Consider the following 56123-nt stretch of genomic DNA (forward strand, 5'->3'; position numbering starts at 1 on the left):
ATATCATGGTTTTCTAATATCTCACACCATTCGGGATTGTCATAAACTCTTGCCAAAGATTCAGCTTCTAAAGATGCTGGACGATCTCTAATTGGCTGTTTAGATTGTACCCCAATCACTAACCCATGACAAACAATTGCTGATCCCGATGTTCCCTGCCAAGGTGACTGATCTTCTGCTAGTCTTTCTAATTGTTCATCGGTGGGTTGTATGTCTTGACTATCTTTAATATTTAATAACAAACGGTTATGAGGCGCACGATTAGACACATCGATAGTTCCCTCAATATGTAACCCTGTGGCGTATTTTATATTATCTTCAACATACCGTAAAAATAGAGGAAAGCCCAAAAAGTCAAATTTAACTTTTTGGGTGCTACTCGCATCAGGTAACACCCCAAAACCTACAGGATTACAAGTTTCGATAGTTTCTGGTAATTCTACTAAGGCTATATCGATATTATCGGGAGCTTTCCAAATTACCTTAGCGTCTATATCTTGCTTATCAGAATAGTTTGATGCTGATCTAAATCGTACTTTACAGTCGTTACTATTATCAAATAGATGCCGACAAGTCAAGAGTAAACGTCCCCCAATTCGATAGGCAGTGCCGTATTTAGGGGCAACAATTTCTAAAGCGCGATCGGGTTGGAATTGGGGCATAACTTATCGGATTGATGTAACCTATTCTTCTGGGATGGCGATGGGTTACGCTTCGCTAACCCATCCTACAAATTAACTGCTTTGGGGGCAAGCATTGCGTCCCTAGGGGTATAAAATTCTAATCGGGAATATCATCACTTGCTGTCTTGATAGGTCCTCCATCTTTCCCAATGGGTTTAAGGGGAATTTTAATTCTATGGGTTATCGTATCTTTATTGGTGACACCCCCACCCATTTCTACTACCCAAAATTTCAGCCCACCTTTGCCTTCTTTCGACTGCTCAACCACAAATTGAACCTCTAATTCAATTTCACCCACTTCAAAGCGAATCTGCTCACCCTCAGAGGCTAAAATAGATTTACTCAGTTCAACCCGCAATGCTTCTAAGGTTTCTCGAAGTCCAACTTTATTGATGTCCATAATTCTCTAGTTATTTTTGAAGGATGCAGACAAAAACCCTTTCAATTCTATCGTTCTTCTGAGACTTTAGGGCAGAGAGATTGCCTTTATCCAATTGATATAATAGCCCAACCCGATCGCTAAGGAAAGCGCGGGTTGGGAAAAGACATCGACCTAATATTATCTCAAGACTAAAATGACAAATTGAATTAGCATTGAGCTATTTTGCTAATACAAGGTGTCAAGATCAAACTAAGGGGCTAAACGTTGCCTTTGCCAATTGCCATCTTCTTGACGATAATAACAGAGACGATCGTGGAGACGACTGGGGCGACCTTGCCAGAACTCGATTAAACTAGGAATTAGGCGAAATCCGCCCCAATGAGGAGGACGGGGAACTTCACGACCCGCATATTCTTCTTTTAGTTCTGCTAGGCGTTTTTCGAGTATATCTCGCCCAGAAATCACTTCACTTTGATTGGAGGCCCAGGCCCCTAAACGAGATTCCCAGGGACGGACAAAAAAGTAATTATCCGATTCCTCCTCGCTGATTTTTTCTACAGTTCCCTCGATCCTAATTTGCCGTTGCAATTCTCCCCACCAAAACACTAGGGCCGCATTGGGATTGGCGATTAATTCCTGTCCTTTGGCGCTGTGGTAGTTGGTAAAGAGAACAAAACCGCGAGGATCGAAGTCTTTTAACAGTACCATGCGGGCCCGGGGTTTACCCTCCGGGGAAATAGTGGCTAAAGTCATAGCGTTGGGTTCCAATCTTCCCGAAGATACCGCCCGTTCTAGCCATTGTTTAAATACAATGAAAGGATCGGCAGATGTTTCTGACTCTAGCAATTCTTCGAGATTGTAGTCCAAGCGCAGGTCAGCGATCGATATGTCCATGGTTTTGCTTGCTAAATTTTATCCTTTGAGATCCTACAAGATTCTACAATCATGACTATCACCTCGGCCAGTGATGCGATCGCCTCTCTTTTAGAAATGGCGGAACAGGGAGAAATTGACCCCTGGGATGTGCAGGTTATTGATGTGATCGATCGCTTTTTGGCAGAATTGGGGTTATTAAATGATCTAGATTTAGCCATGGCCCAGGCTAATTTACCCCAATCGGGACAGGCTTTTTTATGGGCTTCCATGTTAGTTTTATTTAAGGCTGATACCCTAGAAAGATTGTCTTTGGACCAGCAAGAAGAAAGTCTGATTGATGAGGAAATTAGCGAGTTAGAACGGGAATTAAGAACTTTACCCCGTTATCTAGAAAATCATATTCGCCGTCGTACTGCTGCCCCACCACCGCGAAAAAGACGGGTAACTTTGCAGGAGTTAATCACTCAATTACAACAGATTGCCCTAGAGATTGAAGCTTTACCGAAACTGCCTGTAGTTGTCCCGAAACCCCGGCCCCAATCCCGACGGGAAGCGGTACAAATTATCACGGAATTAGCCCACCAAGAAAACCTGACGGAATTGGCAGCGGAACTGGACTTTTTTTTGCAGAGAAAGTTTTTTCAATTGGAGAAAAAGGAGATAGAGTTTGAGTATTTATTAGATTTATGGCAAGCGGAAAAACCCTCTAGTCACTCGGCAACACAGGAAAAGGTGGCGATTTTTTGGGCTTTACTTTTACTGGCTTCTCAATCAAAAGTGGAGTTAAAACAAGAGGATTTTTATCAAGATTTAACTATTTCTTTAATTAGGGTTTGCTGAAAAAGTTTTTTCTAGAGGCAGGGTGTGCGGTGTCGGGTGTGGGGTTTTAAGCTAAGAGGCATTACAGCTTATTGACTCCTATCTCCCTGACTTCTTTAAACATTTCTTTTTTTCTCAAACCATGTTTGTAATAATTCCCCGGATTCCTTGGCTAAAATTCCCGCGATTACCGGCAAACGATGGTTAGAAAAAGGACTATCAATAAAATTAGCCACAGTGCGGATAACTCCTGTTTTGGGATCGTCAGCACCGTACACTAATAATCCTAGCCTAGCCTGAATGATTGCCCCGGCACACATGGGACAGGGTTCGAGGGTGACGTAGAGGGTACAATCATTTAAGTGCCAATTGCCTAACACTTGACTAGCGGCACTAATCGCCAGAATTTCAGCGTGAGCAGTGGGATCATGGTGTTTTTCCTTGCAATTAGCCCCTTGAGCGATTAAATGTCCCTCTTTATCCACGATAACCGCTCCCACAGGTACATCACCCCGATCCCCCGCAGTTGCCGCTAAATTTAAAGCTAACTGCATCCATTGCCGATGTTTCTCATAGGCTTTTTCATCAATAGACTTTAGATAGTCCCACATTTAGCCAGTAAATTATCTAATTTTTTTTGACCATCCAAAGCATACAAATCATCGCAACCACCGATATGTTCATTATTAATAAAAATCTGTGGTACACTGCGTTTACCGTTGGCCCGTTCCGCCATGGACTGACGAGCGCTTTCATCCCCATCAATCTTGTATTCGGTGTATTTTACCCCTTTCCAACCCAGCAACCATTTAGCACGAATACAGTAGGGACAAGTTGCCCACGTGTAAATTTCCACATTGGCCTTGATATTCTCGTTATAACGCCCAAAAAGCGAGTTAAATAGATTTAGCATCTTGTGACTACAGAAATATTTATCTCTATTCTATGGATTCTGCTACCAAAAAAGCCCAATTACGCAAACAACTAATTGCCCAAAGACGATCACTTCCTAAGCATATTTGGCAAGAAAATAGTCAGCAACTTTGCAAAAATTTACAATCTTTACCCCTCTTTCAGCACGCTAAAACCATTCTCGCTTACTTCAGTTATCGTCAGGAGCCGGATTTAAGTTCCTTATTTTGCCAACACCATCGCTGGGGTTTTCCCCGTTGTGACGGAGATAGCCTGACTTGGCACTGTTGGACTGCCGATGATCCCCTAGAATTAAATCGTTATGGCATCTATGAACCAACAGCGATCGCTCCTCTCATTTTACCCGCCGAAGTGGACTTACTGTTAATTCCCGCCGTCGCTTGCGATCGCCAAGGTTATCGCCTAGGTTACGGGGGAGGTTATTTTGATCGTCTCCTACATTCCCTCGAATGGCAAGCTATCCCCTCGATCGGGATTGTCTTTGACTTTGCCTATCTCGATACCCTTCCCCTCGATACTTGGGACCAAAAATTACAGGCAATCTGTACCGAATCGAGAACCGAAATTTTTTAACAATTATTTCCCTATTCCCTCACACCCAATCCCCAGATATATTAAGTTTTATTGAATCCGATCGACCCTTAAGATAGCTTTGCTAGGATGAAGTTCGCATCAAGAGATGTTTATAGTAATCACCAGAAAAAGTCAACAGGGAAGCAATGAAACACTTTCACGAACAATGGATTCAAGAATGGTGTCAAGAAAACGGCTGGACAGAGCTATTTCTCGAACGCTACAGTAATTATTGGGCATTCCCTCCCAATGCCGTGATGCCAGAACCAATTCCCACCAAAGTGTTACAAAAAATTAAGCGCCAAAAAGGTCTATCTCCTGCCGAAAAACTTTGGTTAGGAATGGCGATCGGATTGACTGTGACAGCTTTAATTCTCTGTGTCATCCTCGCTTGTCCTATGCCTATAGTTCTCGCTTTCGCTTTTGATGCTGTCACCGCAGCGCGATTGGAAGTGGAATATTAACCCAGCAAAAATTGAGCAGCAAAAACCCAAAAAGGGGGAGATTTTTCCGAAAGTCTTCCCCTTTGCCGCTTTTTTCTGGACAGGTACGATCGATCTGTTCAACGAAACAGGGTAAAATCGGGCGATAATTTAAGAAAGTAGATTCATCGGCTTTTTAGCCGTCAGGAGTCAGTATTTAGGAGTCAGGAGATTATTTTTATTTATTCTCCCCACTTCCCTCTCCCCCTACTCCCCAATTGAGCATCTCATTTATGCAAGCGAGTAATTTACTTATCCCTAAAACTGTTTTCTAGCAAGGCTTTCAAAATAGCTTGACATAAAAACCTGATTTAGGGGTTACAAAGGTGAGATGCTCCCCTCCCCAATTCATAATTCATAATTCATAATTCATAATTCATAATTCCCATGTCCGAATCTCGTCGCTTACAGTTTACCCCCGATCTGGAAATTTGCCGTATTTTGAACGGAATGTGGCAGGTTTCAGGCGCCCATGGTTCGATCGCACCCCAAAAAGCGATCTCTAGTATGCTTTCCTATCTAGATGCCGGTTTCACCACTTGGGATCTGGCCGATCATTACGGTCCAGCCGAAGATTTTATCGGTGAATTTCGTCGTCAATTAGTCGCCCAAAGGGGCATTGATGCCCTAAATAATCTGCAAGCTTTCACTAAATGGGTTCCCCGTCCGGGTAAAATGACTAAGGAAATAGTCGCAAAAAATATCGCTATTTCCCTACGTCGCATGGATGTGGATAGTCTCGATTTATTGCAGTTTCACTGGTGGGATTATCGCGATAAAAATTATCTAGATGCCTTATATTTTTTAGGAGAATTACAACAGGAAGGCAAAATTAAACACCTGGCTTTGACTAATTTCGACACAGAACATTTAAAAATTATTCTCAGCGCCGGGATTAAAATAGTCTCCAATCAAGTCCAGTTTTCTCTAATTGATCGCCGTCCCCTCGTCAAAATGGCGCAGTTTTGCCAAGAACATAACATCTATCTACTCGCCTATGGTACTCTAGCAGGAGGCTTATTAGGAGCAAAATATCTCGGTCATCCCGAACCCAATGCCATGAGTCTCAATACCGCTAGTTTACGGAAATATAAAAACATGATCAATGCTTGGGGAAACTGGCAATTATTCCAAGAATTATTAACTGTTCTTAAAGCGATCGCTGATTCCTATCATGTCACCATTACTAATGTAGCAGTGCGTTACGTTCTCGAACAAAAGGCCGTAGCCGGGGCAATTATCGGGGTGCGTTTGGGTGTTGCTGAACATATCCAAGAAAATGCCCGTATTTTCGATTTTCAATTATCCCCCCAAGACTATCAAAAAATTGATCATGTCTTGCAAAAATCCCGGGATTTATTGCACTTAATCGGTGATTGCGGTGATGAGTACCGTCGTTAAGTAGGTAGGTGTTAAAAATTGTCAGCTTTCCCCCCTTATTAAGGGGGGACTAAGGGGGGATCGGCACACCCCTTATTAAGGGGGGACTAAGGGGGGATCGGCACACCCCTTATCAAGGACTGATAACTGATGACTGATAACTGATAACTGATGACTGATAACTGATAACTGATAACTGATAACTGAAAAGAGGCTAATGATGAGATTTGAACAACCAATCCCCGATGATCCCGCTAATCAATGGCGCTATCAATTAGATCAATTCGTGCAAGAAAATCAACAGGAATTAGCCGGTTTAATGTGGGGTTTACTCTCGGAATGGGGAGAAGATGCTCAAGAAACCCTGGGCATTGATCTTAAACCTCAGCCTCATTTTGTCTGTTGTTCTAGGGAGTCCCTAGAGAAATTAAATCGCAAGGTTAATTGTAAAATTCAAGAGATGCTTGGGATTATCTATCGCTATAATCCCAGCGAAGAAGTGGCTATAGTCGCTATCGGTGATGGTCAGGTAAAATTGATTTATTTTCAACCCGATCTTTCCCCTCCTGAATGTTTTGATCGCCTCGAAGTGGATCTTGATACCCTCATCCAACAGTTAGAGTCCAAAATGCTGGCGGAAATCCAATCTTTCCCAATTTGATGCTGATTGCCAGCGCAAAAAGTTGGCAGGTTGTCCCACCGATAAACCCGCTAATTTGATCGCTTTTCTGGGGGATTCTGTGCCTAGAAGAATCGCCGTTTCTAAATCACATATTCCCCAGTTGACTAAATTGGCTACTCCTTTTAATAAGGGTAAGGTTGTTCCCGCTAAAGTACCGTCAAAAAGTCTTGCTGTTCCCTGTTTGACTTCAATTTCTCTCTCGTCCCAAGGATAGACACCATCCCCTAAACCAATCGGAGCTAAAGCATCACTAACTAAGAAAATTCCTCGATGATAATTACTGGCTTTTAGTAATAATTCTATCATGGTTGGATGGATGTGTTGACCATCGGCAATTAACCCACAATACACCTCGCGATTGATAATTGCTTCCCCTAATAAACCCGGTTGACGATGATGTAAAGGAGGCATGGCATTGAAGGCATGAGTAACCATTTTTGCCCCTTGGAAAAAGGCTTTTTTGGCTATTTCTTGACTCGCTTGCGAATGTCCTAAACTGACGGTAATCCCTCGATCGCTTAGGTATTTAATTACCGTACCGCTACTATCTAATTCGGGGGCTAGAGTGATAATTTTTACGATCGATAAGTAGTCCCCAAAGATTTTATCTATTGTTTCTATACTTGGGTTTAAAAGATATTGTCCCGGATGCGCTCCCCTTTTTTCATAGTTTAAAAATGGTCCCTCTAAATGTACTCCTAAAACCTGGGCACTTGATCGATTTTCCTGTTGCTGTTTTTCGATATATTTGGCAATTACTGAGAGGGATTTTTGAAATTTCTCCACGGACGTGGTGACTAGGGTGGGAAGATAACCATCAATTCCTTGATTCCCCAGATAATCGCTAATCTTATCTAATTTTTCTAGATCTGTTATTTCTAAGTCGGGAAATGCTAATCCTAATCCCCCGTTGATCTGTAAATCTACTCCTCCTAAGGATAGCCAATCCCCTTCCATATCGATAATCTTTTCCCCTTTTTTCTTTCCCCCCATCTCCGTGATTCTCTCGATCTTTCCCGCAGCATTTATCTCTATTTGTTGTCGATCCTGATAGGTGGGAATTCTAGCGTTAATTAGGGTTATCATAGAAGCAAAAATCTAATTTTTTTTTATTATAATCTCAAAAAAAAACTTTTTTTTTGATGATGCTTGACAAGAGAGCATTTTTGTGAGATACTTTTTTATATAATGGGAATCTTTGCTTATATTTACGAGTCCTTAAATCCAATTATATAAAAACTGACTATAAAAATATCATACCATAACCTGTCCGCTCCCTGCCCAGAGATTGCCAAAATACTTTACAAAACAATTACAGCCTTGCTGCCGCAGTTCTTAGAAGGGAGTGACTGTCAATAGAAGCAGAAATCTAATTTTTTTTATTATAATCTCAAAAAAAAACTTTTTTTTTGATGATGCTTGACAAGAGAGCATTTTTGTGAGATACTTTTTTATATAATGGGAATCTTTGCTTATATTTACGAGTCCTTAAATCCAATTATATAAAAACTGACTATAAAAATATCATACCATAACCTGTCCGCTCCCTGCCCAGAGATTGCCAAAATACTTTACAAAACAATTACAGCCTTGCTGCCGCAGTTCTTAGAAGGGAGTGACTGTCAGAGGGAAAGCTTTGTCCTATAATAAAATTAAGACCTTATAAAAACTACCTTTTTAGCGATAAAAGAGTAGCAATGTCAGTATTGTCAGTGATGAGGGAGGGGTGTGTGTTTTTTAGAAAAATAAGGAAACAGACTCAAGAACCGCGTCGTATTATTATCGGAGATGTGCATGGCAGTTTTCAGACACTTTTGCGACTATTAAACCGAGTTGCCCCCGATAGCAAAGATGAGGTTTATTTTCTGGGAGATTTAATCGATCGAGGAGAGCAGAGCTTAGAAGTGGTGGATTTCGTCATCAAAAATAACTACCAATGTCTCCTAGGAAATCATGAATATATGCTCTTAAAAGCTCTGGCAGGAAAAAAAGTTTCTGAAAAATGGTTAACGGGCTGGATCGAGAGTGGCGGGGCGGCGACACTACTAAGTTATAATAACAATATACCCGCCGAGCATATCAATTGGTTCCAATCCCTACCCGCTTATTTAGACCTAGGAGATATTTGGTTAGTTCATGCGGGAGTACACCCAGAATATCCCCTTGAACAGCAAACGAACGATCAGTTTTGTTGGATTAGAAATGAATTTCATACCATGACCCAACCCTATTTCAAGGATAAACTAATTATCACAGGTCATACTTTAACCTTTACCTTTCCCGATGTCAAACCAGGGCAACTAGCTCGCGGCAGCGGTTGGCTAGACATTGAAACTGGGGTTTATCATCCTCAAAGTGGTTGGTTAACTGCTTTAGATTGGACAAATCAATTAGTTTATCAAGTGCAGGCTCAAAATAAAAATTGTCGCACGATCCCTTTAGAAAAAGCGGTAGTTAATCTAGATATTGACAAGATTTCTCGCTACTCCTCCGGGGAAAGCTCATCTAAAGCGCTGAATCTTTAATGGTGATCAGAAAAGAGAAGCGATAAAACCAGAAGGATCGGTTAAAATAGTTGATAATCTGATTTATACCCTTTTCTAATGACCCTTGAACTCTTATACCAAGCTTTCATCGAAACAATTCAACATCCTGACCCTGAGATAAATCTAGCTCGGGCAGCCCTGCAAATAGCCAATTTTGAATATCCTTACCTCAATATTGATCACTATTTAAATAGAATAAATTTAATGGCTGACGAGGTAAAAAAACGCTTACCCGATAGATTATATCCTTTAAAAATAGTCAATATTATCAATCAATATTTGTTTGAAGATTTACAATTTACCGGTAATACCCAAGAATACTATGACCCCCGCAATAGCTACTTAAATGACGTAATTGATCGCCGCACAGGTATCCCGCTCACTCTCTCGATTATCTATTTAGAGATTGCCAAAAAGATCGATTTTCCCATGGTAGGAATTGGTATGCCCGGGCATTTTATTATCCGTCCCGATTTCGAGGAAGTGGAAATTTTTGTCGATCCCTTTCACGGTGGTGAAATCCTATTTAAACAGGACTGTCAAGAAAGATTAAGTCAAATTTATCAACAGCCAGTTAAATTAGAAGAACATTTTCTCAATATTGCTACCAATCAGCAAATTTTATTACGTCTGTTGACTAATTTAAAATATATTTACCTGAATCGTCAACAATGGTCTCAGACAATTCGGACAATAGATCTACTACTTTTGCTCATTCCTAATCATCCCCTAGAGCTGCGCGATCGAGGGTTAGTTTACTATCAAATTGGACAACTCAGCCAAGCACAAAGGGATTTAGGCTTCTATCTTGCCCTCCTACCCAACGCCCAAGATGCCGAATCCATTCGGCAATTATTGCAAAAAATTAACTCTTAAGTCGCCAATCGTCAGGAGATTATTTTTATTTGTTCTCCCCACACCCCACACCCCACACCCCACACCCCACCAACAAACTTTTTCAGCAAACCCTAACTAAAATGACTATTAGCCCTTCTGTAACCACAAAAAAACTCAAAATCGGTCAACTGCGAAAAGTCCATCATATCGCTTTCAACGTCAAAGATATGGATGCCTCTCGTCATTTTTATGGGGAAATATTAGGATTAGAGGAATTAGTGGGCGAAAAAATTCCCAGTAGCTTAAAAGAATTAGTTACCCAGGGAAAAGTGGCCAATTTTATCACCCCCGATGGTACAGTAATTGACCTATTTTGGGAACCAGATTTAAACCCTCCCGACGACAATCCCGAAATCGCTTTTACCCGTGCCAACCATTTAGCCTTCGATATTGCCCCGGAAGGCTTTGATTTTGCCCTAGAAGTGCTACAAAGTCAGGGAATTACCATTGCTAGTGGACCCGTGACCCGGCCGACTGGGAGAGGGGTTTACTTCTACGATCCCGATGGCTTTATCGTCGAAATTCGCTGTGATCCCGCATCTTAACGGCTCAGAGGGCGAAAATTGCCACGAAAAACTAGAAAAGTTAGGGTAATCGCTAATATAATCGCTGTTATCGCAATTAGAGGCAGAGAAATCTGTTTCACAGCGATCGCCAAAAAAGCCCAGATAAACACCCCGATAAAAGCCCGATCTTTTCTTTTTAAACCGACTAAAATCGCGATTATCGCCCCGATAACTAGGATTATTACCGTCCAGATCTGGTCAGTTAAACCCCATCGCTGCCAGTCGATCCAATCTAACACCGAAGCGACATTGACAATCGTGGCTACGCTAATCCAAGCGAAATAAATACTAATAGGAGCATTAACTAATAAACCCTGTTTACGATTGACAATCAAGCGATTAATTTCTAAGCGGAGATAAAGCCGGATGAGAGGAATTAAAATGCCTAGCATTGCCAGTAAAGACAGGGTAAAAAAACGCAATTGAAAGAGAATTACCCAGAGAATCTGACAAGCACTAGCGATGGCTAATTCGTAGCCTAACCGACGCAAACGCGGTTCAGTTTTATTGAAAGCCAAAGCTTGGTAAATTCCCAGACTAATTAAACCCAGATAAATTAATCCCCAGATGGCAAAAGCATAATTAGCGGGAACAATTAAGACATCTTGAAAAACTGTATTCGAGATAGCTCCGATATTTTCGCCCTTGAGAGGGAAAATATTAGCGAAAATATTGGTAATAAAAGCCCCTAAAATAGCAAATAAATTTAGTTCTTGTCGGAGACGATCTCGATCAAAATTCATAGGTCAATCAAAGATGGAAAACATCATTTCGCCCTGGGCGGCCAATTGCCCATCGACTCTTGCTTCCCCTTGCATTTTAGCAATTTTATTCATCTTGAAGGATAATAATTCCACCGTCATAATTAATTGATCCCCCGGCACCACAGGACGACGAAAACGGGTTTTATCAATGCCAGCGAAGGCAAAAAATTTCCCTTTCATCCTGGGTAATTGGGTCAAAATCACTCCCCCCACTTGGGCCATGGATTCCACAATTAACACCCCCGGCATCAAGGGACGACTGGGAATATGACCGGGAAAAAAAGGCTCGTTGATCGTGACATTTTTTAGGCCAACAGCCTTTTTACCTGGTACATAGTCAATAATGCGATCAACTAGGGCAAAGGGATAACGATGGGGCAGTAGTTGGCGAATTTCCTCGACGGTAAAGGTAGTTTTTATGACTGGTTCCAACTCGGTTAAGGCTTCGGTAACGATGGTCATGCAAGTCAAAAATTACAAGTGAGATTAGACATTATCTCACAATCAGTTATCAGTGATCAGTTATCAGTTTACTGGAAATGGCTGACAGCCTTTTTAGTTGGGCATTTCAGTTAAACGAGCATTTTGATAATAATGGCTGAGAATGCGGTCATAAGTCACTCCTTGGTCGGCGAGGGAAAAAGCGCCCCATTGACTTAAACCGATCCCATGACCGAAACCGCGACCATTGATGGCAAAAGTACCGTTATTAGCTGAAATCGTGAATAGGGTACTACGCAGCTCCAGTATTCGCCGTAATTGGGTATCAGAGATTAATTTAGAGCCTTGATCGCCCACTACACGCATTTTAATCACCCGTCCGTGGGGAGTGATTCTTTCGGGAGATAGCGATCGCACGCGACCGACACCACCGATTAAACGGCCTAATTCCCCGGCGCTAAAGTTTTTTGACCATTGGAATACCGGGGCCACTTGGTCGTAATCGACGACACCGCGCAGGTAGGGTAAGGGGGAATTCCAAACATCTTCGACATTTTCCGTATGACCCCCGGAGGAGGAGTGAAACACCGCTAAAATCGGTTTGCCGTTGAAGCTCATAATTTGTCCGGCGGTGGCATTAACTGCCTCGTGGGTGCTAGTAAACTCGCTTTCTAGACCCTTATAAACTTGGGTGCGGGTGGTAGTATCTAGATCGTAGATGCGATTACCAGAAGTATTCATTTGGTAGAGAGCATAGGTGCGCGCCGCCACAGATTGGGCTTTTAAGGCCTCTTGCGGCCAGGAGGGAATCGCCTCCGCACCGACGACACTATAGAGATATTCCTCTAAATCGACTAAATTTAGGGCTGTCACCCCAGAACCTTGCCGAATGATCCTTGTGCGTCCTCGATACCAGCGATCATTAATCCAGACGTAACCATCATTCTCCGGTTCGATGATCAATTGACTGGCCTGCCAATCGGCCAAACCCACCGCCTTCCCTCTGGGATTAGCATTGAGGGCATTCATGGCGGTTAATCCTCCTAGGACTCTCCCGGCCCCATCTTTCACCACAGCATCGGTGGAACTACCCACGGAGACGGCGCTAACACCTTTACTGATGGCAATGCGTAACTCGACAGCAGCCTGGACTGGAGCGATAATCAAAGCCCAAAAAACTAGGACGAGCCAACTATGGGCAGGCAGGCGCTGCAGGTAACTGCCCAGCAGCCTTGCTGTGTGTTTATTGGTCATGGGGATCGGACTCCTCACACAATCGATCGATAATCAATTTTACCCGGACTGGGATTTTTTGGCTACTCTGGTTCGGAAAAATTTTTCCCCTGTCACTTTTTCCCGATTGTCTGACAATTTTTCTCTCCTCTGGCCCCTGAATGGGCAAATTGCCCTATTTTGTCCGATTAATCGGGATTTATTCGGTTTAGTCGATTATTTTAAGTAGGTAGGCGTTAAAAATTATCAGATTTCCCCCCTTATCAAGGGGGGATTAAGGGGGGATCGGCACTCCCCTTATTAAGGGGGGATTAAGGGGGGATCGGCACCCCCCTTATCAAGGGAGAATTAAGGGTAGGGTTGATTCATGAATCAACCCTACTATGAATCAACCCTAGAATTAAGGGGGGCAGGGGGGATCAAGGACAAAATCTATCTTCAATTTAATTAGAACCACTTACTTACAAGCAGCTAAAATTTGTCTTATCGTGGCAAGGAGGAAAAATATTCTCCCCGGTGAAAAGAAGTCGAATTAATTTTCTACCAATCTTTAGACACACATTCCGCAATCTCAAATCGAAAATCTCAAATCTAAAATAGGCTTATGTGGAATTCTATAATAAAATTCTATCAAACTAATAAAGACTGGATTGACAATCTCCTCTCCGGTGCATTAGTGACTGTTGTTCTGGCAATAATCGGTTTCATTTGGTGGTATCGAGAGCAAAAACGAAAAGTCCGAATCATTGAACCGTCCTTACCCTTTACGAAAATTGCCCCCAATAGCAATGTAATCCCGATTATCTACAAAAGGGATGAAAAGGATAAATCTCCTTTAGCGGATCATAATATTATTTACCAACACCGAATGGCTGACCGAAACTTTACTAACGAACTTCTGCAAAATCTGGAGGAAAATCGCTGGTTAATTATTCTCGGACCCACAGGAATCGGCAAAACTAGAGAAGCTGCTGAAGTAGCGCAACGCTTGAATTATGAAGGCTGGACGGTATTAGTATTAAAATTAGGAGAATGGTTAGAGCGACCTGAAAATAACCAATTAGAGGCGATCAGAACAGATAGAAAATTACTATTTTTCCTCGACGATCTTAACTCATATATGCGCCGTAGTTTGCAAATTGACCAAAATCCCCAAGCAAAAGATAGTCCTCTTGCGGCGATTAATATTCCCTTACAAGAACGACTATTAAAAACCCTAGAAGCTTATGAAAACCATTGTACTCGTCCCGAAGAAGTGCGAGTAATTGCCACTGCGAGAGATGAAAAAGAACCCGAATTACCGGGACAACCGAGTGAATGGGATAAGTTACAGTGGAATAAATACCCAAAACTGTGGAACCGTTTTCACTTGGTAGAATTGCCATCACCGGAAGACGGTGCAATTGTCGAATTATTGCAGGATACTATCCCGCAAACCAACATTAAAGCTGAAACTGACTACAGCAGCATTGCTGCCTATAATGATTCTACCTTTCGCAATGTGGTAGAAAATTTAGTGCGCCTCGACAACCGACAATTACCCCTCAATCCTGCCAACTATGAAGCTACTCTGCGAGGCAACTGGCAAAAACGTTATCAGGATGCAATTAAAAGGGATACTCTGGCGAAATATATCTATGCTGCGGTGGATTTGTTGCGCCAGTGTAATGTTTCCTTAGAACCGTTTATTGTTGAACCCACTGCCAGATTTATCGCCAAGGGAAATATGTGGCAAAAACTCTGGTATCGCTGGAAAATCAAGCAAAGTTTAGCTGATTTAATTGCCAGAGAAAACATTTTAGAACCTCGCGACGGACAAATTGAAGCCAAGGGAAAGCAGGTAGAATTAAATGACTATTTACGTCCTCTAAAACAGTTAATTTGGCAGTTATTTAAACAAAAACCAGAGGAAATGTTGCTTCCTCTAGCAGGATTTACTCTTAAACTCTATTAATTAAAGCGCTATCAAGATGCCTTAAAAGGGTTCAACCGTCTAGTTAGTTTGCTACCTCAATGGGAAGACGGTTGGTTTTATCAAGGTACTACTTTTTATTATCTTGAACAATACCAAGAAGCGATCGCATCCTTCGATCGAGCTTTAGAAATTAAACCCGATTACCATGAAGCTTGGGATAATCGAGGATATGTTTTAACTTGTATGGGACGATATAAAGATGCATTAGAATCTTGTGATCGTGCTATTAAAATTAATTCAAATTATGCTAATGCTTACTACAATAAAGCTTGCTGTTATGGCTTACAAAACAATGTGGAATTAGCTATCGAAAACTTACAACGCGCCATCAATCTTGATGTCGAATATCAGGATATGGCGAAAACAGATAAGGATTTTGAGCAGATTCGGGGAGATGAGCGGTTTCAATCATTGCTAAGTTAAGTAAATAACAAAAGAGATAACTATCTATGTCTAAAGCAATCCTATCATCAGAGTTAGGGTATAATAACTCTTAAGTCACAACTTTCGATCCTAATCAGGAGAACAATTGCTATGACACTGGCAAACACCCACCAACAAACCATTTTAGAAAAACTGCAAACCCTCAACCCACAACAACAACAACAAGTAATAGAGTTTATTGAATTTTTGCAACTTAAAGCAGATAAGACAGCAATTCATGAGGGAGAAAGAGAAATTTCTGCTTTAGAATCAGCCGGAGACTTAGTGGGGTGTTTAGACAGTGGTAAAGGAGATTTATCCCTAAAAAAGAGGGAATTTAAAAAGAAGCATCTAGTCTAATATGCTTAAAAGAGTAATTCTAGATACGGGGGTCTTAGTCGCCGTTCTCGACCGGAGTGATAATTATCACAATTGGGTAATTCAGCAATGGGAAAAAGTTGCCAACCCTTTATTAACTTGTGAGGCAGTTATCACTGAATCCTGTTTTATTTTGTGAAGTAAATAAAGAGAGAAAATTATTCATGTCAAACAAAACTATTGATCTCAATCAAGTACAGTTAACTTTACAAGAACTACTTGCCTTAATAAAGGTAGATACTGAAATTATTATAACCGAAGGAAACAAGCCTGTAGCTCGTCTAATTCCTTGGGGAGATACTGAAAAAACAACGTCTGAAACTCCTTCTCCTAAGTTACGACAACCAGGACTACACGCTGGAAAAATTGGGACTAGCGAAGATTTTGATGAGCCACTTCCTGAAGAATTTTGGACAGGTGAATCATGAAATTTCTTTTAGATACCCATACATTTATTTGGTGGGATAGCGAACCAGAAAAACTCTCTCAAAGAGCTTTAGAACTGTGTAGAGATCCTAGTAATACGCTATTACTTAGTATTACAAGTATTTGGGAAATGCAAATCAAACTACAACTAGGTAAACTATCACTCAAGATACCTTTAGCAGAAATGATTAATACTCAGCAGGAAACTAACCAAATTGGCCTTTTATCAATTACAGTCAGCCATGTTTTAGCTTTAAATACTTTACCTAACATCCATAAAGATCCATTTGACCGCTTGTTAGTTGCTCAAGCTAATCTTGAAAATGCTAGACTGATTAGCCATGATTCAATATTAGCAAAATATCCTGTTCAGATAGATTGGTAGATAGGGCTTGCTGAATAAATGTGAAATATAGACGAGGTAAGAGTTTTAGGGTTCTGTTTTGCTCTCACAGGTGCAAGATTTTGAGAGAATCGTCGTTCAAAACCTTGCGTCTTCATCGGCCCGCGTCCTGTAGGGGCGAAGCATTCGGACAATAACCTATCGGTGAAACCGTAGATTTTCTATCCGAATGCTTCGCCCATACTTTTTCAGCAAGTCCTAGCCATTCTTGGTGGTTTAACCCCCAATTAAATAAAAGATCTGCGATTCCAAGACATACAGAAATTAGGGATATTCTCGCTAATAAAATCTGCAAAGATATCGGAATACCACTAATCAAATAAATCGTTCATCAGTCTTGATGTCAAATATCAGTATCTGGCAAAAACAGATAAAGATTTCGAGCAGATTCGGGGAGATGAGCGGTTTCAATCATTGCTAAGTTAAGTAAATAAAAAAAGAGATAACTATCTATGTCGAAAGCAATCCCATCATCACAGTTAGGCGATAATAACTCTTAAGTTCCAACTTTCTATCCTAATCAGGAGACCGATTGCTATGACACTGGCAAATACCCACCTAAAAATCGAAAATCTCGCTCATTATATCATAAAAATCACAAAAAATACTTAATTTAATAAGACAACTAAATAATTGTTTAATCAGTAATTCTTGAGGAAATCTAAAATCAGAACCCAACTGGCAAAAAAAGTGAGAGAATAAAAACATAGTTCAGAGAGTAGAGGCTGTCAAGACAAGCTTTCCAGTCGTAAAATCCATAATTCCTGCCGGGTGAGGGCTGATAACTAACTTTCAAAAAAGCAGAATTCAATTTAGTAGAACAAATCGCAACAATCTGTCAATCTACTGAAAAAAGAGAGAAACATTATGTTTTGTGAACAATGCGAACAAACCGCTAGTGGAAATGGTTGTCATCAGTGGGGTGCCTGTGGAAAAAGTCCCGAAGTCAACGCCGTTCAAGACTTATTAGTTTATTGTCTGCGGGGATTAGCATCGGTGGTTTTAAAAGCCAAAGAAGCGGCAATATCTACTCGCGAAGCCGATATTTTTACCTGCGAGTCGCTTTTCGCCACCATGACCAATGTGAACTTCGATCAAAGACGTTTTACCGATTATATTCAGCGTTGTTTAGAGATTCGGGAAAATTTAAAAGCACAATTGGGATCGCTGGACTGGTCTGCACTTGCTAACTATCAGCCTAATTTTAATGAGAGCCTAGTCAGCCAAGGTCAAGAAGTATCCTTAGAACTAATTCAAAAAGTACAAGACCTCGATATTTTTTCCCTAAAGTTAACCGCTATCTACGGAGTTAAAGGTCTGGCTTCCTATACTTTCCACGCTCAGGAATTAGGTCAAGAGGATGACTCAGTTTATCAGGTTATCCAAGAGACTTTAGCGGCGATTGACCGGGGAGATTTAAACCTGAATGATTGGGTGGCAATCTGTCTAAAAGTCGGGGCAGCAAACCTGCGGGCCATGGAATTATTAGATCAAGGTCATACCGAAACCTACGGTCATCCCATACCGACAAATGTTCCCTTAAATCCGCGTCTAGGTAAAGCCATTTTAGTCTCCGGCCATGATATTAAACAATTAGCAGCGTTACTGGCACAAACTGCCAATACTGGGATAACAGTCTACACCCACGGAGAATTATTACCCGCCCACGGTTATCCAAAACTAAAAGAAAAATATCCCCATCTCTACGGTCATTATGGCACCGCCTGGCAAAATCAAACTAAAGAATTTGCTAAGTTTCCGGGGGCAATAGTTTTAACTACTAATTGTCTCATGCCCCCCCACGAAAACTATGAAAGTAAACTCTTTACCCTCGGACCTGTGGGTTATGCCCATATTAACCGCTTAGAAACAGTGGACGGTGCGTTCGATTTTAGTCCCGTGATTGCTAAAGCGCAATCATTGCCCGGATTTACTGAAATAAGCGAACCTCGGCAGGTAATGGTGGGATTTGCCCACAATACGGTTCTCGGTGTCGCTGATACGGTGGTTGATGCCCTTAAACAGGGTAAAATCCGTCACTTCTTCCTAGTTGGCGGCTGCGATGGCGCAAAACCCGATCGCAATTACTACACCGAATTTGTGGAACAAGTTCCCGAAGATTGCATCGTTTTAACCCTTGCCTGTGGAAAATTCCGCTTTTTCGACAAACAATTAGGTAGTATCGAAGGATTACCCCGGCTGATGGATTTAGGACAATGTAACGATGCCTATAGTGCCATCAAAATCGCCCTAGGATTAGCCAACGCTTTTAACGTCAGCGTCAATGAGATTCCCCTCTCCCTAATTATCTCTTGGTACGAACAAAAAGCAATCGCTGTACTGCTCACCCTGCTACATCTAGGTATTCAAAATATCCGTCTGGGACCAACTTTACCGGCATTTATCTCCCCTAACGTCCTGAAATTCCTCTCCGATACCTATCACCTGCAGCCGATTACTACCCCAGCAAAAGACTTAGCCGATTGTCTAAGTTAAAACTTTCTGTAAAAATCCCACAATAGGCCACAAATTGTGGCCTATGGGAAGGAGAGGGATATTATCCTCAAGGAGAATAATTTTTATGTCCGTAATCACTTTAAGTATTGATGGCAAAGATGTAGCGATCGAAGCGGGTTCGAGAGTTCTGGCGGCAGCTAGTCAGGTAGGAATAAAAATTCCCGCTCTCTGTCATCTCGATGGGGTTTCCGAAGTGGCCGCCTGTCGCTTATGTTTAGTAGAAATTGAAGGTATTAATAAATTATTACCCGCCTGTGTAACGGAGGTGGCGGAAGGAATGGTGATCCATACCGATACCCCAAAACTGAAAGAATATCGCCGCATGACAGTGGAATTATTATTCGCTGAAGGTAATCACGTTTGTGCAGTTTGTGTGGCTAATGGTAACTGTGAATTACAAGATTTAGCCATCGAAGTGGGTATGGATCATAGTCGTTTTCCCTACCGTTTTCCCAAGCGAGAAGTAGATATTTCCCATCATCTTTTTGGTATCGATCATAATCGTTGTGTTCTCTGTACCCGTTGTGTGCGAGTCTGTGATGAAATTGAAGGGGCGCACGTTTGGGATCTGGCTTATCGCGGCGAAAAAGATAAAATTATCGCGGGAATGGATCAGCCTTGGGGCAGCGTTTCTGCCTGTACTTCCTGCGGCAAATGTGTTGCCGCTTGTCCAACGGGAGCCATATTCCGCAAGGGTTCCGCCGTTTCCGAAAAAGAGGAAGATCGATCGAAGTTGGAATTTTTAGTTAACGCCAGGACTGAACACCAATGGACGCGTTAAAGTAATCGATGGAGGGTGATAGTGATCGATCGAAAATTTGGGTCTGAAACCCCGCCGTTTTACGACGGCTTTACTGTTAAATATGAGCATCGTTTACGAAATATATGCTAAAATATGAGACATGGAAAAAGCCTATTCTTACCGATTTTACCCCACACCCGAACAAGAGTCGCTATTGCGGCGCACTTTGGGCTGTGTAAGATTAGTTTACAATAAAGCTCTCCATCTCAGAACACAAGCTTGGTATGAAAGACAAGAAAGAGTAGGCTACGCTCAAACTTCTTCAATGTTGACCGATTGGAAAAAACAAGAAGAATTAGACTTTTTAAACGAAGTTAGCTGTGTACCTTTACAACAAGGGTTAAGACACCTACAAACAGCTTTTACTAATTTCTTTGCTGGTCGTACTAAGTATCCTAACTTTAAGAAAAAACATCAGGGAGGAAGTGCCGAATTTACCAAGTCTGCTTTTAAATTTAAAGACAGACAAATCTATTTAGCCAAATGCACGGAACCCTTACCTATTCGATGGTCAAGACAAATCCCAGAAAGCTGTGAACCAAGCACAGTAACAGTCAGATTACATCCTTCTGGACGCTGGCATATTTCAATTAGATTTGATGACCCAACAATTAAGCCTTTCCCAGTAACAGATAAAGCCATTGGAATTGACTTAGGAATTAGTAGCCTTGTGATTACCAGCGATGGCGATAAAGTGTCTAATCCCAAGCATTTTAAAAAGCATTATCGGAGACTGCGAAAGGCCCAAAAAAGCCTTTCTAGAAAACAGAAAGGGTCAAAAAATCGGGAAAAAGCAAGAATCAAAGTAGCCAGAATTCACGCTCAAATCACCGATAGTAGAAAAGACCATCTACATAAGCTAACCACTCAATTAGTTCGTGAAAACCAAACGATTGTGGTTGAGAATTTAGCCGTCAAGAATATGGTCAAAAACCCGAAATTATCTCAGGCAATATCTGACGTTAGTTGGGGAGAAATCACTCGTCAATTAGCCTATAAATGCCTTTGGTATGGGAGAAATTACATCGAAATAGATAGATGGTTTCCTAGCTCTAAAAGGTGTAGTAATTGCGGGTATATTGCTGAGAAAATGCCGTTAAATGTTCGAGAATGGGACTGTCCAGACTGTGGGATTCACCATGACCGAGATATTAACGCAAGTAAAAACATTTTGGCCGCAGGGCTTGCGGTGTCAGTCTGTAGAGCGACCATAAGACCAGAACAGAGTAAATCTGTTAAGGCAGGTGCGAAAAATCCTTCGGGAAAGAAGCAGAAACCCAAATCGTGAGGTTTGGGAATCGCCGTCCGTTTTACGGCGGCGAGGATGTCAAGAAATCTACGAATCTGACTTAGTGATTAATCGAGGTTTTTCGCAGCAACAAGCGCATTTACTGGCACAAAAACAATATCCTTGGTCCGATTCAATTCAGCAAACAAGATAATTATGACCACATCACCCGAATCGCAATTTCTGCAAGCCCTAGAAATGTGTCAGTCTCTCTCCAATTTGACGGCGCAATTTTCTAGTATTCCTTGTCGGGTAATTGAAATTTTGTCTGATGTCAGTCAAGAGCCTAGGGTTTTGTATTCGCTCTTAATTAAATATTCTAGAGAGGTGGATTCCGCTTTAGTTGCCCTAGATATTTATGCCAAAAGTGCTGATAATTGGCGAGTAAAAGATCGAGATCAAACCTGTTCTCTTGGTTTTGGAGTAAAAGACCATTGCACGATTTTAAGCTGTTTGCTCAATTTCGGCAAACGTCCTTTTTCTTTTATTTCCTATACGGGAAATTTTGCATCGGAGGCGATTATTTTTGAGCTACTTAAAGACTGGAAAAATCTAGATTTAGCCCCTTTCTTTGAGGAAAAAATGCAAGAATTTATCCAGGAGGCAAAAATAGCTTAAAAGAGTATTTCTTTTCGTTTGATCCTTTTCACCAAATTGCAACTCAGCCAAAAAATATCAATCAAGTAATTAAAATTATGTCTAAAATTCGCTTCGCTACTGTCTGGTTAGCCGGTTGTTCGGGATGCCATATGTCCTTCCTCGATTTGGACGAATGGCTGTTAGAATTAGCCGAAAAAGTTGACGTGGTGTATAGTCCTGTCGGCTGCGATCTGAAAACCTATCCGGAAAATGTCGATGTCTGTTTAGTGGAAGGAGCGATCGCTAATCAGGATAATTTAGAACTAATTCATCTAGTCCGCCAAAATACCAAAACCGTCGTTTCTTTTGGTGATTGCGCCGTAACTGCTAACGTTCCCGCTATGCGGAATATGTTAGGAACTGCCGATCCCGTGCTAAAAAGGGCTTATTTAGAGTTAGGAGATAACACACCTCAACTACCAGAAGAACCCGGTATCGTTCCCGAATTATTAGATCAAGTGCTGCCCGTCCATCAAGTCATTCCCATCGATATTTTTATGCCGGGTTGTCCCCCCGATGCGGACAGAATTCGCGAGACATTGATTCCAATTTTAAAAGGGGAATTACCCGTGATGGCAGGACGAGAAATGATTAAATTTGGTTAATTGAATCAGTTATCAGTTATCAGTTATTTTAGCTATCAGCCGTCAGTCGTCAGTCGTCAGGAGACAGGAGACAGTAGACAGGAGACAGCTTTTATGTATTCTCTCCATTTGCTTCTCCCTTCTCCCCTCACTCCCCAATTCATAATTCACAATTCACAATTCATAATTCATAATTCATAATTCATAATTCCCAAAATCAAGTTAAAATATCCGCTCCTAACATCCGTTGATATTTGGCTTCTAAAGCTTGTTTCAAATTGGGCAAAGTGATTAAATGGGGATCATCTAACATAATTTTTTCGGCGGCATCTCTTGCCAAAACTAACACCTCTTGATCCTCGACTAAACTAGCGAGGGCAAAATCTGGTAAACCCGATTGTCGTTGTCCTAAAACTTCCCCTGGACCGCGAAATCGCATATCCATTTCCGAGATAAAAAAGCCGTCTTGGGATTGTTCCAAAACCGTCAATCTTTGACGGGAATTAGCACTATTACTGCCACTTAAAAGTAAACAATAGGATTGATGGGAACCTCTGCCCACACGCCCCCGTAATTGATGCAATTGTGAAAGGCCAAAACGTTCGGCATTTTCAATTAACATCACCGTAGCATTGGGAACATCTACCCCCACTTCAATAACCGTAGTTGAGACAATAATTTGTAGAATATTATCGCGAAAAGCTGTTAAGATTTCCTCTTTTTCGGCGGAACTCATGCGACCATGGAGTAAACCGATATTAAAATTGGGAAAAATCTTTTCTGATAAATTTTGATATTCTTCCACCGCAGCCCTCACATCTAATTTTTCCGATTCTTCAATCAAGGGAAAAATCACATAAGCTTGTCTGCCTTGGGCAATTTCACGGCGAATTAAATCATAGGCAGCCCTTCTTTGATTCCCATTTAAAGCGGTGGTTTGAATCGGTTGTCTGCCGGGGGGTAATTCGTCAATTTGACTCACATCTAAATCCCCATGTAGGGTTAAAGCTAAAGTACGGGGAATCGGTGTTGCTGTCATGGTTAAAACGTGGGGAGACTCTCCTTTGCTTAATAATCTTGCCCTTTGTTGTACCCCAAAGCGATGCTGTTCATCAATAACAACTAACCCCAATTTGCGGAAATTAACTGCATCTTGAATTAGGGCATGAGTTCCCACTAAAAGTGGTAATTCTCCTGTCTCCAATTGGGCGTGAATTTCTCGCCGTTTAGCGGTTTTTGTGGAACCAGTTAATAATTCTACTGGTAAATGTAAGAGATTAAACCAGCTAACTAACTTACGATAATGTTGTTCTGCTAAAACTTCCGTGGGAGCCATTAATGCCGCTTGATAACCAGATTGTAGGGCTGCTAAAATAGCATAAACTCCGACAATTGTTTTGCCAGAACCCACATCCCCCTGCACGAGACGATTCATCGGGGTGCTAGAATCTAAATCCTCTAAAATTTCCTCAATAACTCGTTTTTGAGCATTAGTTAATTGAAAGGGAATTATCTGATTAAATTGATCAATTAGTTGACCCTTAGCACTAAAAATAGCACTTTTCTGTGTCTGACGATACTGTTGCCGCCGCCGCAGAAACCCCAATTGTAAAAAGAAGAATTCATCAAAGACTAATCGCCGTCGCGCTTGACTGAGGCTCTCGGAATTATTGGGAAAATGAATGTTAGTAATTGCTGTTTTTAAATCGATTAATCCGTATTGTTTTCTTAGACCGAAAGGTAGGGGGTCTTTTATCGCCTCTACTGCCCCAAAAGCGGCGACTACAGCCTTCCTAATTAGGTCGGCGGGTACTCCATCGCTGAGGGGATAAACCGGCAGAATACGCCCGATTTTTAAGGACTCAATACTTGCTCCAGAACTGTCTAATAATTCAAATTCAGGATTTTCTAAAGTTACCCCATATTTCCCCGCTTTGACTAAACCACTAACCGCCACCACTGAACCGACGGTATAGAGTTTTTTTTGTCCTTCCTGCCAAGCACGATTAGTATAGCGAGTTCCCGCATAAAAACGGTTTAATTTTATCTGTCCAGTGCGATCCTGTAAGAGCAATTCAAAGATAGCTAACTTGGTATTTTTGGGGCTAGTAAAACAATTACAGCGCTTGACATTCCCCACTAAAGTTACCGTTTCCCCCTCGGTTAAATTAGCGATATTGACTTGACGACTGTAATCAATATGATCCCGGGGATAATAATATAATAAATCTTCAACTTTGTGGAGGTTTAATCTTTCTAAAAGACCAGCTTTTCTCTCTCCCACTTCCGCTAGATATTTCAAGGGTTGTTCGAGGGTAACTTGCCGTGGAGAATTAGCCTTTGCCGTGATGGGAGTGGTATTAATAATTTTCGCCGCAGCTGGTTCTTTTGGGGTGGGGGTTGCTTCTAAAGTTTGCCGTAATTGTTGCAAAAAATTGCGAGTTTCGGCGACTAATTGTTGTCTTTGTTGAGGATTAAATTGGGGATATTGGGCAAATTTTTGGGCTAATTCTCGCCAGCGATTTCTCTCACTGGTGGCAATTCCCACGGGAGGATTATCCCCGAAACTAAGACAGAAAAACTCGCTAAAACGGTATTGATTTCCCTGAAGATCTGGATAACCTTTTTCCGCTTCTACAGATAAGGCTTTTTGTAATCTCACCCAGTCGGGTATTTCCCCTTTCATAATTGCCTCTTGACTCCAAATTTCCTAGTATTATGTTTCCCTAATACCTCTGTTTAATTATAACTGATTAATCATACCAACTACTGCGCCACGCCGCTTCCGCTTGAGCGATAGTATATTCTTTGCGAATACGATGATATTGTTCTCCTAGACGATTTAATTGTTCCCAAAGGGAGCGAATTTGATTTCTTTCGACACTTAAGCGCGTATCAGCAAATTCCAGTTCAGCCATTCGTAGATGAATCGCCGTTACTTTAGTGACTTTGCCACTTGAAAAATCCTTATCATCCCCATCATCTTGATCTTTTTCTTCCTCTAGTTCAGGGTTTTTAGCCTCCACTAGAATGTTTAACATATTATTTCCTCCACCTAGAGACTGTCCTTCTTCTCCCGCTTCAATTGCCATATCGATAATTTGACTGGGTAGATGAGGGGGAAGAATATAAGCTTTTTGTAGTTGCTGATTAATTTGTTTAGAGAGATGATTGAGAATCTCGATACAGTTTTTTTCCAGCACTCGACAACAATGGAGTAAAATATCGGGGTTATTAATCTCTCCAGTTGCGGCTAGATTTTCCGGTTTGTTTAGAAAAAGTTTCAAGAAATCTGGGGTGTTAACTGTCTCTGCTGGACTTTTTGGCAATCCTACCCCTGAAAATGCCCCTCGATCGAAGCTCTGCTCGCCCAATTGCTGTAAACTAGCCTTAGCCTCTTGTCCTAGAGTTTTGATCTCCTCTTGCAGTTTCTGACGATTGCTGTGGGAGAGAGCCAGAAATTCCCCCCCATAGTAACGGGTACAGATATAATACACTGCCCCGATCGCCTGTTTATAGAGAGATTCACCGAGTAAATCAAGATAAATTCGGTATTTTTCTCGCATTCTTTCGGCTAAATTTGCCACTTCCGTTTCTATGTTCTTTAAATCTTGTTGTAGCTTGTTCAGTCTTCCAGTCATAGAAATTTTACCGAGGGAGAAGTTAGCGATCGGCGAATTCTATTATAGCGACTCACTGTCAGCTATAGCGCCCTGACATGGGGGAGATGCTCAGACGAAAAGAAGGTAAACTGGAATCTATGCCGCGTTGATCGTCTTTAAATTTCACTGTAGAACAAATTGCTCAAGCCTTGGACTTAACTGTAGAAAAAGTGCGAGAAATACCAGAAACCCATTAAGCTAATCTAGCAGTAAGCTATGACAGCGTTTCTGATTAAGATAAAGTTTAACCTAATTTGCTATCGACCACCGACTCCTCAAAACGATAACTTCCTACCTCACCTATGACTAGCACTCCTTCAGCTTCTTTAAAATTAAAAAAAACAAAAATTACTGACACAAATATCACTCTTTCCCATGGCAGTGGTGGCAAAGCAATGCGGGATTTAATTAACGAGATATTCGTTAATAACTTTGATAATAACCTACTGGCACCCCTTGAAGATCAAGCACGATTTGAGATTAAAGATTTAGCTAAAATGGGTGATCGCTTGGCATTTACCACCGATTCCTATGTGGTTTCTCCCCTCTTCTTTCCGGGGGGTGATATTGGCAGTTTAGCAGTCAATGGAACCGTTAATGATTTGGCTGTCGGTGGCGCAATTCCTCTCTATCTCAGTTGTAGTTTTATCCTCGAAGAAGGTTTATCTATCGACACCCTAAAAACCATCGTTACCAGCATGAAAATAGCCGCCGAAAAAGCAGCGGTAAAAATCGTCACTGGGGATACAAAAGTCGTTCCCAGGGGACAAGGGGATCAAATATTTATTAATACCTCTGGAGTCGGAGTAATTCCAGCCGGAATCAATTCCGGGGCGAATAATTTACAAGTTGGCGATCGCATTTTGATTAACGGTTTTCTGGGGGATCACGGTGCCGCCATTCTGATTGCTAGGGGCGAATTAGACCTACAATGCACAATCGAAAGCGATTGTCAAGCCCTGAATTCTTTAATTTCTGCAATTCTGGCCGTTTGCCCGGAAGTTAAAGCGATGCGGGATGCCACTAGGGGCGGATTAGCCACAGTTTTAAACGAATTCGCCCAAAGTTCAGGGGTGGGAATACAGGTACAGGAAACGGCGATCCCCATCCGGGAAGAAGTGCGCGGAATGTGCGAATTATTGGGCTTAGAACCGCTTTATCTGGCAAATGAGGGCAAATTAGTCCTTGTCGTGCCACCAGAGGCGGAAAATCGCGTTTTAGCAGTGATGCGCTCCCATCCTGACGGTAAAAATGCCGCTTCTATCGGGGAAGTCGTCGCTTCTTCCCCCAATTTAGTTTACTTAAAAACCCCTTTCGGCACGAAAAGGATTCTCGATATGTTAGTCGGTGAACAATTACCGAGAATATGTTAATTAGGGTTTGCTGAAAAAGTTTGTTGTTAGGGTTAGAAGTCAGGAGTCAGTAGTCAGTAGTCAGTAGTCAGTAGTCAGGAGAATTAAAAATGAATAATAATCAATTAAATGGTCTATTTACAGATTTTAGGCAATTTAATCCTTATTTTTGCTGTTTTGAACCCTCAAATAGTTGGGGTTTTGGGGTTTTAGTTGAAATTTCCTTGATAACTGATAACTGATAACTGATAACTGAAAATGCACGAACTAGGAATCACCCAAAATATTATCGAACTTGCCTTAGAACATTCCCGAGGAATGAAAGTTAAGCGCGTGGTGTTAGAGATTGGTAAACTAACGGCAATTATGCCAGAATCGATCGCTTTTTGTTTTGATACCTGTTGTCAAGGTACTAATATAGAGGGGGCAATGTTAGAGATCCTGGAAATTTCTGGTTTAGGACAGTGCCAAGATTGCGGAAATGAGCTAGAACTAGAATATCCCTACGGAATCTGCGATCGATGTGGTAGTCGTAATATAATCATTTTACAGGGTCAAGAATTAAATCTCAAATCCTTGGAGACAGAATCCTTATGTGTGTAACCTGTGGTTGTTCTGATAACTCGGAAGTGACGGTAACTAATCCGCAAACGGGAACCCATGAACATATTTTAGCCGATGGTACTGTTATTAGTCATAGCCATCACGATCACGATCATGATCATCCCCATCATCCCGCAGAAATTCACGCTCAAATTCATCATACCACTCTCCAAGTTGAGCAAAATCTGCTGGCAAAAAATAATCTGTTAGCGGCACAAAATCGCGGTTGGTTGAAGGGTAGAAAAACTGTTGCCCTTAATCTGGTTTCTTCCCCCGGTTCGGGAAAAACTACCCTGTTAACTCGCACAATTGCCGATTTAAAAACCACTATTCCTATCAGTGTGATTGAGGGAGATCAAGCAACTGCCAATGATGCCCAAAAAATTAGTGAAACCGGTTGTCAGGTTATCCAAATTAATACTGGAACCGGTTGTCATTTAGAAGCATCAATGGTAGAGAGAGGATTAATCGAACTCGATCCACCGATGAATTCTTTAGTGATGATCGAAAATGTCGGTAATCTAGTTTGTCCTGCTTTATTTGATTTGGGAGAAAATGCCAAAGTTGTCATTCTTTCCGTCACCGAAGGAGAAGATAAACCGATTAAATATCCCTATATGTTCCACGCTTCTCAAGTCATGATCTTGACAAAAATAGACCTACTACCCTACGTTAATTTTAACCTCGATCGCTGTTTAGATTACGCCTATCAAGTTAATCCCAATCTGAAAGTTTTTCAAGTTTCCGCTACCACTGGAGAAGGTTTAGATGCTTGGTACAGTTGGTTAAAATCGCTGGTTTAAGTTAAGCAGTAACAGCGCGTCATCTTCTCCTTAATCTAATTAGTAAACAGGAGCGACTACCAGAAGAAACCGCGATGGTTAAATTAATGGCGACAATTATTAAGGATTTTGATGCCAAACAACCTCAACCCGAACCAGCTTCACCGAGGGAAGTATTATTACACTTAATGTCAGCTAACAACATGAAACAAGCTGATTTAGTAGGTAAAATTGGTTCTAAGGGTGTGGTTTCAGAAATTGTTAAAGGCAAGCGATCGATTAGTGAAGCTCAAGGGAAAATTTTAGGAGAGACTTTCAATGTTTCCCCCAGTGTATTCATTTAATTCTTTATTAGTTGTTAATGAAAACAACCGTCATTGTTCCCCCGATTAAATGTCAAGGTATCAAAACTAAACTGGTATCATCGATTAAAAGTTTAGCGGATCAGCAAAACTTTGATCGCTGGATAGAAACCTTTTGTGGCCTGGAGTTGGTAGCTTTTAATTTATACGAAATCCAGTTATTAAAAACTGATTATTTATTGCCTCTCCTGATATGTAGCCTATACTCAACGGATTTAGTATTATTTGCATAAGACTACTAGGGGTGTGTAGGGACATGATGCGAAGCTACCAGCAGCCTTGTGCATTCATGACCCTACACCTATTGGGACCTTCGTCAGGCACTAACAATAAGGCTGACTTTTAGGCAAAAACGCGAGCATCCCGAGGACGAACATAAACTTGTTCCCCGACTTTGAGGTGCAGTTGATCCAGTTGTTCTCGATTCAGATGGGCAATCAGGAGAGAGCGATCGGGTAGAATTAATTCCACATCGATGGCCCAACCCAGATGGATAATACGCTCGACTTTTGCCGCAATGCTAGACCCATTGGGAGAAGAGAGAATTTCTAGGTCGTGGGGACGAATAAAAATCTTGACTCCGTTAGTACCCCCCCCAAGCTGCTCGAACAGTGCAGCCGAGGTCGGTGGTACAACATTCACCCGGCCGATAAAACTCATCACAAAAGGGGAGGCAGGATGATCGTACACCTGATCGGGAGTTCCCACCTGTTCGATTTTACCCTCATTGAAAATTACGATCTCGTCGGCCACTTCCATGGCTTCCTCTTGGTCGTGGGTGACAAAAACACTGGTGACATGGACCTCCTCGTGTAACTGTCGCAACCAAACCCGCAGCTCTTTTCTAACTTTGGCATCCAAGGCCCCAAAAGGCTCATCTAATAATAATACTTCTGGTTCCACCGCTAAGGCCCGGGCCAGGGCAACCCGTTGACGTTGACCCCCGGATAGTTGGGCCGGATAGCGATCGCCTAATCCCTGCAATTGAATTAAACTCAAGAGACTGTCCACTCGTTTTTGAATGTAGTCGGGGGTAGCTTTGCGGATATTTAAACCGAAAGCGATATTCTGACGCACCGTCAGGTGTTTAAAAAGCGCATAATGCTGAAAAACAAAGCCAATATTCCTTTTTCTGACATTTAAATGGGTTGTGTCTTTGCCGTTGATGATAATTTTGCCTGTGTCGGGGGGTTCTAATCCTGCGATCGCTCTCAGGAGGGTGGTTTTTCCCGAACCGGACGGCCCCAGCAGTGCCACCAGACGATTCGATTTGATCTCTAGGTTGATGTGGTCTAAAGCGGTAAAGGTTCCAAATTTTTTCGATACTTGCTCGATGATGATACTCACGGTAGCTAATCCTCTGGCAAAAAAATGTATAGGGTTTGACCGTATTTTAACTATGATTTAATCTCAATCGTATTAAAATACAATTACATTTTACAAGATAGCAAAAAAATTAAGTTTCGATTCGGGAGATTACTGGTTATAAACAGAGACTAAAAAGATTAAACAGCGATAAAAGCTTACTATTACTGTTTTTTACTCTTTTAGTCGGTTCTAAAGGCTTAATTAACTAATTTTGTCTCTTAACCACCAGAAACACACCGGAGAAAAGAGACGACTGAGGCAAAAATGGACTATTCTTTATTGACAATATTTAGCTTTTTTATCGGAATTATCGTGGGATTAACGGGAATTGGCGGTTCATCCCTGATTACACCCCTATTGATCTTTGTATTTCAGGTTCCCGCTACCACCGCAGTGGGTTCCGATGTGGTGGCGGCCGGGTTGATGAAAGTGGTCGGCACTGTTCGTCACTGGCAACAGCAAACGATCGACTTAGAGGTAGTAAAATGGCTAGTAATTGGCAGTGTACCCGGTTCTCTGTTAGGATTAGTCGGTTTTCGCTATTTTCAGCAGAATAGCTCCCTCAATCTCGATCAATGGTTGCCTCCTATCATCGGTCTGGTCTTGATGATCGTGACTGTCCTAGCGGCCCTAGAACTACTAATCTCCTTATTTTTTCCCGATTTGTCCCCTTGGTCCTGGCCAAAATTAGATTTAACCACTCGCTCTGGTCAGATAAAAACAACGATATTAGGAGCAGTTTTAGGCTATTTGGTCGGTTTAACCAGTATTTCCAGTGGTTCCTTATTTGCATTGGTCTTGATGACCTTTTTTCACCTTGATTCTCGCAAATTAGTCGGTACAGATCTATCGCAAGCGTCCATCCTCTTAACCTGTACTTCCATTGGTCATCTGGGATTAGGAACGGTAGATTGGAATCTGGTACTTCCTATCTGGTTAGGTGGGATACCGGGGGTAGTAGTGGGAGCAAGATTATCGGAATATTTCCCCAAAAATGCCCTAAAAATACTGCTTTATACGGTTCTAGTCACGGTCAGTTGGCGCTTACTGCAACCCACCTAATCCCCAAAGTTCACTCGAAAGTGATCATACTACCCATCAACAGATCGGGACTGGTGGCGACAAAATAGATAATTCCCGCACCGAGAATAACGATCGCTAAACTAAATAGTAGCACCCATCGATCGGCTGGTTCGTAGGTATCTTCATCTATATCTCGTCTGACTGTAAAATAATGGGCCGTGGTCAAAAATACGGTCAATAAACCCACTAAAGCAAACATTAAGCCTAATTTCCAACCATAACCGGGCCGGGGAACCAGAGGAGGATGAAAGGCCCGTAAACGCAGGATAACCATACCAAAACCCATTAATGCGATCGCCGTTCGCATCCAAGACAGATAGGTGCGTTCATTGGCCAGATGATCCCGGACTCGATTGGGATTGACTTTTTTCGGTGTAATGCTGGTCTTGCTTTCCGTCACTGGTGATTTGAGAAAAAATAACATGATCGAGATGACTAGGGGTCGGTTTCAAGTTGACCGCTTGAGAAGATGATGTTATTGTATGGCACTTGAGTTATAGATGGTATGGAAAAAATCTAAAATATATTTTTAGATGTATTTGTATTGAATCAAAAATCAAATAGATTCTGCTTGTTGCTGAAAAAGCGCCCATCCATAGCTTAAGGATAGGGCCAAGAAAGCTAGGGGAAGACTTTCCTTGATTATAAACACACCCAAACCGATCAACACACAGGGGACAAAGTGGCTGCCGTGACTGCTAATTAAATTAGCGATCGCTGGTAATTGAGTTAACCTATGAGCAGTAAAACACCAAACACCCACCAAGATCAGAAAAACGCTGACGATAGTGACTAAATTTTGCCAAGTATTACTAGCAAACAGCGGCAGATAAATCCCTATATTATCACTGCCATTGGCGATGGTAATTGCCGCCACAGCGCCGGTTTGAGGGGAAAACCAGGCCAGCAAAGGAGAAGACGCTGCTGATTCTACAGCCATCTCCAGAGGATTATCCGTCTCGGTTTCTTCTCGCTGCCAGAGACTCCGAATCCCGAAAATCACGGGTAACAGACCGAGAAAACGAATCCACTGAGCCGGAATCAAGAAACTACCGAAAAAGCCGGTTAAACTCGCCAAAATCAGCAGGATAAAGCCTAAATACTGACCGATAACGATATGACGACGGCGAAAAAGTTTATTGACCTGGGCGAAAAGAATCGTCAAAATCAGGATGTCATCGAGATTAGTGGCAATAAAGGCCGCTATTGCTGTGGATATGGCAGTAATCATGGTAGTCATAGGATTTTTTTCCTTAATCGGGTCTTCTGGTCTCGATCGCCCTACTTCTACTCTAGAAAGAGCCATTAATAAAATCAAATATTCTTTCTTGTTGATTTAATAAATTAAAATGATGGAAAGACCAATAGAGACGGAAAACCCATTGCCATGGCCAGAATGACCCTAGATCAACTGGAAATCTTTCTAGCGACTGCCGAACATCTCCACTTCACCAAAGCAGCAGAAGCTTTATATATCACCCAACCGGCCGTCAGTGCCGCCATTGCCTCTCTAGAAAGTGAATACGGGGTGAAATTATTCCATCGCGTCGGTCGTCATATCGAGATCACGGAAACAGGACGTTTACTGCAATTAGAAGCGCAACGCATTCTCACCCAGGTAACTTTGACAGAAAGGGGATTGGCGGAATTCAACGACTTGCAACGGGGAGAACTACAATTAGGGTCGAGTTTGACTATTGGTAACTATTGGCTGCCGGCAAAAATTAACGATTTTCAGGAGCGCTATCCAGCAATTAAGATCAACTGCACCCTAGCTAATACGGAAGAAATCTGTCTGGGTACGGCTAACGGACGTTTTGACCTAGCATTAATCGAGGGAGAAGTCAAGAGTGATTTAACACATTGTTTAGAACAGGAGATCGTCGGCAGCGATCGCTTATTAATCATTGTCGGACGTTCTCATCCCTGGTATAAAAGAGAAGCGATCGAATTGCCGGAATTAGTGGAAACCCCTTGGGTAATGCGAGAATCAGGATCGGGAACTCAACAAAGATTCGAGGAAGCTTTACAGAATTGGGGCATCGATTTACGGACATTAAAGGTGACTTTGCTGTTAAATACGGGAGAAATGGTGAAAGCAATCATCGAGAATAGTTCGGCAGCTGCCGGCATTTCCGAATTGATGGTTCAAAAGGAATTAGAATTAGGCACATTGCGATCGATCCGAGTCATCGATACTTCTGGTTTATACCCTCGCTATCTCGAATTTATGCGCCCTTTTTTAAAAATAAAACACCGTCAGCGCTTTCAACCCCGCGTCTGTCAAGTTTTCGAGCAGATGTTGTAATCTGATAGAAGTCACCGAAAATTAACCAGAGAGAAAATCAAGCTATGTGGGGTAAATTATCTTTGGCAAAAAAGAGAGATTATAGCGTTTTTCAGTCTGCTGAGGTACAAAAGTTATGGGTTTTAGGCAAAAGGCAAGAGGCAAAAGGCAAAGGGGAAGAAAAACAGGTGTATCTTACTAGCTTAGGAAACGCTATATAAGACCTCTTGCATAAATCCGAAAACAAACGATAGAAACAATAATGGGAGGGACTTTCAGTTAATTATTTATTAGTAGTTGATAATCTTCAAAAATGTTGCTGTACAAGGATCGACTTAAGACTTTTGCAAGAGGTCTATAATAAATCTGGTTATTAAAAACTGATTATTTATTCTCCCTTTTGCATGAGTGCCTATCCTGATATGTAGCATATACTCAACGGATTTAGTATTAGGTATAGATCTCGACCTAATATTATCTCAAGACTCAAAGTCTTTCTAGTCAAGAAACTTACCCCAATAAAAATAATTTTAATTGCCCCATATTTTTTTGTTGAAATTGAATTAGCAACGATAGATATACACGGCAGCTATCGAACTATTTACTTAGGGTTGGCTGAATAAAATTGATTTTCGGTAAACCTTGAGTAGTTTTATAGCGGTTCTCACACCTGTGTGGTACAGTTAGACCTTTGCTGATTAAGCTTTTTACCATCGATAATGTACCTCTTGCGAACAGGAAACGCTATATATAATTTTGCCTTAGCAGTTACAAAAATTCACAAAAATTTACAAAAATTTCTTGAAAAATTTGGCAATAAAGAAATAGGATCAGTGCTAACCAATAATACCAGAATTTTGTTAATTCTGTTGCTTATGATACTATCATCTTCTCGAAGCGTTATGTCAGCCCTTCTTGGAGCAGGGGTCGCTATTGGCTTCGGTACACCAGTTCTTGCACAAACCACCACCTCTTACAGCATTACCCACGGTTTTAGCTTTAGTGTCGGGGGAAACACGACTCCTCTCGTCCGGGGATTCCACGGGGGAAGCGCTTTTGCTTTCTCTCCTTACGCTTTCCCTTTTTGGTCGTCGAGCAGCTACGGACACAGCTATACTATCTCCCCCCCGGTTCCATCCCTTCCCTTTATACACACTCACTCGACCAGCGCTGCGATCGGGACTGCCTCGGCTAATGCTAATTCGACAGTAGGAATAACCACGATCGGGGTCGGAACAGTATCGGGATTCATTAATGCTTCTGGGACAGCGACGGTTCAAAAACGCGGGGAAGTAGCTTGTGCTGGTAGTTACGCCGGAGTGACAGCCCGACAAAGAATCCGATCACCTTTCGGAGGGGTGATCTGGGGTCCCCGATTCGCCTGGGATTTTGTCAGTGGAGGAGGGTGCGCGATACGAAAAGACCCGATTAAATTTACCGTCACCGATCCCGATACGGGGGAGATTCTGAACTCAGGACAGTTTTTAGATATCACCAATACGGGTGATGGTACTGTCAACTGGGATGATGATTCCCTCGATTTTGCTATTAGCGACGGAACCTTCAGCATCGACCTTAATAGTCCTTTTATTCCTGATAACCAACGAGGCACTTTGTCGCTCAAAGTTCAGGGAGGCATCATCACTGATTCCCAGGATTCGGGAATATTTGATGGTTATTTGCCTGCAATTGGAAGTTCTGGTACTTTCTCCGTCTCCGGCTCCAATTTCAAGCCCGATCTTACCTTTGATTACAATCTAGGAGATTTCGGTAAGGACGTCGATCTAGAAATCACCGCCGACGGTGGGGCGATTCCGGTTCCCGAATCCTCAACGATGAACCCGTTAAGTTTGGGGGTTTTAGGACTGATTTTCTTGGGAGGGAAACGATTCTGGAGAAGTTCTTCCAAGAAGTAGTAGTTTGTCATCACTCAATCAGTAAGGTGCGTTCCCCCTCGTCGATTAGTTGCGTAGTCGGAGTTGCAGTGGGGAACGCACCCTACGAAATCTTTGCTGTTAAATACGGGGGAAATGGTGAAAGCAATCATCGAGAATAGTTCGGCAGCTGCCGGGATTTCCGAATTGATGGTTCAAAAGGAATTAGAATTAGGCACATTGCGATCGATTCGAGTCATCGATACTTCTGGTTTATCCCCTCGCTATCTCGAATTTACGCGCCCTTTTTTAAAAATAAAACACCGTCAGCGCTTTCAACCCCGCGTCTGTCAAGTTTTCGAGCAGATGTTGTAATCTGATAGCAGTCACCAAAAATTAACTAGAGCAAAAATAAAGCTATGTAGGGGAAATTATTTTTGGCAAAAGAGATGGGGAACGAGGTAATATAAATCTCTCCTTTTAACTCTCAAAAATTGTCATCTATAATATTTTTAGCCGACAAGTTCTTGAGCTTTCTGAGAAAGAACCTCATCCATCCAAGCATTGATACTTTTACCTTTTTTAGTTGCTGCTAAATAGATTTTACGATGAATTTCGGGGGTTGTTTGATAAGGTAGCTTTCCTGAAAAAGGTTGATCGGGTTCTTCTCCTAATTCTTGGCAAAATTCTAGATAGTCATCAACAGATTCATGAAAACACTGTACAGCTTCTTCAATAGTTTTGCCGTGAAAAGTAATCACATCTTTAATGTCAATGACGATTCCAGAGATCAGATTATCGTCAAAGTCAATTTCAAATTTACCTGTATATCCTTTATAAGTTGTGGTGTACATAGTTTTTTCTCTCAATAAATAATCAATAATTGAGGCAATTAAATGATATTAGCATTTTCTAAAAAGAGGCTTATATCCTTGTCTGAATTGCATTCAGAACTCGCTGTTGCTTTTTGTTCATTGAGTAAGGTTCAGTAACTTTTTTTCGTATTATATCAGTATTTTTAGAAAAAGGAAGACTCTCTATGGTATTATTAAATCTATCAATAGGATTGGTTTGAAACCTTTACTTGTAAAATCGTGCTTCGCTGTTCTATACTGGCGGAACCTGTCATCTCCAGGGTTCCTTCCAGCCGACATTTTAGGTAAAGTTCCAATATGAAAGATCAAGCCAATTCCCTGTATGAATCCGACTTCTATGGGTGGACAGAGCTACAAGCGAAAGCTCTGGCCAACCGACAGGTAGAAGCTCTGGACTGGCAAAACTTACGGGAGGAAATCATTTCCTTGGGTAAACAAGAATATCGAGAACTGGTGAGCCGTCTAACCGTTTTGGTAGGACATCTTCTCAAATGGGAATATCAGTCAGATAAACGTTCTCGCAGCTGGTTTTTGACGATTAGAGAACAGAGACGAGCGATCAGACGGCATCTACAGGGTAATCCTAGTTTAAAATCCCGGATACCGACGGCTTTATCTGATGCTTTCGAGGCCGGAGTCGATTTGGCTTTACGCGAGACGGATTTACCGATACGGACTTTTCCCTCTCACTGTCCTTTCACCTTCGAGAACATCATGGCCGACCATTTCCTCTGCGATACCAGTCAGGATTGGCCGTAAATTTAACGGTTATACCGCCTCGACGGGTATCTGTATCTCAACAAGTAATTTAAATACGCGGGCAGCTGATTCTTTTTTCACTCTCTCCCTTCAATAATTTTAATTTCTTCCTCGCTTAATCCATAGAGTTTATAAACAATTATATCGATCAATTCGTCGGTGGCGCTTAATTGTTGTTTTAGGGGTAAAAGTTTATCTAGACTGGTTTGATATTCTTTTTCTAGGGTTTCCTGTATTTGACGATCTAGCAAGTTAACGCTAATTTTCTTTTTGTTCTTTTTCAGTATCTCCCACAGCTGATCCAAGCTAAGATGAGGTTCGCTTTTTTGGTAGTCACCGAGATAGTTTTGGATTTTTGATTTGTTGGTTAAATTATTGATCTCACTGCCGATTATTCTCTCTAAATATCTCAAAAAGCTTTTGATTTCTTTTTGTTTTTCCCGATTTATCTCGATCATCTGTTCTGCTAAGTAGGCCAGAATATCATGGACTATATCGGTTTCCTCTCTCCTAATATGCTCCTCGATTTCTTTTAATATCTCTTGCTTTTCTTGATAACTTTTGATAAGTGTCTCTAAACTCTGTTGACGGCGATCGCTATTGGTGTTAAAAGATATTTTTCGGATGGGTATTGAGGCAAAATCATCTAATAAAATTTGAGGAAATGTATCTTCTTCTTGAATTGCAAACTTTTTTCTAAAAACAAATCCCGTTAATTTACTATTTAAAATAGCCAATAGTGATTTCAAGTTATAATTAACACTATCTTTCAACTTTACTACATATAATAGAGTATTACTATAAGCTTCTTCTTGATAAAAACATCCTAACAGTCTAGAGTCAACAACTTTTCTAAATAACAATCTATCCTGACAGAATAGTTCTTTATTTCTTGGTTCTGCTAACCATTTACCCCACTTGATCCAATTATTATGATACCAATCAATCGAATACCTTTGAATTGATTGACCTTCAAAAAATGGGGCATAGCTTTCATCTACTTTATTGTTATTTGTAAAGGGTTTAATCTCCATTACTTCTGTCGTTTGAGGAGGATGACCTTTCCCTTTTTGGTATGCTTTAAGACCATAATTTATGGCAGTTATTTGTTTTAGATCATTACTACAATCATTTATTTTATCTAAAATCACCAATTCTGATGACGAAAGGTAAGGATTGATAATATGTTCATGAAAACTCAACCAGTAATCTTGATTTCTCAAAAGTTGTTTAGTGTTACTATTTGATATTTCATTAATAACGTCTTTTTTTAGAAAAGTTGTGACTAACGTTTCGTGAGATTGAGAGTTAGGGTTTTTTTGTATAACATAAATTGTTGTATCAACTGTGGCACTCTTAAAAACAGTTCTCGGCAGTGCAACAATATTTTTTATAATTCCATTTTTTAAGAAATGAATTCTTAAATTTTCCGTAAAATCAAGATACATCCAGTTGTCGGGAACTATTAGGGAAACTACACCTCCTAATTCTATTAAAAAATTAAAAGTTTTCTCCATAAAAGCAACATAACTCTCAACTCGATAACTAATGCAGTGGTAGGATTCTTTGAAATAAGTTATCTCATTGTTATTAAAAGGTGAACCATAAGGAGGATTACCGATTACTGCATCAAAACCGGGGTTATCCTTCCAAGAAGCGGAATCAAGATCGATAAAAACTTCGGGAAATTCCAGATCCCAATGAAAAAAGCGCTTACTTTTATATAAACTAGCTGCTTGGTCTAAAATTCCTTGATCTGAACGGGGTAACTTATCCCAATTAATTGCCGATATATTACCACCGTAGCGCTGCAGAAACTCAATAGCAGTTTTAACCCCAAAAAAGCGAGAGAGGAAAACATCTAATAAACGCTTGTAGGGTTTAGCTTGACTATCAAAATCACGGAATAACTGTTCGCTTGCTTCCACTTCAGCAAAAGTCGCATCGCTGAGGGTACTAATTCCCCGCATAATTTCCGCGGCCCGAAGTAACCCAACAAAAGGGCCAGTTAAAAGAGTTAATTGACCACTTTCTTCCTCGATCATAGCGGCTTCTGCGTCCTTGGCGGTAGTTCCGATCAGAGAATTACCACAACGTAAATGATGATCCAAAAAACTCAAAGGTGCGCCCACTGTGAAAGAATGTAACCAGAGACTAACTTTGGCCAATTCTACAGCCATCGGATTGATATCCACCCCATAAATACAGCGCTTCATCACCACTCTCTGTAATAATTGCGTGGGTTCAAGGGTGGGAGAATCGAGAATAATTCCCTGTTGTCGGAGATTGTCGATAATATTTTGTCGGGTGGTTTCCAACATGGTTAAAACGGGATTATCTTCGGGATAAAGATTGAGAATCTGGATTAACTCATCGGTGAGATAGTCCACTGCTTCTACTAAAAAATGTCCGCTTCCCATGGCGGGGTCACAGAGTTTAAGATCAAGTAAGGTGGTGATCGCTTTTTTTTCTAAGCGTTGTAGCTCTTTTTCTAATCCCTGCTGACTGAGATTTCCTAAACGTCTATCGCTGCTTTCTTGTCTTCGGGTGGCGATTTCTGTCATCACATCCCCGAACTGTCGCGCTCTTTGCTCTAAAATTGGTTTGAGGGTATGACTGACAATATATTTAACAATGTAATCGGGAGTGTAATAGGAACCGGTGGCTTTTCTTTCTCCCCGATCATTTTCCAGATGTACCGATTCCCCCTCAATCACGATGCGATATTCCAGTAATCCTTCGTAAATTGATCCTAACTGTCGCACACCTAAAAAACTATAGTCGATCGGCTGTCCCTCAAAACGTGCTAACTTGTCTAGGATGGGCGCTAAAACCGCATCGGATAACTTATATTGACCGAGAAAACAATTCACCCGGCCTTCTTCCATGTCAAATAAACCCCCGTTGTAACGAGGTACGGCTAAATTAGCATCCCCTCGATCGACAATGCGAAATAAACTGAGGAGAGCATCGTATATTCCCGTCGAGGTGCCACTAAAGACCTGCTGACGATCGATTTTAACGGCAATTTCTCGCGTCTTTTGCAATAAGCTGTAATCGCGATAGTCTCCCCTCACCGGCAGCAAGTCCCGCGCTTCTGCGTAGAGCAGAAATAATAATTTATACAGCAGGGATAAACTCGCCTTGTACAATAAATCTGGCTGTATGTCTGTATTTAATGATACAAAACCTTGAGAAATATCGGGAAAAATGCGATCGAAGACTAACTCTTTTAACTCGTTACCCACTCTGGTGGCATAGGTGGTACTCCCCTCCCGGACCCGTTCAAGGAAATTCTGACCGTGAATATCCTTAATAAAAGCCTCTTGACGGAAAAATAACCAGAAATACCGAAATTTTTGCCGGTCTCCCCCTTCTAATAGTTCCATCAAGTCCACTAGATAAAATTCCGTGGCTGTGGAGGACGCTTGACGGTAATATAAGCGCCATTCTCGACCATTAGTGAGAATACCCCAATCTACTCCCGTCCCCGTGAGATAATTGGTGATCTGAAAGGAAGGATTACTATTTTTCCAGATATCTCGCTGATCATTCTTAGAAACGTCACTAAGAGAACGTTGCCAGTATTTGGCCTCAGCGATCGCTAAAACTTGACTATAAAAGGCTCTTTCATTATTCTGGAGAGCATAGGCTTGATAACGGTCATTTTCTGTGGCAAATAGGGCATAATCTGGCCTTTCTGACCTTCCTTTTCCCCTACTGCTTACCTGCGGTATATAACTAAAACCGAGAATTTCTAGAATCGGTTGTATTAATTCTGCTTCCGTTTGCGCTTCGTTAAGAGTCGGCAAAATCGCCTTTTTTTGTTGATAAAGACTCTCTAAGCGGTAAAATGCCACCGATACATCCTCTTGCCATTCCCCAGAATCCGGCAGCCGATGCTCAAGATAGTGTTGAGAAAAAAGTGGTTTATTGCCCGTTTGTCCTGACATGGCCGATTATCCTAACATTGAGGGTATCTAGCCTAAAAATGAAGGGTTCGCAGGCAGGCACGGATTCCCATTATACAAAAAGCATATGTCAAGTCTCCGATTTTGTCAAGAGTTTTGGCCAAAAAAAATCGCCTCTGGGAGGCGGGGGTGAAAGGTATCACCCCAGAGAAATAATTAAACGCCAAAAGACTTACCACAGCCACAGGTTTGACTGGCGTTGGGATTAGTGAATTGGAAACCACCGCCGATCATCGCGTTGCTGTAATCTAACATGAGACCGTAGAGATAGAGCAGACTTTTTTTATCAGAGACAATTGTAAAGCCATCGTAATCGAAAACCTCATCTTGGGGGCCAATATTGCTAGGATGCTCAAAATCCATCATATAGGACATTCCCGAACAACCCCCCTGACGCACACCCACGCGCAAACATAAATCCTTGCCCTGTTGCTTTTTGAGCATGGTAAGGTGTTTGAGGGCGGCCTCACTGAGTAAAATTCCTTTTCCTTGAATCTGAGTAGCTTGTGTCATCTTTAGCAGGAACTCCTAAACGCAGTTGAAGGGGACATATAAAACTTTACCTTCTCCTATCCATCTTAACGATAGTTGAGGGCTGTTGACTGGATTACTTCTTACTTTTCCCAGTCTCGCAGGAGTTATAGGGCAAAAAAAGCAAAAAACTGGGATTATTAATTAAATAGCGTTGCCAGAGACGACTAGATTCTTGAAACAAACCCTAGAGCCATTCTCAGCCGATTTTCATCACCCAACGGACAGGACAGCGCTGCTTTGAGGATGCCGAAAAAGCAGCCAGAAAATATCCAAAGAAATTCACTTTTCTAAGCGGAGATTAGTGCCGCTGCTATCGGTGCGATAAACCCAGGTTTTTTGGTTATCAGTCAGAATAATTCGCCATCCTTGCACCAGTGCTTGAGTACAAAATTCTCCCGGTTTAGCTAATCCTAAACAACCATCGGGCCAGGTTTGTGGTTGTGCTGCTTGAATTTGCAAGCGATTAACCGATATCTTGGTTTTCCGACTCAAATCTTGACGGGCAGCCGCGATGACTGAATTAGGTGGCTCAGGAGATGCTAAACTGGGTGGCGCTAAGAGGAGAGAAAGCAGACTCATTAGCATTAAAATGCCAGTTGCTCCCTGAATAATTCTCGTTTTACCGATTGGTACTTGCTGGCTTTGGCTAAAATTTTTTCTAGATATCATCTTTAGTGCTGCCTCTTTCCGGGGGTGATAGTCTGATCAAATTTTCCTGTTTATCATCAGTGTAACCGATACTATGTTCCCGCTCTGGTTTTCGAGCAGCGGCAGCAGTCACTCTCGGTTTTCGTTGTCATCTCCTGAAGACTTCCGTCTCTTTAAGGGGCGATGGCGATTAAAATAGATGAGGATGAACTATCTTAGATGGATGGGCTTATGTTATCTTTTTTCCTCCGTTGGTTGATTACCGCTGTCTCTTTATTGATTACAGCGCAAATAGTACCAGGTATAGAAATTAAAAATTTTACCGTGGCTTTGATAGCCGCTGTCGTCTTGGGTTTAATTAATGCTATTGTTAGACCCCTGTTGATTCTTTTTACCCTGCCTTTAACTATTTTGACCCTAGGGTTATTTATTTTTGTGGTTAATGCCATTTCCTTTTCTTTAGCCTCCTATTTTATCAGTGGTTTTGAGGTAAAATCATTTTTTGCTGCTTTATTCGGTTCGATCGTGGTTTCGATCATTTCAGGAGTTTTAAATGGCATTTTCGTTGACTAAAGTGGTCAATAATTCGGTTGTTTAAAACAGCCTGGCTTACTCTGATTGATTAATTTCTGATCTAGAGACGTTGATTATAACAACGTCTCCCTAGTTTTTGGGTAATGGTGATAGTTTTTATACAGTTCTCAGTATCGGTCAAAGAGGAGAAGGAAAAAAGTTTTCCTAGCGGCATCTTATCGGATTCAAAAATTAAGCAACTTCGGGAAATCAGGCTAATATTGTCTTCAGAATCCAAGGGGAAGAAAGCGAAGAAGATATTTAAAAATTCCCAATTATGTTGCTAAAATAGGTCGGTATACTACCGCCACTTTAAAAATAGGTAACTTTGTTTTTAGTTTACAGCGACAATTGGCCGGTGAGATATACTAGGATAAAAACTGGGAACAAGATACAATTGTGTTAAAATCATTGATAAAAGCACGCTGGAGTAATTAAACCTTACAGATCATGTCTTGGATCGTTGAACAACTGATTTATAGCAGTTTCTCACAACTGGGATTTAAATATATCGCTAGTGCTAATGTCCCCCCAGGGATTCAACAGGTTTTTTATCAACATATAGTCTCTCAGTTATGGGACACCTATAATCCTCCCCACAGGAACTTTAAAGGAGTCTATATCTATCAAATTGACCCCCATAACACCCTCTTTGGTTGGTTAATTAACGATGGGAAGGATGAATTTGGTCCTGGGGACATCCCCTACTTTCATTGTTATTATTTACAGGAACTACTCGACTCGAAAAAACTGGTTAAAATCCTTGCCTGTCTAGAAGCAGGTCCCCTAAAACGTATTAGCAGAGATGAGGCTAAAATCTCCCTTTATCCCGTAATTTTAGCCGACAATTATCAGGCAAATGCCTTTGAATTAGGGATTAAACTTTCTAAAGATATTCGTCTGTTTAGCCACCGACAACTGCGGGAAGAAAAACCCCTACAATGGTTTATCTCTTTGGAAGAAACCAAAGAACGACCACATCCCACCGATAATAACTATGATAACTCTAAAGATACCTTCCCTAGGGAACCAAATTACCAGGCAGAAATTGCCAAAATTCTGGAAGAATTAGCCGAAAAACCGATCGCTATTGAGGGAATCATGCTTGTTTCTGCCCAGGGTCAACCTTTGACTAATTCCATCGGTATGCCACACAATAGTGCCTTAATCTTAGCAGGAACAATGATCTATCTTGCCAATAACACAAAAGAGGAATTAAGCTGGTCTGATGTGGAACAAATTGCTATTCGCAGTCCCCAGGGTCATCTGATCTTAACCCCTTGCAGTGACCAAGCTTTTCTTTTAGTGAAAACTGGCAAAACGATCACGGGATTGTTAGAGGGAGAAATCCAAAAAACTCGCTCAAAATTAGCAATAATTCTCGCTATTTCTAATCCCACCCCCCAAACTCCTCTCTTAAATCCCGCAGTTAATCCCTTCCTTGATTCCCTTGTAGAAGAATTCGAGATCGTCCTCGAAACCGAAGATGATAACAGTACAGATATTCGTTACCCGGGTAGAACCTTACAGTGATCAGTAATCAGGAGATTATTTTTATTTATTCTCCCCTCTCCCTTCCCCCTAATTCATAATTCATAATTCATAATTCATAATTCCCACACCCTACACCCTGATCACTAAAAATCGATGAACCAATTAAACTTAGAAGTTGCGGGAAAAAAAGAACGTTTAGATGCTTGGATGGGGTCACAATTGCCCGATTTATCGAGATCGAGACTGCAAAAACTGATAGAACAGGGATATATACAGTTAAATGGTCAAATTTGCACCAATAAAAATACTAAAGTTGCCCAAGGCGATCGCTTAAAGATTACCATTCCCGACAGTCAACCCCTGCAATTAAGCGCCGAGGCGATCGATCTTGATATTCTTTACGAAGACGAATATCTGATTATTATCAATAAACCGGCCGATTTAGTGGTTCATCCGGCCCCCGGCCACGAATCGGGAACCTTGGTCAACGCTTTACTGCATCACTGCCCAAATTTAGCCGGAATCGGTGGAATTCAACGCCCCGGCATAGTTCACCGCTTAGATAAGGATACCACTGGCGCGATCGTTATTGCCAAAACCGACCAGGCCCATCAACACCTACAGGCACAATTAAAAACCAAAACTGCCCGTCGGGAATACATGGCCCTCGTCCACGGTGTCCCCAAAAGCGAAACAGGTACAATTGATCTGCCGATCGGTCGTCACCGCAGCGAGCGCCAAAAGATGGCTATTATTGCCGTGGAAAAAGGCGGTAGAAATGCCGTCACTCACTGGCAAGTCAAGGAAAGACTAGGCAACTACACCTTAATGGAATTTCGCCTAGAAACTGGCAGAACTCATCAAATTCGCGTTCATAGCAGCCATATCGGTCATCCGATTCTTGGGGATCCTCTTTATAGTTCCGGTCGTTCTATCGGGATTAATCTACCCGGGCAATTACTCCACGCCCATCGTTTAATTTTAATACATCCGGTCACGGGAGAGAGCCTAGAAGCGATCGCTCCCTTACCCGCTATTTTCCCGAAAGTTTTAGCTATTTTACGGCAGAGAAACCCCTAGCGCACAAATTGCGGCATAATCTCTGCTGCGGTCCATAATCCGTAGATACCGCGACGATGCAGGGAAACCCCCGCTTTCAGATAACCGAAAGCCGGCCCGCAGACATTAGCCGCCATACTGGTTTCATCGCCTAAAGTGAAGGTATGGGTGGAAATTTTGCCTTCAAAAGTCCGCCCCGTGACTTTAACATTGGTACTTAAGGGCTTTTTCGGGTTGCGCGTATCCACCACACCCCCGACGGAAACGCGATCGCGTCCACAAATTCCAGCCAATTCCAGCATAATATCGTCCGCGTGTTCCATATTTTCGAGGCTGAGAATGCCATTGGTTTTATTTAACAGCATTTCCACTTCTGCGTCACTCATCTGGTGGGCTGTTTCTGGGTTGTAACCGGGTAAATGGGCGATATCTTCGCGAATAGTGGCACGATAAGCCTCCCAGTTGGCGATTCCCACACCAAAGGTAATTTTAACGCTATGAATCTCTGCATAACTCTGGGCAGCTAGGGCGGCAGCCGCAGTTAACAGTCCGGGGGTAGCGCCGCAGCCGGTCATGTAGGTGATGCCGGCGGCTTCTAGGTCTGTTTGTAGTGCTAAGATTTGTTCCATGGCGCTGGTACGTTTGAGAGCATCGACTAAAACCCCGCGCCAACCTAAGCGAATGAAAGTTTTAGCGATATCGGCCATGAAATTGTTAGGTAAATTCGGTAAGGCGAGAAAATAGCCCTCTACGTCGGCAGTTTTGATTAATTCCTCGATACTGTTCTCGCTGAGACTGCCGTAATTTTCCAGATAACCGATCGAACCCCGGTCATGATAAATTTTGTTACAGGTATTGACATCTAGACCGTCTTTGTGGTAGGCAAAACCGGCTTTATCGGCGGCGGCAGTCCAAAGCATTTCCTGTTTGGGGGCGAGAATTCTAGCGGCGGCCTGTCCCAAACCACCAAAACCTAAAACACCGATCCGAAGGCGATCGCCTGCTGTTTGTTTATTCATATTTGTTCTGATTCCTATAGACAAAATTCTCTGATCTCGGCGGTCGTGGTTCGCCGTTGCATCTCCTTTATTTTCAATTTATCGCTTCAGGTCGTCTTTTTTGTGTAGTTTTGTTAAATTATCGAAAAAATAGGGTCTAAAACCTCGCCTTAAGCCGAAAAGTTTTTGGAGCGGGGCATAAATCCCCGTTACAAAAACGGCTGACCGCCTCCTGACTCCTGACTCCTGACGACCGCCTCCTGGGTCAAGGTTCGCCCTTGACGGTGAAGAAAAGTTACGGGAAACTTACAAAAAATGAAAGTGGTTGGCCGAGATAATATAAAGTTTTGCTAAAATTTTAACCAGATTGCTACGATTAGCAAACTATCGTAAATTAAAACGATAGGGAGCTTTGCAAACCCCAGATCACGCCGAGAAGACCTATGAGCATGGAAAGCCTAGAGTTTATCATCTATCCCGATGGTCGCGTTATGGAAAAGGTGACAGGCATAGTCGGTTCATCTTGTCAAGAGGTGACGGCGGCGATCGAGGCACAACTCGGGCAGCTGATGTCTCAAGAGAAAACCTCGGATTATTACCATCAAACCGTCAGCCAGTCAGAGAAAGTCAGCAACGAAGCCACTTTTAGCGACTGGTAATTTTTCATCTTTCCCGATCCCTTTATTTAAGCCACTGAAAAACCATGTCACACTTTAGCAATATCAAAACCAAAATCCGCGATCTATCCTACCTAAAAGCCGCCCTGAGCGATATGGGTATGGAATGGAAAGAGGGTTCCCACCCCGTCAAAGGTTATCAAGGTCAAACTTTAACCGCAGAGGTGGTAATCGAGCAAGATAACAATTACGATATCGGGTTTCGCTGGAATGGTAACGAGTACGAGTTAGTTGCCGATTTGCAATACTGGCAACAACCCCTAACCGTAGAAGGATTTTTAAGAAAAGTAAATCAAGGTTATGCCTACCAGACCATTCTGGCAGAAACTGCTAAACAGGGTTTTCAGGTGGCAGCACAGGAAAAAAATACTGATGGTTCTATTCGTCTAGTGGTACAACGTTGGAGTGCCTAATGGCTGATTTTTCTCCCGAACGCTCTGGTTTTGAACCAGAGTTAGGGGGATTCCTAAGAGATTCCCCCGATCGCACTGGTTTTGAGCCTGAATTGGGTGGTTTACTGCGCCAGAAAGCGGTTTACGTCGATGAGGTCACTTGTATTGGTTGTAAACACTGCGCCCACGTTGCCCCCAACACCTTTTTTATTGAAGGTGAATACGGTCGCTCTCGCGTCTATAATCAGGACGGTGACGAAGAAGAAATTATTCAAGAAGCGATCGAGACTTGTCCAGTCAACTGTATTCACTGGGTTAATTATAATCAGTTGTCATCTCTTGAGGAAGAACGCAAACATCAAGTGATTAAACAGTTAGGTTTTCCTCAGATTCACAAGAAATTTAGCGCCGAAGATTTAGATCTCTAGGGTGGATAGGTGCAGCCTCATCCACCTATTATTTCCGAGCAGTCATGGCAGCGGTTCTCGATCGAATCCGGTACAGTTCTTAGATGAACACCCAACTGATTTATTCTCTCGCGCGAATTATTCTCTCTCTCTCCGAGGAAGAAAGAGAGTTACTGGATCGAAAAATTGAGAGCAAACAACGGGAAAATTTGCAGATTAACGCTCAAATTTTGGATTTAGAAAACCCTGTCAAGCAATAGGAAAATCAATATCCCATGAGTTCGGAAGAATTCTCTCCTAGATTTCGTTCTGGTAAGCTAGGGGACGATATGGATTATTTCGAGTGGAATGTTTATTATGAAATGCTATTGGCAGCTAGAAAAGAGTTAAGTTTACGGCTGATTAAGCTGTTCAGGATCGGGAATGTACCTCTTGTGAATCAGAAATGCTATAAATCCTTATATGGCAAGAGACTTAATTGATTAGTTTGTTCTATAGCGAAAATAATTGGCAAAAATCGCAGCAATATCTTTCTATATAAGGGTTTCATCTCTTATAACCCCGTCCAGTGCATAACACAAACCGAAGAACCATAATTCATAATTCATAATTCATAATTCCCTATACCTTCTAAACAGGATTTAGTATTAGTTACTCTCATAATATTTCTTCTCAAAAAAACAGGAGAAAAAAGCAAGTTCTGCCTTTCTCTCCCCCAGTCTAGCGATTAATTACATTGAAACAGTAGTAAGTAATCTTGAATTACTATTCACCGATTTAGTAAGCACCGTTATTTTTGGGAAAAACCACAACACCAATAGTTCTAAAGATTACCCATATATCGGTTAACCAGTTGCGCGAATTAACGTAATACACATCCATCTGCACCCGCATGGGATAGGGGATGTCATTACGTCCAGAAACTTGCCATAAACCAGTTAAACCGGGGCGAATAGTTAAAACTTTGTCGATGCGATTGCCATATTTCTGCAATTCTTCGGGAACTAAAGGCCGCGGACCGACGACGCTCATATCTCCCCGCAGGACGTTCCAGAACTGGGGAAACTCGTCTAAACTGGTTAAGCGGAGAAACTTGCCAATCCAAGTTATGCGGGGATCATCCTTCAGCTTGAAATTATCCTCGAATTCCGCCCGCAGTTGGGGAGAGTCTTCCATCAGTCTCTCTAATACCTTATCCGCGTCCATTACCATAGTACGGAACTTGATACAGTTGAAATGCTGGAAGTTTTGACCGACGCGCTTCTGCATATAGAAGACAGGACCGGGGGAACTAATCGCGATCAATAAGGCTAAGATTAAATAAAGCGGCGAAAAGAAAATTAGAACCGATAGGGAGAAAACGATATCGAATAATCGTTTTGAGGTATCGCCGTCCAAAGCTATTAACCAAGATTTTTGATGCCGTCTACCAGAGACCGAAGGTTTGAACCCTCGCTTCATCAAAGCTTGTAGAGCCTTGACGGAGATAAGTTGGCTATTAGCAGTCATCTTACTCCTTCACATCACACACACCACACAGTACCCATGATAAAGCCACAAGACTGAAAAAACAAGTCTTTGGGTCAATAACTGGCACTGGTCATTTTAGAGCCTTTGTACTGAAAAATCTCTAATTAGGGTTGGCTGAAAAAGTTTGTTGCTGGGGTTAGGAGTCAGTAGTCAGTGGTCAGCAGTCAGGTTTGAATCAGTTAAGTAGTCGTGCAAAATAAATTTCCTAGTGAAGATAGGCAATAGGCAATAGGCAATAGGCAAAAGGCAAAAGCTTTATCGAAATGTGTAATTAATTTTGCTTAGGTACTTATCAGATGTGAGTGTTCAGTTCACTGCTTACTGTTTACTGATTACTGTTCACAGCAGAAAACTCTCCGCTCTCCTATACCTTTTAAACAGGATTTATACTAAATTCGGTTATTAAAAACTGATTATTTATTCCCCCTTTTGCCTCTTGCCTTCTGCCTCTTGCCTCTCCTCATAAGTAGCCTATGCTCAACGGATTTAGTATTAGTATTATAGGAAGGTTTTGAACCAGCAAAAATTAATTATGCAAGAAGTTTAATAAAAAAAAGAGCATCAGCAAATGATACCCTTTGTGGCTGAATATTTAAGTAGTTACAGTTTTGATCCTAAGGATGAAGTATGCTCTTGTCTGCACTCGTCGCCTCAGTCCGTTCGGCGGTTCGGACCTCGGCGTGAGACTGATCTCGCCGAACGTCCGAAGTCTCAGGGCCGAAGCCTGAATTTTGGCTCCCGACAACGAAAACTTTATACTTCATCATTTAAGATAAATGTCATACTTAGGCGGTGCGTTTTTTCGCACTACCTAGTTCTCGAATGCCTAACCAACCGATCAAACTATAGGAAATCGATAGCAACATACTTTGAATACCAATTCTTAACCACTGTTTCAAAGCCTCCAAGTTAGCTTGGCTTTCTGCCTGTTTTCGCCGCTCTTGCAGCTGAGTTTGTAGCTGATTTTTGATCTCATCCAATTTCTGTTTAAACTCCTTCGGTTTTTTGGATAAATCGCGTAAATTAGTTAATTGCTCTCTTTGTTGACGTAGGGTCTGTAACTGTTCCGTGTTGATCGGTTGTCCTTGGAAACGACCAGTTTCAATCACTTGAGTTCTCTGAGATATCTCTTGGTCTAATAGTTGGGGATTTTGGGATAGAGTATTTAACTGGGCTAAGAAAGCTTGAATTTGTCCCTCCCCTTGGTCAACACCCTGTTCAATTTGAGTCAAAGCGTTGTTTTTAATCTGGTTGGTATTATTGATATGAACGGGAATCATCAACAGAAAAACTAACCCTAACACTGTGGAAAAAACAAAGAGCGGCCAACGCAATTCAAAGCGGGATTTCCTAGGAATGAAATCTTTATTGTTAGCGTCAATCCAGTAAGCGATTAAAACGAGAATGATACCGAGGAGAGGAACAATGCCTCGATCCACAAAGGTGGTGACGAACCCTACCTGCCATTGGGATTGACTGAATTGATAGGGCAGCGGCAGGATAAACCCATCCAAAAGGAAGGAAAGAATGAAAACCAATCCCGTTAATTTCAGGGACAAAGAAGTAAAACTGTTCATCGCTGTTTCTGTAATGGTATGTCAATGAATAGATTCATTAGTCTGTTTAAAAGTTCTCGCTGGGGATTCCCAGAAGGATTTTGCCGAGAGGCACTCTGACAAGCTGCAATTTCTAATTAACTCTCGTTCAACCTCCTGCCCAACACTATGGTTAAATAGTTCTGCTTGTCAACCCCTTTCGAGAATCGACTCTAGAAATATTACCTCAATATGGTATCGGTAAACTTATCCTTGTCAAAGAATAGATCTCCCGCAAAAATCAAAAATCTGACCTTAGCTGAGGATACGGTCGATAGGAGACGGTCGTCAGGAGGAGAAAAAAGACAATAGACAACTACAATATCGATAAAAACTAATATTATGTCAAATTTATCCATTTTTTAGATATTTTAACCCGATAGTGCCTCGATAACTTACTTTTGCAGCAGGTCTAATAAAATTTTCCCAAGCTCTCAGACTGGGTTTTCCCCCCAGATATCTTACCTAAGACAGAGACTGTCAAAGAATAAAATTTTCCCAAGCTCTCAGATGAGTCCTCAATGGTTAGCCTATAGTAAAGACAGCCCCCCTGAGTTGATAACAAAACCCATGCAGAAATTGGTGGAAATTCTAGCCGATAAACAAGCTTTGATCGCAAAATCTCTGGCACTGGTTCTGGAAAAAATCACAACCAGCCTCGAACAACAGGACTATTTTACCATCGCTCTGTCCGGCGGTAGTACTCCGAAACCTCTCTACGAAGCCTTATCCTCTCAACCCCTCGACTGGTCAAAAATTCACGTTTTCTGGGGAGATGAGCGCTACGTTAGTCCCGATCATCCCGACAGTAATCAACGCATGGCCCGGTTAGCCTGGCTCGATCGCATACCGATCCCGGCCGCTAATATTCATCCTATGCCCACGGATGACCCCGATCCCCACCGGGCTGCCCAAAAATACGATGCTCATCTCCGCCAATGGTTTGGGGTCAATTCGCCCGATTTTCCCGTTTTTGACTTGATTTTATTGGGAATGGGCGATGATGGTCATACTGCCTCCCTCTTTCCCCACACGGCAGCTTTAACAGTGAGCGATCGCTGTATCACCGTCGGCGAGAAAGACGGCAATCCCCGCTTAACTTTTACCGTTCCCCTGATCAATCAGGCCCGTTGTGTGATCTTTATCGCTGCCGGCGAAAGTAAACGCCCTGCTCTACACGAGATTTTCTCTGCCCATGGTGACTCTTTCTCCTATCCTTCGCGTCTCATCCACCCCCCAGCAGGGGAATTATATTGGTTACTCGATGCGGCCGCCGGTTCCTCGTTTGTCTAGAGAATAGGGGAATGGGGAAGTGGGGAATTTCAACTAAAATCCCAACACCCCCCGCAACGCGCACCCAGTGACCACCCCAACATCCCAACACCCTAAAACCCAACCCCTAATCTGCTTTTTTACTTTTTCCTTAAAAATGATCGTTTGTCCTAATTGCGAACATATTAACCCCGATGAGGCCAGTCAATGCGAGGCCTGTTATACCCCCTTACCGCGGATGTCTTCCTGTCCTAGTTGTGGGGCAACCATTCAAACTGATGCTACCTTTTGCGGTCAGTGTGGCTACAATTTACAGCCTAATTCCGTTCCCATGGTCGCAGCCCAACCCGAATCGGAATCGGAACCTGAACCTGTCTCACCGATCCCTACAGCCACCGTCGCCTCGATCGCACCTCCTCCTGTTGCCCCTCCACCGGTTCCGGCCGCCACCCGCTTACAGACGGAAATAGCTAGTCTGCAGCACCTGCAAACCGATAGCAAAATTGAATTACCCCTACATCTATCGGTAATTCATGTCGGCAAACCTAACGATCGCATTCCCCCCGATATCGATGTTTCCGGTTTTCCCGATTCTGATATCGTCTCCCGGGTTCATGCCGATATCCGCGTCGAAGGGGGCATCTATTACCTCGAAGACAGCGGCAGCGCTAACGGAACCTACGTTAATCACACTCCCCTACCCCCCGGCAATCGTCATCGTCTCCGGGCTGGCGATCGCATTTCCCTCGGTAAAGGCGACAAAATGACTTTTATTTGGCAAATGTCTTAAAAGGAGACAGGTTTTAGGGTTTTAGGGTTTTAGGGTTTTAGGGTTTTAGTTGAATTCCCCCACTACCCCACTTCCCACTTCCCACTCCCCAATTCATAAGACCTCTTGTAGAAATCAAAAATCGTTGTTAGGGTTAGGAGCCAGTAGCCAGTAGTCAGTAGTCAGGAGAATTAAAAATAAGCATTAATCAATTAAATGGTCTATTTACAGATTTTATGCCATTTAATCCTTATTTTTGCCGTTTTTGAACCCTGAAAAATTAATTATGCAAGAGGTCTATAATTCATAATTCATAATTCCCACACCCCACTCCCCAATTCATAATTCATAATTCATAATTCATAATTCCCACTTCCCCACTGAAAATTATGCGTACAAATTGGCGAATCGGCTCTTTATTGGGCATTCCTCTCTATATTGATTCCTCCTGGTTTTTGATTTTGGCTTTTGTAACCTTGATCAATGCCACCGATGCAGAAATTCAGTCTCAGGCTGGCCAAAGTTCTGTTTTAGCGTGGTTACTTGGTTTAATCATCGCTTTATTGCTGTTTATCTCGGTTTTACTCCACGAATTAGGTCATAGTTTCATGGCCCGATGCCAAGGCATCGAGGTCAATTCTATTACCCTGTTTCTCTTTGGGGGTATGGCCTCGATCGAGCGAGAATCTCGGACTCCTCCCCAGGCCCTGCAAGTAGCGATCGCTGGACCCCTCGTCAGTTTTCTCCTGTTTTGTCTCTTATCCCTGGCCAGTCACTTACCCCATTTAAACGCTAATTTAACCTATATATGCGGGCATTTAGCGATAATTAACCTATTTTTGGCTCTATTTAATCTTATCCCCGGTTTACCCCTCGATGGGGGTCAAATTTTCAAAGCAATCGTCTGGCAAGCGACAGGCGATCGCTGGAAAGGTTTACATTGGGCTGCGATCAGTGGTCAATTCATCGGTTGGTTGGGGATTATTTTAGGGATTTTCTTGGTTCTCTTGACGGCAGACGTGGGGGGTGCTTGGTTAGGATTAATGGGCTGGTTTATCCTCAGAAATGCCAGCGCCTACGATAATTTAACTAATTTACAGGAAAGTCTCCTCAATTTCACAGCGGGAGAGGTGATGAGCAGAAATTTGCGGGTTTTAAACGCCCATCAAACCCTAGAGGAATTCGCCCAAGAATACGTTTTAGACCAAGCAGCCGCCAATACTGCTTATTTTGCCGCCTCCGAGGGACGTTATCGGGGATTAATTCGGGTGGCAGATTTACAGGCGATCGAGCGGAGTTTCTGGTCAGAAAAACACCTGCTTGATCTTGCCCATCCCCTTGGGGAAATTCCCACTGTTGAGGAAAAAACCCCCTTAGTGACAGTGGTGCAGAAACTGGAGACTATCCCAGACCGCATGATCACGGTGTTAACACCAGCCTCCGCCGTAGCGGGAGTAATCGATCGCGGCGATATCCTCAAGGCAATTGCGATAAAATACCAACTTCCCCTAGAGGAAACGGATATTAAACGCGCTCGCGAGGGAGTTTACCCCAGTTATTTGCCCTTAAATGTCATTGCTGCCGCTCTTGACAAGAGTGAACCGCCAAAAATCGGCGAACCGTCCTTAATCTCCTGACCTAGAGAGGATGAACGATAATAATCTTGTATATGGCTAATCCGAAAATTTCCTCGCTGGTTAGTCTGCCACAATTTCCCCGCTTCCACATCTAAACAACTTAACCAACCTTTGCCGTAGGCCCAAGTATCGATACAAATGGCATGGCCGAGATTAACCGGTTTACCGCTTTTTTGGCTGGTATGGCCGCAAATCATGGTTTTTCCCGAAGTATGGGCGGCGGGATATTGAAATTTCTCCCAAAAGAGTTTGTATTCTGGTTGTCTGGCTAGGGGTAGATTGGGATCGAGACCAGCGTGAACAAATAAATGATTTGCAGTTTCGTAGCTATTTATACAGACTTTTCCTAAAAAATCCCAGTGGGATTCGGGAATTTTAATCAGTTGGCCTTCGCTATAGGATTTTAGAGTAGCTTTACCGCCTTTTTCTAACCAGAGACGCTGTTTGAGGGGGTTGTGACGGGCTTGCAGCATGATAATCTCGTGATTACCCTTGAGGGGAATCAAATTTCCCTGTTTATGTAGGGAAATCAGGCGCTCGATCACCCCTTTCGAGTCTCTGCCCTTATTAACGTAATCACCGAGGGTGATTAAAGTATCTTGCGGTTTGGGATTGACGATCTCTAGCAAGTGATCTAGAGCTTTCGAGCAACCATGAATATCGCCGATCGCTAAGGTTCGCATGAGGATTTGGTAGGGGATTAGGGCATAGGTAGGGTTTGCGGCAAAAAGTTTTTCCTGGGGGCAGGGTGTGGGGTGTGGGGTGTAGGGTGTAGGGTTTTACCGATTTTGAGGTAGTCAGTTACCTAATTTTCAGGGAAAAAGTCCAGGAATTTTACCCCCGATCCCTCCAATGGTAGGCACTTTTT

At 42.2% G+C, this 56123-nt stretch carries 61 protein-coding genes and 2 pseudogenes; 41 read left to right on the forward strand and 22 right to left on the reverse strand.

Annotation, left to right across the window (positions count from 1 at the left end; all coding sequences use genetic code 11):
• The 3 genes from N0824_RS14190 to pdxH form a co-directional block, all read right to left on the reverse strand.
• On the reverse strand, positions 1-662 hold a 662-nt coding region (locus N0824_RS14190; protein ID WP_146184294.1), incomplete at its 3' end, for a trypsin-like peptidase domain-containing protein.
• A 118-nt stretch (positions 663-780) separates the two neighbouring features.
• A complete protein-coding gene (locus tag N0824_RS14195) occupies positions 781-1083 on the reverse strand; it encodes a trypco2 family protein (protein ID WP_046660507.1) in 303 nt (100 codons plus the stop codon).
• 231 nt (positions 1084-1314) lie between these two features.
• Complete coding sequence (pdxH, locus tag N0824_RS14200) at positions 1315-1959, reverse strand: pyridoxamine 5'-phosphate oxidase (protein ID WP_108937221.1); 645 nt, start codon at positions 1957-1959, stop codon at positions 1315-1317.
• A gap of 51 nt (positions 1960-2010) precedes the next feature.
• Here pdxH and N0824_RS14205 point away from each other — a divergent pair, with 51 nt between their 5' ends.
• Positions 2011-2781 carry a segregation/condensation protein A gene (locus N0824_RS14205; protein ID WP_108937222.1) on the forward strand — a complete coding sequence of 257 codons (771 nt, stop codon included), beginning with the start codon at positions 2011-2013 and terminating at the stop codon, positions 2779-2781.
• Between the two features lie 95 nt (positions 2782-2876).
• Here the strand turns inward: N0824_RS14205 and tadA are convergent, their stop codons facing one another.
• On the reverse strand, positions 2877-3371 hold the full coding sequence (gene tadA / locus N0824_RS14210) for a tRNA adenosine(34) deaminase TadA (protein ID WP_002765784.1): 495 nt from the start codon (positions 3369-3371) through the stop codon (positions 2877-2879).
• Positions 3356-3673 (reverse strand): glutaredoxin 3, encoded by a 318-nt coding sequence (grxC, locus tag N0824_RS14215; protein WP_108937223.1) that lies wholly within the window; start codon positions 3671-3673, stop codon positions 3356-3358. Before grxC ends, tadA begins: the two co-directional genes overlap by 16 nt.
• 32 nt (positions 3674-3705) lie before the next feature.
• On the opposite strand from grxC, the gene N0824_RS14220 reads away from it, so the two are divergent.
• The 4 genes from N0824_RS14220 (at position 3706) to N0824_RS14235 (ending at position 6789) form a co-directional block, all read left to right on the forward strand.
• Positions 3706-4266: a 5-formyltetrahydrofolate cyclo-ligase gene (locus tag N0824_RS14220; RefSeq protein ID WP_108937224.1), complete on the forward strand. Its 561-nt coding sequence runs from the start codon at positions 3706-3708 to the stop codon at positions 4264-4266.
• Positions 4267-4412: 146 nt separating this feature from the next.
• Positions 4413-4730, forward strand: coding sequence for a hypothetical protein (locus N0824_RS14225; protein ID WP_108937225.1), 318 nt, complete (start codon positions 4413-4415; stop codon positions 4728-4730).
• Positions 4731-5135: 405 nt separating this feature from the next.
• On the forward strand, positions 5136-6149 hold the full coding sequence (locus N0824_RS14230; protein WP_108937226.1) for an aldo/keto reductase: 1014 nt from the start codon (positions 5136-5138) through the stop codon (positions 6147-6149).
• 199 nt (positions 6150-6348) lie between these two features.
• Positions 6349-6789: a hypothetical protein gene (locus N0824_RS14235; protein ID WP_108937227.1), complete on the forward strand. Its 441-nt coding sequence runs from the start codon at positions 6349-6351 to the stop codon at positions 6787-6789.
• Here N0824_RS14235 and nagA read toward each other — a convergent pair.
• Positions 6745-7896 carry an N-acetylglucosamine-6-phosphate deacetylase gene (gene nagA, locus N0824_RS14240; protein ID WP_108937228.1) on the reverse strand — a complete coding sequence of 384 codons (1152 nt, stop codon included), beginning with the start codon at positions 7894-7896 and terminating at the stop codon, positions 6745-6747. The genes N0824_RS14235 and nagA overlap by 45 nt on opposite strands.
• A 644-nt stretch (positions 7897-8540) precedes the next feature.
• Here nagA and N0824_RS14245 point away from each other — a divergent pair.
• From N0824_RS14245 to N0824_RS14255, 3 genes are all read left to right on the forward strand, one after another.
• The gene (locus N0824_RS14245; RefSeq protein ID WP_108937369.1) at positions 8541-9335 is read left to right on the forward strand and encodes a metallophosphoesterase family protein; all 795 of its coding nucleotides are present in this window, start codon (positions 8541-8543) and stop codon (positions 9333-9335) included.
• 78 nt (positions 9336-9413) lie between these two features.
• Positions 9414-10232, forward strand: a complete 819-nt coding sequence (locus N0824_RS14250) for a SirB1 family protein (RefSeq protein ID WP_108937229.1) — start codon at positions 9414-9416, stop codon at positions 10230-10232.
• A gap of 101 nt (positions 10233-10333) precedes the next feature.
• Positions 10334-10798: a VOC family protein gene (locus N0824_RS14255; RefSeq protein ID WP_108937230.1), complete on the forward strand. Its 465-nt coding sequence runs from the start codon at positions 10334-10336 to the stop codon at positions 10796-10798.
• Here N0824_RS14255 and N0824_RS14260 read toward each other — a convergent pair.
• The 3 genes from N0824_RS14260 to N0824_RS14270 all read right to left on the reverse strand — a co-directional run bounded on the left by N0824_RS14260 (position 10795) and on the right by N0824_RS14270 (position 13278).
• Positions 10795-11562 carry a tryptophan-rich sensory protein gene (locus N0824_RS14260; RefSeq protein WP_108937231.1) on the reverse strand — a complete coding sequence of 256 codons (768 nt, stop codon included), beginning with the start codon at positions 11560-11562 and terminating at the stop codon, positions 10795-10797. The genes N0824_RS14255 and N0824_RS14260 overlap by 4 nt on opposite strands.
• Before the next feature lie 3 nt (positions 11563-11565).
• Positions 11566-12045, reverse strand: a complete 480-nt coding sequence (gene fabZ, locus N0824_RS14265; RefSeq protein WP_108937232.1) for a 3-hydroxyacyl-ACP dehydratase FabZ — start codon at positions 12043-12045, stop codon at positions 11566-11568.
• A gap of 93 nt (positions 12046-12138) precedes the next feature.
• A complete protein-coding gene (locus N0824_RS14270; protein WP_108937233.1) occupies positions 12139-13278 on the reverse strand; it encodes a SpoIID/LytB domain-containing protein in 1140 nt (379 codons plus the stop codon).
• A 58-nt stretch (positions 13279-13336) separates the two neighbouring features.
• On the opposite strand from N0824_RS14270, the gene N0824_RS20760 reads away from it, so the two are divergent.
• The 12 genes from N0824_RS20760 to N0824_RS14335 all read left to right on the forward strand — a co-directional run bounded on the left by N0824_RS20760 (position 13337) and on the right by N0824_RS14335 (position 22713).
• Positions 13337-13486, forward strand: coding sequence for a hypothetical protein (locus N0824_RS20760; protein WP_158269559.1), 150 nt, complete (start codon positions 13337-13339; stop codon positions 13484-13486).
• A gap of 375 nt (positions 13487-13861) precedes the next feature.
• Positions 13862-15211 (forward strand): ATP-binding protein, encoded by a 1350-nt coding sequence (locus tag N0824_RS14280; RefSeq protein WP_233256445.1) that lies wholly within the window; start codon positions 13862-13864, stop codon positions 15209-15211.
• 48 nt (positions 15212-15259) lie between these two features.
• On the forward strand, positions 15260-15655 hold the full coding sequence (locus tag N0824_RS21385) for a tetratricopeptide repeat protein (RefSeq protein WP_233256446.1): 396 nt from the start codon (positions 15260-15262) through the stop codon (positions 15653-15655).
• A gap of 111 nt (positions 15656-15766) precedes the next feature.
• A complete protein-coding gene (locus N0824_RS14285; protein ID WP_002796477.1) occupies positions 15767-16015 on the forward strand; it encodes a hypothetical protein in 249 nt (82 codons plus the stop codon).
• Position 16016: 1 nt separating this feature from the next.
• Positions 16017-16172, forward strand: a complete 156-nt coding sequence (locus N0824_RS14290; RefSeq protein WP_108937235.1) for a PIN domain-containing protein — start codon at positions 16017-16019, stop codon at positions 16170-16172.
• 25 nt (positions 16173-16197) lie between these two features.
• Complete coding sequence (locus tag N0824_RS14295; RefSeq protein ID WP_002796475.1) at positions 16198-16461, forward strand: type II toxin-antitoxin system Phd/YefM family antitoxin; 264 nt, start codon at positions 16198-16200, stop codon at positions 16459-16461.
• Positions 16458-16844 (forward strand): type II toxin-antitoxin system VapC family toxin, encoded by a 387-nt coding sequence (locus tag N0824_RS14300; protein WP_002734288.1) that lies wholly within the window; start codon positions 16458-16460, stop codon positions 16842-16844. Before N0824_RS14295 ends, N0824_RS14300 begins: the two co-directional genes overlap by 4 nt.
• Positions 16845-17729: 885 nt before the next feature.
• Positions 17730-19358 (forward strand): hydroxylamine reductase, encoded by a 1629-nt coding sequence (gene hcp / locus N0824_RS14310; RefSeq protein ID WP_108937237.1) that lies wholly within the window; start codon positions 17730-17732, stop codon positions 19356-19358.
• Between the two features lie 85 nt (positions 19359-19443).
• Positions 19444-20160 (forward strand): bidirectional hydrogenase complex protein HoxU, encoded by a 717-nt coding sequence (gene hoxU, locus N0824_RS14315; RefSeq protein WP_108937238.1) that lies wholly within the window; start codon positions 19444-19446, stop codon positions 20158-20160.
• Between the two features lie 121 nt (positions 20161-20281).
• Positions 20282-21469, forward strand: coding sequence for an RNA-guided endonuclease TnpB family protein (locus N0824_RS14320; protein WP_108937239.1), 1188 nt, complete (start codon positions 20282-20284; stop codon positions 21467-21469).
• Positions 21470-21625: 156 nt separating this feature from the next.
• Positions 21626-22087 (forward strand): hypothetical protein, encoded by a 462-nt coding sequence (locus tag N0824_RS14330; RefSeq protein WP_108937241.1) that lies wholly within the window; start codon positions 21626-21628, stop codon positions 22085-22087.
• A gap of 77 nt (positions 22088-22164) precedes the next feature.
• Positions 22165-22713, forward strand: coding sequence for an oxidoreductase (locus N0824_RS14335; RefSeq protein WP_002740992.1), 549 nt, complete (start codon positions 22165-22167; stop codon positions 22711-22713).
• A gap of 196 nt (positions 22714-22909) precedes the next feature.
• On the opposite strand, the gene recG is transcribed toward N0824_RS14335, so the two are convergent.
• Both recG and N0824_RS14345 read right to left on the reverse strand, forming a co-directional pair.
• On the reverse strand, positions 22910-25378 hold the full coding sequence (gene recG, locus N0824_RS14340; protein WP_108937242.1) for an ATP-dependent DNA helicase RecG: 2469 nt from the start codon (positions 25376-25378) through the stop codon (positions 22910-22912).
• A 67-nt stretch (positions 25379-25445) separates the two neighbouring features.
• A complete protein-coding gene (locus N0824_RS14345) occupies positions 25446-26333 on the reverse strand; it encodes a hypothetical protein (RefSeq protein ID WP_108937243.1) in 888 nt (295 codons plus the stop codon).
• A 323-nt stretch (positions 26334-26656) separates the two neighbouring features.
• On the opposite strand from N0824_RS14345, the gene hypE reads away from it, so the two are divergent.
• From hypE to N0824_RS21390, 5 genes and pseudogenes are all read left to right on the forward strand, one after another.
• Positions 26657-27727: a hydrogenase expression/formation protein HypE gene (hypE, locus tag N0824_RS14350; protein ID WP_108937244.1), complete on the forward strand. Its 1071-nt coding sequence runs from the start codon at positions 26657-26659 to the stop codon at positions 27725-27727.
• Between the two features lie 237 nt (positions 27728-27964).
• Positions 27965-28309, forward strand: a complete 345-nt coding sequence (locus N0824_RS14355; RefSeq protein WP_002732104.1) for a hydrogenase maturation nickel metallochaperone HypA — start codon at positions 27965-27967, stop codon at positions 28307-28309.
• Complete coding sequence (gene hypB, locus N0824_RS14360; protein WP_108937245.1) at positions 28300-29112, forward strand: hydrogenase nickel incorporation protein HypB; 813 nt, start codon at positions 28300-28302, stop codon at positions 29110-29112. The genes N0824_RS14355 and hypB overlap by 10 nt, the downstream gene beginning before the upstream one ends.
• A gap of 17 nt (positions 29113-29129) precedes the next feature.
• Positions 29130-29435 (forward strand): annotated as a pseudogene (locus tag N0824_RS14365) (type II toxin-antitoxin system HigA family antitoxin); the annotation flags it as partial.
• A 17-nt stretch (positions 29436-29452) separates the two neighbouring features.
• Entirely contained in the window at positions 29453-29686 is a 234-nt protein-coding gene (locus N0824_RS21390; protein ID WP_002801989.1) for a hypothetical protein, read from the forward strand.
• Between the two features lie 109 nt (positions 29687-29795).
• Here N0824_RS21390 and N0824_RS14375 read toward each other — a convergent pair whose 3' ends face one another.
• Positions 29796-30800: a sulfate/molybdate ABC transporter ATP-binding protein gene (locus N0824_RS14375; RefSeq protein ID WP_108937246.1), complete on the reverse strand. Its 1005-nt coding sequence runs from the start codon at positions 30798-30800 to the stop codon at positions 29796-29798.
• A gap of 285 nt (positions 30801-31085) precedes the next feature.
• Between N0824_RS14375 and N0824_RS14380 the strand changes: the two genes are divergently transcribed.
• Positions 31086-31883 (forward strand): sulfite exporter TauE/SafE family protein, encoded by a 798-nt coding sequence (locus N0824_RS14380; protein ID WP_108937247.1) that lies wholly within the window; start codon positions 31086-31088, stop codon positions 31881-31883.
• 10 nt (positions 31884-31893) lie between these two features.
• Here N0824_RS14380 and N0824_RS14385 read toward each other — a convergent pair whose 3' ends face one another.
• Both N0824_RS14385 and N0824_RS14390 read right to left on the reverse strand, forming a co-directional pair.
• Entirely contained in the window at positions 31894-32328 is a 435-nt protein-coding gene (locus N0824_RS14385) for a YidH family protein (protein ID WP_108937248.1), read from the reverse strand.
• A gap of 132 nt (positions 32329-32460) precedes the next feature.
• Positions 32461-33144, reverse strand: coding sequence for a cadmium resistance transporter (locus N0824_RS14390; protein WP_108937370.1), 684 nt, complete (start codon positions 33142-33144; stop codon positions 32461-32463).
• Between the two features lie 147 nt (positions 33145-33291).
• Here N0824_RS14390 and N0824_RS14395 point away from each other — a divergent pair, with 147 nt between their 5' ends.
• From N0824_RS14395 to N0824_RS14405, 4 genes and pseudogenes are all read left to right on the forward strand, one after another.
• Positions 33292-34212, forward strand: a complete 921-nt coding sequence (locus tag N0824_RS14395; RefSeq protein ID WP_108937249.1) for a LysR substrate-binding domain-containing protein — start codon at positions 33292-33294, stop codon at positions 34210-34212.
• Positions 34213-34256: 44 nt separating this feature from the next.
• Entirely contained in the window at positions 34257-34412 is a 156-nt protein-coding gene (locus N0824_RS21025) for a hypothetical protein (protein WP_199224919.1), read from the forward strand.
• Between the two features lie 681 nt (positions 34413-35093).
• Complete coding sequence (locus N0824_RS14400; RefSeq protein ID WP_146184291.1) at positions 35094-36107, forward strand: hypothetical protein; 1014 nt, start codon at positions 35094-35096, stop codon at positions 36105-36107.
• Positions 36108-36197: 90 nt separating this feature from the next.
• Positions 36198-36440: pseudogene (locus N0824_RS14405) on the forward strand (LysR family transcriptional regulator); the annotation flags it as partial.
• 137 nt (positions 36441-36577) lie between these two features.
• Here the strand turns inward: N0824_RS14405 and N0824_RS14410 are convergent.
• A complete protein-coding gene (locus tag N0824_RS14410) occupies positions 36578-36919 on the reverse strand; it encodes a type II toxin-antitoxin system HicB family antitoxin (RefSeq protein ID WP_002767352.1) in 342 nt (113 codons plus the stop codon).
• 318 nt (positions 36920-37237) lie between these two features.
• Here N0824_RS14410 and N0824_RS14420 point away from each other — a divergent pair, with 318 nt between their 5' ends.
• Positions 37238-37699: a DUF29 domain-containing protein gene (locus tag N0824_RS14420; protein ID WP_108937251.1), complete on the forward strand. Its 462-nt coding sequence runs from the start codon at positions 37238-37240 to the stop codon at positions 37697-37699.
• 77 nt (positions 37700-37776) lie between these two features.
• Here the strand turns inward: N0824_RS14420 and N0824_RS14425 are convergent, their stop codons facing one another.
• The 3 genes from N0824_RS14425 to N0824_RS14435 all read right to left on the reverse strand — a co-directional run bounded on the left by N0824_RS14425 (position 37777) and on the right by N0824_RS14435 (position 42873).
• Positions 37777-41652: an Eco57I restriction-modification methylase domain-containing protein gene (locus N0824_RS14425; RefSeq protein WP_108937252.1), complete on the reverse strand. Its 3876-nt coding sequence runs from the start codon at positions 41650-41652 to the stop codon at positions 37777-37779.
• A 174-nt stretch (positions 41653-41826) separates the two neighbouring features.
• Positions 41827-42183: an iron-sulfur cluster assembly accessory protein gene (locus N0824_RS14430; RefSeq protein ID WP_108937253.1), complete on the reverse strand. Its 357-nt coding sequence runs from the start codon at positions 42181-42183 to the stop codon at positions 41827-41829.
• Between the two features lie 300 nt (positions 42184-42483).
• Positions 42484-42873 carry a hypothetical protein gene (locus N0824_RS14435; protein ID WP_108937254.1) on the reverse strand — a complete coding sequence of 130 codons (390 nt, stop codon included), beginning with the start codon at positions 42871-42873 and terminating at the stop codon, positions 42484-42486.
• A gap of 210 nt (positions 42874-43083) precedes the next feature.
• On the opposite strand from N0824_RS14435, the gene N0824_RS14440 reads away from it, so the two are divergent.
• From N0824_RS14440 to N0824_RS14450, 3 genes are all read left to right on the forward strand, one after another.
• On the forward strand, positions 43084-43425 hold the full coding sequence (locus N0824_RS14440) for a phage holin family protein (protein ID WP_046663556.1): 342 nt from the start codon (positions 43084-43086) through the stop codon (positions 43423-43425).
• 450 nt (positions 43426-43875) lie between these two features.
• Complete coding sequence (locus N0824_RS14445; RefSeq protein ID WP_108937255.1) at positions 43876-44958, forward strand: roadblock/LC7 domain-containing protein; 1083 nt, start codon at positions 43876-43878, stop codon at positions 44956-44958.
• Positions 44959-45072: 114 nt separating this feature from the next.
• Positions 45073-45999: an RluA family pseudouridine synthase gene (locus N0824_RS14450; RefSeq protein ID WP_108937256.1), complete on the forward strand. Its 927-nt coding sequence runs from the start codon at positions 45073-45075 to the stop codon at positions 45997-45999.
• Here the strand turns inward: N0824_RS14450 and N0824_RS14455 are convergent.
• Entirely contained in the window at positions 45996-46997 is a 1002-nt protein-coding gene (locus N0824_RS14455; RefSeq protein ID WP_108937257.1) for a saccharopine dehydrogenase-like oxidoreductase, read from the reverse strand. The two genes, N0824_RS14450 and N0824_RS14455, sit on opposite strands and share 4 nt — an antisense overlap.
• 422 nt (positions 46998-47419) lie before the next feature.
• On the opposite strand from N0824_RS14455, the gene N0824_RS14460 reads away from it, so the two are divergent.
• The 4 genes from N0824_RS14460 to N0824_RS21395 all read left to right on the forward strand — a co-directional run bounded on the left by N0824_RS14460 (position 47420) and on the right by N0824_RS21395 (position 48712).
• Positions 47420-47635 carry a DUF2997 domain-containing protein gene (locus N0824_RS14460; RefSeq protein WP_002762645.1) on the forward strand — a complete coding sequence of 72 codons (216 nt, stop codon included), beginning with the start codon at positions 47420-47422 and terminating at the stop codon, positions 47633-47635.
• A gap of 44 nt (positions 47636-47679) precedes the next feature.
• Positions 47680-48066, forward strand: coding sequence for a DUF1257 domain-containing protein (locus N0824_RS14465; protein ID WP_108937258.1), 387 nt, complete (start codon positions 47680-47682; stop codon positions 48064-48066).
• The gene (locus tag N0824_RS14470) at positions 48066-48473 is read left to right on the forward strand and encodes a ferredoxin (protein ID WP_108937259.1); all 408 of its coding nucleotides are present in this window, start codon (positions 48066-48068) and stop codon (positions 48471-48473) included. Before N0824_RS14465 ends, N0824_RS14470 begins: the two co-directional genes overlap by 1 nt.
• Positions 48474-48556: 83 nt before the next feature.
• The gene (locus N0824_RS21395) at positions 48557-48712 is read left to right on the forward strand and encodes a hypothetical protein (protein ID WP_233256449.1); all 156 of its coding nucleotides are present in this window, start codon (positions 48557-48559) and stop codon (positions 48710-48712) included.
• Positions 48713-49229: 517 nt separating this feature from the next.
• Here N0824_RS21395 and N0824_RS14480 read toward each other — a convergent pair.
• Positions 49230-49961 (reverse strand): sugar transferase, encoded by a 732-nt coding sequence (locus N0824_RS14480; protein WP_002752714.1) that lies wholly within the window; start codon positions 49959-49961, stop codon positions 49230-49232.
• A gap of 806 nt (positions 49962-50767) precedes the next feature.
• A complete protein-coding gene (locus N0824_RS14485; RefSeq protein WP_108937260.1) occupies positions 50768-51559 on the reverse strand; it encodes an HpsJ family protein in 792 nt (263 codons plus the stop codon).
• 588 nt (positions 51560-52147) lie between these two features.
• Between N0824_RS14485 and pgl the strand changes: the two genes are divergently transcribed.
• The 3 genes from pgl (at position 52148) to N0824_RS14500 (ending at position 55255) form a co-directional block, all read left to right on the forward strand.
• A complete protein-coding gene (gene pgl / locus N0824_RS14490) occupies positions 52148-52870 on the forward strand; it encodes a 6-phosphogluconolactonase (protein ID WP_108937371.1) in 723 nt (240 codons plus the stop codon).
• Positions 52871-53006: 136 nt separating this feature from the next.
• Entirely contained in the window at positions 53007-53639 is a 633-nt protein-coding gene (locus tag N0824_RS14495; protein ID WP_108937372.1) for an FHA domain-containing protein, read from the forward strand.
• Between the two features lie 368 nt (positions 53640-54007).
• A complete protein-coding gene (locus tag N0824_RS14500) occupies positions 54008-55255 on the forward strand; it encodes a site-2 protease family protein (RefSeq protein ID WP_108937261.1) in 1248 nt (415 codons plus the stop codon).
• On the opposite strand, the gene N0824_RS14505 is transcribed toward N0824_RS14500, so the two are convergent.
• On the reverse strand, positions 55174-55938 hold the full coding sequence (locus tag N0824_RS14505) for a metallophosphoesterase family protein (RefSeq protein ID WP_108937262.1): 765 nt from the start codon (positions 55936-55938) through the stop codon (positions 55174-55176). The two genes, N0824_RS14500 and N0824_RS14505, sit on opposite strands and share 82 nt — an antisense overlap.
• Positions 55939-56123 lie beyond the last annotated feature (185 nt).

It is taken from the genome of Microcystis sp. 0824 (assembly GCF_003112475.1).
In the GTDB taxonomy this organism is placed as follows: domain Bacteria; phylum Cyanobacteriota; class Cyanobacteriia; order Cyanobacteriales; family Microcystaceae; genus Microcystis; species Microcystis aeruginosa_C.

Bases quoted from the DNA above. Each gene is read 5' to 3' on its own strand.
- N0824_RS14380 (WP_108937247.1), top strand. From the start codon at position 31,086: ATGGACTATTCTTTATTGACAATATTTAGCTTTTTTATCGGAATTATC.
- N0824_RS14255 (WP_108937230.1), top strand. From the start codon at position 10,334: ATGACTATTAGCCCTTCTGTAACCACAAAAAAACTCAAAATCGGTCAA.
- N0824_RS14390 (WP_108937370.1), bottom strand. From the start codon at position 33,144: ATGACTACCATGATTACTGCCATATCCACAGCAATAGCGGCCTTTATT.
- N0824_RS14485 (WP_108937260.1), bottom strand. From the start codon at position 51,559: ATGAACAGTTTTACTTCTTTGTCCCTGAAATTAACGGGATTGGTTTTC.
- N0824_RS14320 (WP_108937239.1), top strand. From the start codon at position 20,282: ATGGAAAAAGCCTATTCTTACCGATTTTACCCCACACCCGAACAAGAG.
- pdxH (WP_108937221.1), bottom strand. From the start codon at position 1,959: ATGGACATATCGATCGCTGACCTGCGCTTGGACTACAATCTCGAAGAA.
- N0824_RS14205 (WP_108937222.1), top strand. From the start codon at position 2,011: ATGACTATCACCTCGGCCAGTGATGCGATCGCCTCTCTTTTAGAAATG.
- N0824_RS14235 (WP_108937227.1), top strand. From the start codon at position 6,349: ATGAGATTTGAACAACCAATCCCCGATGATCCCGCTAATCAATGGCGC.
- N0824_RS14425 (WP_108937252.1), bottom strand. From the start codon at position 41,652: ATGTCAGGACAAACGGGCAATAAACCACTTTTTTCTCAACACTATCTT.
- N0824_RS14470 (WP_108937259.1), top strand. From the start codon at position 48,066: ATGGCTGATTTTTCTCCCGAACGCTCTGGTTTTGAACCAGAGTTAGGG.
- hcp (WP_108937237.1), top strand. From the start codon at position 17,730: ATGTTTTGTGAACAATGCGAACAAACCGCTAGTGGAAATGGTTGTCAT.
- N0824_RS14285 (WP_002796477.1), top strand. From the start codon at position 15,767: ATGACACTGGCAAACACCCACCAACAAACCATTTTAGAAAAACTGCAA.
- nagA (WP_108937228.1), bottom strand. From the start codon at position 7,896: ATGATAACCCTAATTAACGCTAGAATTCCCACCTATCAGGATCGACAA.
- N0824_RS21395 (WP_233256449.1), top strand. From the start codon at position 48,557: ATGAACACCCAACTGATTTATTCTCTCGCGCGAATTATTCTCTCTCTC.
- N0824_RS14430 (WP_108937253.1), bottom strand. From the start codon at position 42,183: ATGACACAAGCTACTCAGATTCAAGGAAAAGGAATTTTACTCAGTGAG.
- N0824_RS14345 (WP_108937243.1), bottom strand. From the start codon at position 26,333: ATGACTGGAAGACTGAACAAGCTACAACAAGATTTAAAGAACATAGAA.
- tadA (WP_002765784.1), bottom strand. From the start codon at position 3,371: ATGTGGGACTATCTAAAGTCTATTGATGAAAAAGCCTATGAGAAACAT.
- N0824_RS14435 (WP_108937254.1), bottom strand. From the start codon at position 42,873: ATGATATCTAGAAAAAATTTTAGCCAAAGCCAGCAAGTACCAATCGGT.
- N0824_RS14480 (WP_002752714.1), bottom strand. From the start codon at position 49,961: ATGACTGCTAATAGCCAACTTATCTCCGTCAAGGCTCTACAAGCTTTG.
- N0824_RS21025 (WP_199224919.1), top strand. From the start codon at position 34,257: ATGTGGGGTAAATTATCTTTGGCAAAAAAGAGAGATTATAGCGTTTTT.
- N0824_RS14300 (WP_002734288.1), top strand. From the start codon at position 16,458: ATGAAATTTCTTTTAGATACCCATACATTTATTTGGTGGGATAGCGAA.
- N0824_RS14420 (WP_108937251.1), top strand. From the start codon at position 37,238: ATGAAAGATCAAGCCAATTCCCTGTATGAATCCGACTTCTATGGGTGG.
- N0824_RS14335 (WP_002740992.1), top strand. From the start codon at position 22,165: ATGTCTAAAATTCGCTTCGCTACTGTCTGGTTAGCCGGTTGTTCGGGA.
- N0824_RS14500 (WP_108937261.1), top strand. From the start codon at position 54,008: ATGCGTACAAATTGGCGAATCGGCTCTTTATTGGGCATTCCTCTCTAT.
- hypB (WP_108937245.1), top strand. From the start codon at position 28,300: ATGTGTGTAACCTGTGGTTGTTCTGATAACTCGGAAGTGACGGTAACT.
- N0824_RS14445 (WP_108937255.1), top strand. From the start codon at position 43,876: ATGTCTTGGATCGTTGAACAACTGATTTATAGCAGTTTCTCACAACTG.
- grxC (WP_108937223.1), bottom strand. From the start codon at position 3,673: ATGCTAAATCTATTTAACTCGCTTTTTGGGCGTTATAACGAGAATATC.
- N0824_RS14295 (WP_002796475.1), top strand. From the start codon at position 16,198: ATGTCAAACAAAACTATTGATCTCAATCAAGTACAGTTAACTTTACAA.
- N0824_RS14450 (WP_108937256.1), top strand. From the start codon at position 45,073: ATGAACCAATTAAACTTAGAAGTTGCGGGAAAAAAAGAACGTTTAGAT.
- hoxU (WP_108937238.1), top strand. From the start codon at position 19,444: ATGTCCGTAATCACTTTAAGTATTGATGGCAAAGATGTAGCGATCGAA.
- fabZ (WP_108937232.1), bottom strand. From the start codon at position 12,045: ATGACCATCGTTACCGAAGCCTTAACCGAGTTGGAACCAGTCATAAAA.
- hypE (WP_108937244.1), top strand. From the start codon at position 26,657: ATGACTAGCACTCCTTCAGCTTCTTTAAAATTAAAAAAAACAAAAATT.
- N0824_RS14505 (WP_108937262.1), bottom strand. From the start codon at position 55,938: ATGCGAACCTTAGCGATCGGCGATATTCATGGTTGCTCGAAAGCTCTA.
- N0824_RS14395 (WP_108937249.1), top strand. From the start codon at position 33,292: ATGGCCAGAATGACCCTAGATCAACTGGAAATCTTTCTAGCGACTGCC.
- N0824_RS14250 (WP_108937229.1), top strand. From the start codon at position 9,414: ATGACCCTTGAACTCTTATACCAAGCTTTCATCGAAACAATTCAACAT.
- N0824_RS14220 (WP_108937224.1), top strand. From the start codon at position 3,706: ATGGATTCTGCTACCAAAAAAGCCCAATTACGCAAACAACTAATTGCC.
- N0824_RS14440 (WP_046663556.1), top strand. From the start codon at position 43,084: ATGTTATCTTTTTTCCTCCGTTGGTTGATTACCGCTGTCTCTTTATTG.
- N0824_RS14385 (WP_108937248.1), bottom strand. From the start codon at position 32,328: ATGTTATTTTTTCTCAAATCACCAGTGACGGAAAGCAAGACCAGCATT.
- N0824_RS14270 (WP_108937233.1), bottom strand. From the start codon at position 13,278: ATGACCAATAAACACACAGCAAGGCTGCTGGGCAGTTACCTGCAGCGC.
- N0824_RS14495 (WP_108937372.1), top strand. From the start codon at position 53,007: ATGATCGTTTGTCCTAATTGCGAACATATTAACCCCGATGAGGCCAGT.
- N0824_RS14195 (WP_046660507.1), bottom strand. From the start codon at position 1,083: ATGGACATCAATAAAGTTGGACTTCGAGAAACCTTAGAAGCATTGCGG.
- N0824_RS21390 (WP_002801989.1), top strand. From the start codon at position 29,453: ATGAAAACAACCGTCATTGTTCCCCCGATTAAATGTCAAGGTATCAAA.
- N0824_RS14465 (WP_108937258.1), top strand. From the start codon at position 47,680: ATGTCACACTTTAGCAATATCAAAACCAAAATCCGCGATCTATCCTAC.
- N0824_RS14410 (WP_002767352.1), bottom strand. From the start codon at position 36,919: ATGTACACCACAACTTATAAAGGATATACAGGTAAATTTGAAATTGAC.
- N0824_RS14260 (WP_108937231.1), bottom strand. From the start codon at position 11,562: ATGAATTTTGATCGAGATCGTCTCCGACAAGAACTAAATTTATTTGCT.
- N0824_RS14225 (WP_108937225.1), top strand. From the start codon at position 4,413: ATGAAACACTTTCACGAACAATGGATTCAAGAATGGTGTCAAGAAAAC.
- N0824_RS14230 (WP_108937226.1), top strand. From the start codon at position 5,136: ATGTCCGAATCTCGTCGCTTACAGTTTACCCCCGATCTGGAAATTTGC.
- N0824_RS14290 (WP_108937235.1), top strand. From the start codon at position 16,017: ATGCTTAAAAGAGTAATTCTAGATACGGGGGTCTTAGTCGCCGTTCTC.
- pgl (WP_108937371.1), top strand. From the start codon at position 52,148: ATGCAGAAATTGGTGGAAATTCTAGCCGATAAACAAGCTTTGATCGCA.
- N0824_RS14455 (WP_108937257.1), bottom strand. From the start codon at position 46,997: ATGAATAAACAAACAGCAGGCGATCGCCTTCGGATCGGTGTTTTAGGT.
- recG (WP_108937242.1), bottom strand. From the start codon at position 25,378: ATGAAAGGGGAAATACCCGACTGGGTGAGATTACAAAAAGCCTTATCT.
- N0824_RS14330 (WP_108937241.1), top strand. From the start codon at position 21,626: ATGACCACATCACCCGAATCGCAATTTCTGCAAGCCCTAGAAATGTGT.
- N0824_RS14460 (WP_002762645.1), top strand. From the start codon at position 47,420: ATGAGCATGGAAAGCCTAGAGTTTATCATCTATCCCGATGGTCGCGTT.
- N0824_RS14280 (WP_233256445.1), top strand. From the start codon at position 13,862: ATGTGGAATTCTATAATAAAATTCTATCAAACTAATAAAGACTGGATT.
- N0824_RS14355 (WP_002732104.1), top strand. From the start codon at position 27,965: ATGCACGAACTAGGAATCACCCAAAATATTATCGAACTTGCCTTAGAA.
- N0824_RS14400 (WP_146184291.1), top strand. From the start codon at position 35,094: ATGTCAGCCCTTCTTGGAGCAGGGGTCGCTATTGGCTTCGGTACACCA.